Genomic DNA, 56,758 nt, shown 5'->3' on the forward strand with positions numbered 1-56,758 from the left:
TGGACAATGCAACGCGCAACGCCGGCGACATGATCAACAAACTGTCGATCACCTATAACCGCCAGCGCCAGGCGCAGATCACCAAGGAACTGATCGAAATCATTTCGGGCGCCGAAGCGCTCTAGGCGCGACCGCCAGGAGGTCATCGACCTTCTGATGGAGCGTGAGAAACAAAGGACGAGAAGGGTAAAGACGATGGCGAAAGCAGCGACCCCCGCGAAGACGGCCCCCAAGGCGGCCACAAAGGCTCCGGCAGCAGCGGCGAAGGCCGCTCCGGCCAAGAAGGCGGCCGCGCCCGCCAAGGCCGCGGCCCCCGCAGCGAAGACGACGAGCGTTGCCGTCAAGAAGACCGGCGCCATCGGCAAGGTTCGCCAGGTCATCGGCGCCGTCGTCGACGTGCAGTTCGGCGATCATCTGCCGGCCATTTTGAACGCCATCGAAACCTCCAATGTCGGCAACCGCCTGGTGCTCGAAGTTGCCCAGCATCTGGGCGAAAACACCGTGCGCTGCATCGCCATGGATTCCACCGAAGGCCTGGTTCGCGGCCAGGACGTCTATGACACCGGCGCGCCGATCACCGTTCCGGTCGGCCCGGGCATGCTCGGCCGCATCATCAACGTCATCGGCGAGCCGGTCGACGAAGAAGGCCCGGTCGACGGCATCGAGATGCGCGCCATCCACCAGCCGGCGCCTACCTATGTCGAACAGTCGACGGAAGCGCAGATCCTGATCACCGGCATCAAGGTGCTCGACCTTCTGGCGCCCTACGCCCGCGGAGGCAAGATCGGCCTGTTCGGCGGCGCCGGCGTCGGCAAGACGGTTCTGATCCAGGAGCTGATCAACAACGTCGCCAAGGCGCATGGCGGCTTCTCGGTGTTCGCCGGCGTCGGCGAGCGTACCCGCGAGGGCAACGATCTTTATCACGAGTTCATCGAGTCCGGCGTCAACAAGAAGGGCGGCGGCGAAGGCTCCAAGGCGGCACTGGTCTATGGCCAGATGAACGAACCGCCGGGCGCGCGTGCCCGCGTCGGCCTGACCGGCCTGACGGTCGCCGAATATTTCCGCGACCAGGGCCAGGACGTGCTGTTCTTCGTCGACAACATCTTCCGCTTCACGCAGGCCGGTTCTGAAGTGTCGGCGCTGCTCGGCCGTATTCCTTCGGCCGTGGGTTACCAGCCAACGCTGGCCACCGACATGGGTGCGCTGCAGGAACGCATCACCACAACGACCAAGGGTTCGATCACTTCGGTGCAGGCGATCTACGTGCCGGCCGACGATTTGACCGACCCGGCGCCTGCGACCTCGTTCGCCCACCTGGACGCGACGACCGTGCTCAACCGCGCGATCTCGGAAAAGGGCATCTACCCCGCCGTCGATCCGCTCGACTCGACCTCGCGCATGCTCGATCCGCTGGTCGTCGGCGAGGAGCACTATGCCGTCGCCCGCCAGGTGCAGTCGATCCTCCAGCGCTATAAGTCGCTGCAGGACATTATCGCCATCCTTGGCATGGATGAGCTGTCGGAAGAGGACAAGCAGACGGTGGCCCGCGCCCGCAAGATCGAGCGCTTCCTGTCGCAGCCGTTCTTCGTCGCCGAAGTGTTTACGGGTGCGCCGGGCAAGCTGGTCGACCTCGCCGACACAATCAAGGGCTTCAAGGGCCTCTGCAACGGCGACTACGATCACCTGCCGGAAGCCGCCTTCTACATGGTCGGCGGCATCGACGAAGCGGTCGAGAAGGCTCAGCGCCTGGCGGCAGAAGCAGCGTAATCAAGGCAATAGGGAGTAGTCAGTAGTCAGTAGTGAATAGCGGCCGGGTGATCAGGACAGCTGTCCTCTCCCTACTCCCTACTCACTATTCCCTACTCACTAAATTGACATGGCTGAAGCTTTCAAGTTCGAACTGGTCTCGCCGGAGCGCCTCCTGGTTTCCGAGCAGGTCGAGTCCGTCGTCATTCCAGGCGCCGAAGGTGAAATGACAGTCATGGCGCACCATGCGCCAGTCATGACCACGATCAAGCCGGGCGTCGTCACGCTGAAGACCGCCGGCGGCAAGGAAGAGCGCTATGTGGTGTTCGGCGGCTTTGCCGACATCGTTCCGGCCGGCTGCACGCTGCTCGCCGAATCGGCGGTCGCCGTCGGCGATATCGACCGCGCCGATCTCGCCCGCCGCATCCAGGAAGCCAAGGAAGACGCCGCCGACGCCAAGGACGACCAGAGCCGCAGCAAGGCGGAGCAGTTCCTTAGCCAGCTTACCACGCTCGAAGGCGCGCTGCTGCCGGCGTAAGCCGCAGAATGACTGGACGTGATCCGAGGGGTCATGGTCGGGCAAAGGTATGAAACAGGCCGGGCTTAAGCCCGGCTTTTTGTATCCGGGCGACGTCAGGTCACCTGGTCTTTCCCGGTATACCCAGTGCCGCGAGCGCGAGCGCCACCCCGCCTTGCAGGATATGCTCGCGATGAGCGGCAACCAGTTCGATCAGCGTCTGGCGGTCGGGGCTGCCGCTGGCGAAGCCGGCGAGGTCAAACACCGTCACCACCCGTTCCAGCGTCGGCTGCGCTCCGAGCGCCGCCAGTGCCGCGTCGAGCGGATCGGTAAAGTGGGCTTCCGGCAGGTCCTTGCCGCGCGCCTCGCAGGCGGCGATCCAGGCGGCGATCACCAGCGTCAGATGCTCCGGGACCAGGCCGGCCTGGATGCACTCGATGGCGGTAGCGACAATGCGCTGCGGCAATTTCTGGCTGCCGTCATTGGCGATCTGCGCGGTGCGGTGGGCCAGCGCGGTGTTGGAGAAACGTTCGGCAAGTTCGGCCGTATAGGCTGACGTGTCGAGCCCGGCATCCCCAGGCAATGTCGGGATGGCCTCGGCCCAGAGCCGGTCGACGAACGCGCGGATCGCGGGATCCGCGAAGGCGCGGTCGACGGTGACGTGGCCGCTGAGCAGGCCGATATAGGCGATGCCCGAATGGGCGCCGTTGAGCAGCCGAAGCTTCATGTCCTCGAACGGCCGGACATCCTCGACCATGGTGACGCCGAATTTCTCCCAGGCCGGGCGGCCGGCTGGAAACCTGTTTTCGATCACCCATTGCCGGAACGGTTCGGTCATCACCGGCCAGGCGTCCTCGAGGCCGAGTTCGACCGCGATGCGCGCCCGGTCGGCATCGGTGGTTGCCGGCACGATGCGGTCGACCATGCTCGATGGGAATGCAACGTCATCGGCTATATGACTGGCGAGGGCAGCGTCGCCTGAAGCAGCAGCGCCGGCATCGCGCAGTTTTGCAAACCCGACCAGCAGCCGGTGCAGCGTGGCGCCATTGGCCGGCAGGTTGTCGCAGCACAGCACGGTGAAGGGCGGCGTGCCGGCGGCCCGGCGTCGCACCAGCGCTTCCGCCAGGAATCCATGCGCTGTCCTGGGAGATCCGGGATTGCCCAGGTCGTGGACGATATCGGGATGGTTTTCGTCGAGGCTGCCGTCGGCGGCCCTGAGATAGGCCTTTTCGGTGATGGTCAGGGTGACGATGCGGGTGCGCGGGTCGGTCAGCGCGGCCAGCACCGCGCCGGGGTCTTCCGGCGCGACCAGCATCGACTGGATCGAGCCGATAATGTGCAGCGCTTCGCCATCGCGGCCGCGCACCGCCAGCGTGTAGAGCCCGTCCTGTGGCGTCAGCGCATCGCGCGTGTCGGGGCTGCGCAGCGAGACGCCGACAATGCCCCAGCCGGTCTCGCCGGCCGCTAGGCAGTCATCGACATAGGCGGCCTGATGGGCACGGTGGAAGGCTCCAACGCCGAGATGGACGATGCCTGGGGCGACACTGGCGCGATCATAGGGGGGGACCGCGACCGAGGCCGGCAAGGATTGCACTGTTGCGTTGGAAAGGCGTGTGCTGGTCATGGCGCGGCTTGTCGCTGGATGGTGTGCGGGGCGGGATCTGCTAGCGGCGTAACATCCGCTCTTCCGCTGCACAATGACCTGACGCCGGTTAAAAGTCATCATACAACAATCCAGTTTTTGTATGTTGACATTATTTCTTTCCAGTCCTACCGATATCGCCCCTGGGAGGAACGACGTGGCGGGACTGACCGATCCGGATCTGCTTTTTGCCGCCGCAGGGCGCGCGCTGTCGATCGCGCGCGATCTCCATGCCGGCATCAAGGACCTGCCGATCATCAGCCCGCACGGCCACACCGATCCGCGTTGGTATGCGCTCAACGAACCATTCCCCGATCCCGCGCAATTGCTGGTGGTGCCCGACCACTACATTTTCCGTATGCTGTTCAGCCAGGGCGTGCGGCTGGAAGATCTCGGCGTCCCGACCCTCGACGGCTCGCCGGTCGAGACCGATCCCAGGGCGATCTGGCGGCGCTTCGCCGAGCACTATTACCTCTTCCGCGGCACGCCGACGCGGTTGTGGCTCGACCATGTGCTCGAGCATCTGTTCGGCATCGAAGAGCCGCTCAACGCCAGCACCGCTAGCCGCCATTACGACACCATCGCGGCGCTTTTGCAGCGCGACGATTATCGCCCACGCGCGCTGTTCGAGCGCTTCAACATCGAGGTCATCGCGACGACCGAGGGCGCACTCGACGATCTCCAATGGCACAAGACGATCCGCGACAGCGGCTGGCAGGGCCGCGTCGTCACTGCCTACAGGCCGGATGCCGTCGTCGATCCCGACTTCGAAGGATTTTCTGCCAATCTCGATCGCCTGGGCGAGATCGCCGGCTGCGACACCGGCACATGGGTCGGCTATCTCGACGCGCATCGCCAGCGCCGCGCCTTCTTCAAAAGTTTCGGCGCAACCTCGTCGGATCACGGCCATCCGACGGCCGAGACCGCCAATCTTTCCGATGCGGCGGCGGAAGAGCTGTTCAACCGCATCCGCCGCGGCTCGGACGACGAGCGCGAGCGCAAGCTGTTTCGCGCCCAGATGCTGACCGAAATGGCCAAGATGAGCCGCGACGACGGGCTGGTCATGCAGATCCATCCCGGCTCATGGCGCAACCACTCGCCTGGTGTTTTCCAAAAATTCGGCCGCGACAAAGGCTTCGATATTCCGACCCGCACCGACTATGCCGCGGCGCTCAAACCCTTGCTCGACTGCGTCGGGCTGGAGCGCGACCTCTCCATCATTCTGTTCACGCTCGACGAGACCAGCTACGCGCGCGAACTGGCGCCGCTGGCCGGCGTCTATCCGGCGTTGAAGCTCGGGCCGGCCTGGTGGTTCCACGACAGTCCGGAAGGCATGCGCCGGTTCCGCGAGATGACCACCGAGACCGCCGGCTTCTACAACACCGTCGGCTTCAACGATGACACCCGTGCCTTTCCGTCGATTCCCGCCCGTCACGATGTGGCGCGCCGGGTTGACTGCGCCTTTCTCGCCCGTCTCGTCGCCGAGCACCGGCTGCGTGAGGACGAGGCGCATGAGCTGGCGCGGGAGCTTGCCTACACGCTTGCCAAGAAGGCGTACCGGCTGTGAGCCGGGCGCGTGGAATTTTAAAAGGGAGGAAGACAGTCATGTTGCATTTTTCAAAACTGATGGCAGCCACATTCGCCTTCGGCTCGCTGATGATCGGCGTTGCCGGCGCCCAGACCGTACTGCGCTCGGCCGACACCCATCCGGACGGGTATCCGACCGTCGAGGCGGTCAAATATCTCGGCGAGCTCATCAAGGAGCGCACCGCCGGCCGCTATTCGGTCGAGGTCTATCATTCGGCGCAGCTCGGCGAGGAAAAGGACACGATCGAACAGACGCAGACCGGCGTCATCGATCTGAACCGCGTCTCGATGGGTCCGTTCAACGGCATCGTGCCGGAAACCGCGGTGCCGTCGCTGCCCTACATGTTCCGTTCGGTCGAGCACATGCGCCATGTCATGGACGGGCCGATCGGCGACGAGATCCTCAAGGCCTTCGAGACGCATGATCTCGTCGGCCTTGCCTTCTACGATTCCGGCGCCCGTTCCTTCTACAACACCAAGAAGGACATCACCTCGATCGCCGATCTGAAAGGCATGAAGTTCCGCGTCATCCAGTCCGACGTGTTCGTCGATATGGTCAACGCGCTTGGCGCAAATGCCACGCCGATGGCGTATGGCGAGGTCTATTCGGCGCTCGAAACCGGCGTCATCGACGGCGCCGAGAACAACTGGCCCAGCTTCGAATCCGCCAAGCACTACGAAGTCGCCAAGCACTATACCGTCGACCAGCACCAGATCGTGCCGGAAGTGCTGGTGATGTCGAAGTCGAGCTGGGACAGACTGACGCCGGAAGACCAGGCGATCGTCAAGCAGGCGGCCAAGGACAGCGTCGTCAAGATGCGCGAATTGTGGGACGCGCAGGAGAAGAAGTCGCGAGAGATCGTCGAGAAGGCCGGCGTCAAGGTCAGCGAGATCGACAAGCAGCCGCTGATCGATGCGATGAAGCCGGTCTACGACAAGTATCTGAAGACGCCGGAGCTCAAGGACCTCGCGACGCGCATCCAGGCGACCAAGTGATTTTCTGGCGGGGCGGCATGGCGCCGCCCCGCCAATCGCTTTTAGGGGACGGAAAGACCGGGAGGATCGGATGAGTGCGGGAACGGCCAGGAGCGGAGCGCCACCGCGCTTCAGCGCGGTGCTTTCGAAGATTTGCGACGGTGCGCTCTATCTCGCGGGCATCGGGATGGTCGCCATGACCGCGCTTGTTGCCTACCAGGTGTTTTCCCGCTTCGTGCTCAACGCGTCACCGAGCTGGACCGAAGTCACCGCCATCATGCTGATGAACTGGTTCATTTTCCTGGGCGCTGCCGTCGGCGTGCGCGAGAATTACCATATGGGCTTCGACGTGCTGCTCTATATCCTGCCCAAGGGCAGCAAATGGACGCTGCGCACCCTGTCCGACCTGATCGCGTTTGGCTTCGGCTTCGGCATGGTCTGGTACGGCTGCAAGCTGGTCGGGCTGACCTGGCACACTGTCATCCCGGCGCTCGAACTTCCCGGCGGTTTCGACTATCTGCCGCTGGTTGCCGGCGGCTTTCTGATCTGCCTGTTCTCGGCCGAACGCATCGCGCTGCGCTGGTCCGGCGCCGACATCGACAAGGATATCAATCTCGAAGAAGTGCCGGAAATGCCGGCCGTGCAGGAGGCCTAGATGGAACTCTGGATCCTGTTTGGCGTCTTCACGCTTTTGATGTTTGCCGGCACGCCGATCGCCTTTTGCCTGGGTGCGGCGTCCTTCGCCACCGTGCTTTATCTCGGCCTGCCGCCCCTGGTGGTGTTCCAGCAATTGAAGTCGGGCATGTCGGCGTTCTCGCTGATGGCGATCCCGTTCTTCATCTTTGCGGGCGATCTGATGGTGCGCGGCGGCATCGCGCAGCGCATCGTTTCCTTTGCCGGCTCGCTGGTCGGTCATGTCCGCGGTGGGCTCGGTCAGGTCAACATCATCGCCGCGACGTTGTTCGGCGGCATTTCCGGCTCGGCTGTGGCGGAAGCCGCTGCCGTCGGCGGGCTGATGATCCCGCAGATGAAAGCGCGCGGCTACGGCGCCGACTACGCCGTCAACGTGACCTCGATGGCGGCGCTGATCGCGCTGCTTCTGCCGCCGTCGCAGAACATGATCATCTATTCGATCGCCGGCGGCGGCAAGATTTCGATCGCCGACCTGTTCACCGCCGGTATCCTGCCTGGTCTGCTGTTCGCCGCTTCGCTGATGGTCACCGCCTATTTCGTCGCCCGCAGCCGCGGCTACCCGGTCGAGGCTTTTCCCGGCTTGTCGCGTGTCGGCCAGCTGGCGGTCATCGCCATCCCCGGACTTCTGCTCATCGGGATCATCTTCGGCGGCGTTCGCTCGGGCGTTTTCACGGCGACGGAAAGCTCCTGCATCGCCATCATCTACGCTTTGCTGGTCACCGTCTTCGTCTACCGGTCGATGGCCTGGGGCGATTTCGTCCATGCCACAAAGGGCGCGGTGCGCACGACCTCGATGGTGCTGCTGATCATCGGCACGGCGGCCTCGTTCAGCTGGCTGATGGCCTATCTCAAAGTGCCGGTGCTGCTGATCGCAGGCATGAACGCCATCTCCACCGATCCGCTGGTGGTGCTGCTTCTGCTCAACGTCCTGATGCTGCTGCTCGGCACCTTCATGGACATGGGGCCGATGATCATCATCTGCACGCCGATCTTCCTGCCGCTGGTCACCCATTACGGCGTCGACCCCGTGCATTTCGGCGTCATCACCATCCTCAATCTCGGCATTGGCCTCAACACGCCACCGGTCGGCACGGTGCAGTTCGTCGCCTGTGCCGTCGGCAAGATTACGGTCTGGGAAGCGATGCGCTCGATCTGGCCGTTCTATGGCGCGGGCATCGTGGTTCTGGGGCTGGTGACCTATATTCCGGCGATTTCGCTCTGGTTGCCGAGCGTGTTCAAATAGGCGTCTTCAAACAGGGGTGCGATATGGCATCGGATAGCGCTGTCGATCTCAGGGTCGAGAGAAAACCCAAACTGTCGGAGACCGTCGTTGCGGCGATCCGCAAGCAATTGCAGGCGGGCGAGATCCTGCCCGGCCACAAATTGCCGACCGAGGGCCAGCTGACCGAGACCTTCGGCGTCAGCCGCACCGTCATCCGCGAAGCGCTGGCCAAGCTCGCCGCCGACGGGCTGGTCGAGGCGCGCCAGGGCGCCGGCGTGTTCGTCACCGAGCACATCTCAACGATGTTCGGCGCGCTCGCCGCCGATATGGGCAGCAAGGATTCCATCGCGCTCAATGTGCTCGAAGTGCGCCTGGCCGTCGAAATCGAATCGGCCGGGCTCGCCGCCATTCGCCGCAACGCCGCGCAGGAAGCGGCGATCCAGGAAGCCTTCTTCGAGTTCGAACGGCTGCTTCTCAACAGCGAGCCGACCGGTCCGGCCGATCTCGCCTTCCACCGGGCAATCGCCAGCGCCACCAACAACCCGTTCTATGTCGAGATGCTCGATGTGCTCGGACGCCGCGCCATTCCTTGCGACGTGACCTCGCCCTGGTCGACCGAACTGGTGCAATCCGACAGCTATCAGCGAGGGCTGCAACGCGAGCATCTGGTGATCCTGAATGCGATCACCTCAGGCGACGCCGAAGCCGCGCGCGAGGCGATGCGCGCTCATCTCACCGCCAGCCAAGAGCGCTACCGCGAGCGGCTGCACGCCCGCCAGGTCTACTACGCCGACTCGGTCAAGGCGTCGGCAACCAAATAGCCATTCATTCAGCTGGAGCAGCAATGACTCAAAGTCACCCGCATACCGATTTCACCTCGCGTTTCGCCATCGACCCGGTCGCCGCTGCTTCCATGGGCACCGACGAACTGCGTCACAATTTCCATATTGACGACCTGTTCCAGCCGGGACGCATAAGCCTGACCTACACCCATTATGACCGCATGATCGTTGGCGGCGCCGTGCCGGAAGGGACAGCGCTGCCGCTGGAGGCGATCAAGCCGACGGGGACCAAGAATTTTCTCGACCGCCGCGAGCTGATCATCGTCAATATCGGCGGCGCCGGCTCGGTGACGGCAAATGGCGAGACCCACCAGTTGCAGGCGCGTGACATGCTCTATCTCGGCATGGGCAGCACCGACGGGTCGTTCGCGTCGGCCGACGCGGGCGCACCGGCCAAATTCTACCTGCTCAGCGCGCCGGCGCATCATACCCATCCGAGCCGGCTGATCCGCATTGGCGATGCCAAGCGCCTCGATCTCGGCAGCAAGGAAACCTGCAACGAACGCTCCATCTTCCAGTTCATCCATGCCGATGGCGTCAAGACCTGCCAACTGGTGGTCGGTATGACCCAACTGGCGCCGGGCTCGGTGTGGAACACTATCCCTTGCCATGTGCATGACCGGCGCATGGAGGCCTATCTCTATTTCGACCTGCCGGAGACGGCGCGCGTCTTCCATTTCATGGGCGAGCCGGACGAAACGCGGCATCTGGTGATGGCTAACGAGGAGGCGGTGCTGTCGCCGGGCTGGTCGATCCATTCGGGGGCCGGCACCTCGAACTATGCCTTCATCTGGGCGATGGCCGGCGACAATGTCGACTACACCGATGTCGACCCGGTGCCGCTGGGTGAATTGCGTTGAGCGGCCCTTCCTCCTTCAGCCTGGCCGGCAAGCGTATCCTGGTCACCGGCGCGAACACCGGCATCGGCCAGGGCATCGCCGGCTCGATCGCGCGCGCCGGCGGCACCGTCATCGGTGTCGGCCGCTCGGCGATGGACGACACGGAAAGACAAGTCGCGGAAGCCGGTGGCCAGTTCGAGGCGGTGCGATGCGATCTTGCCGACCATGCGGCCGCCAAGGCGATGCTCGACCAGGTCTGGGAAAAGACCGGCCCGATCGACGGGCTGGTCAACAATGCCGGCATCATCCGCCGCGCCGATGCGGTCGATTTCTCCGAGGCCGACTGGGACGACGTCATCGACGTCAATCTGAAGACGCTATTCTTTCTCAGCCAAGGTTTTGCCAGGCGCGTGCTGACCGACCCGAGGCGGCGCGGCAAGATCGTCAACATCGCCTCGGTGCTGAGTTTCCAGGGCGGCATCCGCGTCGCGTCCTACACCGCGTCGAAACATGGCGCGCTCGGCATAACCCGGCTGCTGGCCTGCGAATGGGCGGCAAAAGGCATCAACGTCAACGCGATTGCGCCCGGCTATATCGAAACCAACAACACCGAGGGGTTGCGCGCCGATCCCGACCGCAGTGCTGCCATCCTGGCGCGCATTCCGGCGGGACGTTGGGGCGGGCCGGAAGACATAGGCGATGCCGCCGTGTTCCTGCTGGCGCCAGCGTCCGACTATATGCATGGCGCGGTGGTTCCCGTGGACGGCGGCTGGCTGGCGCGATGAGGAGATGGTCATGATTGAAGCCAAGATTTTCGCACAGCCCGGCGAGAGCGCCTGGACGCCGACGCCGGACGGCAACAGACGCCGCGTTCTCGTCTCCACCGATGAGCTGATGATGGTCGAGTTCGGCTTCGACAAGGGCGGCGTCGGCGCACTGCATTCGCACCCGCATGTCCAGGCCAGCTATGTCGCCGAAGGTCGCTTCGAGGTGACCATCGACGGCCGCACCGCGACCATCGAGACCGGCGGCAGCTTCATCGTGCCGTCCAATCTGGTGCACGGCGTCAAGGCGCTGGAGGCCGGGCGCCTGGTCGACAGCTTTACCCCGCACCGCGCCGATTTCCTGGCCTGAACCTTTTTCGGCAATTCCAGAAACAGGAAACCCGCGCCTCCTGGGGAGGCGCGGGCTGTTGCCTGTGCGCTCGTGGCGCAGCGGTACTCGAAACATCGCCGCAGGGTTGGACGGTGCCGCAACATGGTGAAGATAGGTTTAACGATGCCAATCAGGTCGATCGCCGGTGGGGTGTTGCTGCTGCTTGTTGTGGTCACGCAGGGGCTGCGCTAATCGTTCTGTCCACGCCGCTGCTTCGGGCGGCCGATCGCAAAAACATCAGTGATGCAGATATCGACGACGAGCGTGCCGACGCACGATCCCAAACGGCGCGTCCTCAAGGACGTGTTCGGCTTCGACGATTTCCGTCCCGGACAGGCCGCGGTGATGGAGGCGCTGCTTGGCGGCCGCCATGTGCTGGCCGTCATGCCGACGGGTGCCGGCAAATCGCTGTGCTACCAGGTTCCGGCGCTGGTCAAGGGTGGGCTGACCATTGTCGTTTCGCCGCTGGTGGCGCTGATGCAGGATCAGGTCGCGGCACTGCGCCTCGCCGGCGTCGCCGCCGATACGATCAATTCCTCGATCGACCGTGATGCCAATGTCGCGGCATGGCGCCGCGTCGCGTCGGGCCAGACGCGGCTGCTCTACCTCGCGCCGGAACGGCTGATGACCGAGCGGATGCTGGATGCGCTTGCCAGGCTCGATGTCAGCCTGATCGCCATCGACGAGGCGCATTGCATTTCGCAGTGGGGGCCGGCGTTCCGGCGCGAATATGAAGACCTGTCGCAGCTGCGTGGCATCTTTCCCGACGTACCGATCATTGCGGTGACGGCGACGGCGGACGAGACGACGCGGGCAGACATCGAGAGACGGCTGTTTGGCGGGCGTGTCGAAACGCAGGTGCTTGGCTTCGACCGGCCCAACATCAAGCTTGCCATCGAGCCCAAGCAGGACAGCAAGCGGCAGTTGCTCAACTTCATCGAGCGCCATCAGGGGCGCAGCGGCATCGTCTACTGCCTGTCGCGCAAGAAGACCGAAGAGATGGCGGCATTCCTCGAAAAGAACGGCGTGACCGCGCTCGCCTATCACGCCGGGATGAGCAAGGAGGCGCGTGATGCCAACCAGAACGCCTTCATGACGCTGTCGGGCGTCGTCATGGTGGCGACCATCGCCTTCGGCATGGGGATCGACAAGCCTGATGTCGCCTATGTCTTCCACACCGACCTGCCGGGCAGCCTCGAAGCCTATTACCAGGAGATCGGCCGCGCCGGTCGCGACGGCCGGGCGGCGGAGGCGCATATGCTTTACGGCCTTGGCGACATCCGCATGCGCCGCATGTTCATCGACGACGAGGACGCCGCTGTCGAACACAAGCGCCGCTCGCATGGCCGGCTCGATACGCTGATCGGCTATTGCGAGACGGCCGAGTGCCGCCGCCAGGTGCTGCTCGGTTATTTCGGTGAAGAGGCGGTCCCTTGCGGCAATTGCGACAATTGCCTGGAACAGGCGCCGCGCGCCGACGACACCGCCGAGGCGCGCCTCATCCTGTCGGCGGTGGCGCAGAGCGGCGAGCGCTTCGGCGCCGGCCATGTCATCGACATCCTGATCGGCCACGAGACTGAAAAGATCGCGGCAAGGGGGCATCACAGGCTGGCAGCCTTCGGCAATGGCGCCGCGCACAAGAAGGATTTTTGGCAATCTATGATTCGCCAGCTGGTCGCGAACGGTTTCCTGATGCCGGACCCGGCCGGCCATGGCGGGTTGGCCATCGCGGACAAGGGCCACGCACTCGGCCGGGGCGAGGTGCCGTTCCAGTATCGGGTCGAGATGCGCACGCGCGCCGCGCGCCGCGCGGCTCGCGCCGGGCAGAGCCCTCAGAGCGAAAATGTCGATGCGTCGCTGCTCGCGGCGCTCAAGACGGTGCGGCTGCGGCTGGCCAAGGAACGCCAGGTGCCGGCCTATGTGGTGTTTTCGGATCGTACACTGATCGACATGGCCGAGCGTCGTCCGCAAGACCTCGACGATTTTGCCGAAGTGAATGGCGTCGGCGCCGCCAAACTCAAGGAGTTCGGCAAGGTTTTTCTGAGCGCCATTGCCGCGCACCTTTCCGAGGCGTCAGGCTGAGAGGCTTTTGCTGGACCAAAGCCCGATCCGGCATCAGTACGCCTTCAACTTGCCCGCCCGCTTATCCTTTCATTTTGGCGCTACCCTGCCATAGGGGAATGGCCTTCCAAATTGTATGGAACCGTGACGACAACACACATTCCTGAATCTATACGGTCGATTCTTCGGATGTAGCCGTGACTATGGAAACCCGCTGTTGCGCGCGGATGGCGGTTTTCGCGGCCTTGGAGACGCTACGTCGGCAGCCGCGATCCGCTGACCCGAATGGTATGATTCAGACCATCTTTGTTGTTGAAAACCCGCGTTCGACGGGAGTATAAAACTCGAGGTTACCATTGCTTTTCGTATAGAGGCTGTGGTGGAAACGTGGGTCCAATCCGCAAAGCATTGCCTTGCGTGGAAGTGGTCGAACCGGCGGCGAATGGTCCGTTCCTGTGGCCAAGGAAGACCAGGAAATTACCCGATCATTCGTGATTGAACCGTTTGCGCTGTCCTATGCTGAGGGCCAGCGGATACGCCTGCTTCTCGACAAGTTCGTTCGTCTGAAAGACCGGTGGGAACCTGACCACCAGTTCATTGAAAGCGCCCGCCGTAGCCAGCTCCGAGCGGAGAGCCAACTGGACTCCCTGCAATCGACCATCGCCGAAACGCGACGCGTCCTAGAGGCTTCACGGAAGCTCTTGGAAAAGATTGCCGAGCGGGAACACCATACCCAGCCATAGGGAATGGCCGGTGCAGGTTGGGCATGCTTGTGGGGCTTCACGGCACCGGCCACTGCGGGAAGATATGAGGCCCCCCGCGCCGCCTAAGATATAGGCATATTAGCAATCGCGCAATTAACCGTATTGCGCTACCCAGCCATAGAGGCAAGGAAATCGGAGAAGTTGGTGCCGGTTAACCGCCAGCACGCGAGCAAGTCATTCTGAAAGCATGAAAAACGCGATTTTGCTCGTGCCAATTGAGCGTCTGAAATCTAGTTCCTGCTGCCGATTATCCCCAAGTTAACTGAAATACTTATATTCCCGAAGGGTTGCGAATCAGTCGATTGTCAAGCGCATGCCATGGAGCAAGCAAGGGATCGATCTGAGCAGAAGGGCCGCAGCGGTCGAAGCGCGCTGGGAAATCCGAGCGGCTTCGGCAATTGTCCGCTCTGGCTCGCCCGCTACAACTCGACTCGCGCAGTGTGGACGGAATCACCGGCCATGTGGACGAGAACCATCTGGCGATGTCGTTCACCGAGTTTCGTTCGCGCTTCAGCCTTTAAGGGCAAGGTGATCAAGGCGATCGGATCGCCGCCTCAGGCGGCTTCGCGTTCGGCCTGCGCAGTCAGGTCCGGCTCCCGGCGGCTGTACTGCCGCGGCGAACAGCCCATGACGCGCTTGAATGCCGTGCTGAAGGCGCTTTCGGATTCGTAGCCGAGCGCCAGCGCGATGACGGAAACCGGATCGCCGGAATGCATCAGCCTGTCGCCGGCCAGCATCATGCGCCAGCGCGTCAGATAATCCAGGGGTGAGGCCCCGACCGTCTGCTTGAATCTGAGCGCAAAAGTCGATCGCGACATGCCCGCGCGCTCCGCCAGTTGCTGCAATGTCCAGCCATGCGCCGGGTCCTCGTGCATGGCGCCGATCGCCGCGCCGATCTGCCTGTCGGTAAGTGCGAACAGCCAGCCGACATTGCCTTGCGCGGTCATATGCAGGCGCAAGGCCTCGATCAGGATCATGTGGGCGAGGTGCTCGACGATGAGAAAGCCGCCGGGACGCCGCTGGCGCAATTCCTGCATCATCCGCTCCACCGGCCAGCGAAGCGCCGAATGGTCGCTCTCGCCGCGGATGTGGACGATGGGCGGCAGCATCCGCAAGAGGATGCCGGCATGGTCGCCGGACAGCGTGAAGCGACTGCTGACCAGGAGGAAATCGCCGCCGCCATTATGGACGGTGATGCCGCCGGTCCGCGCCGGTGAAAAGATCGTTCGCGCATCGACCGTCGGCAGGCCGAGATCGCTGGCAAGGCGGAAAGGCCGGCCGCGCGGCAACAGGAAGCAGTCGCCCACGTCCAGCCGCACCGCGTCAGGGACGCCCTCGACCGACAGCCAGCATCGGCCGGACACCACGGCGCCGCATTTGATGGCGGCCTGCTGGTCAGGGAACTGGATCGCCCAGTCGCCACCGGTTTCCAGCCCAGCCGACAGGTAATTGCGCGGCTTCAGTAGCGACAGCACGTCTGACAGCGGATCCATGAGCGTTCTCGGACGATTGCGAAGATATCTCGGATTTTACAGTATAGATCGTATGATCGCAACCTTCTATCTCCTTCGGCAACAGGCTGCCTGTACGGCCTTCGCCGAAAACCAAGGAGAAATGATCATGCGTGTGTTCGTTACCGGGGCTACCGGTTTTGTCGGTTCGGCTGTTGTGCGGGAATTGCTCGGGGCGGGCCATCAGGTGCTTGGCCTCGCGCGGTCGGAAGCAGGTGCGGAGTCGATCGTGGCCGCGGGGGCCGAGGCGCATCGCGGCGATATCGAGGATTTCGAGAGCCTGCGCAGCGGCGCTGCCCAATCGGATGGCGTCATCCACACGGCCTTCAACCACGACTTTTCGAGATTCGCCGCCAGTTGCGCAGTTGACCAGCGCGCCATCGAAACGCTCGGCGCGGCGCTCGAGGGTTCCGAGCGGCCGCTGCTTGTCACCTCCGGCCTCGCCGGTTTTGCGCAGGGAAGGCCGGCAACCGAAGACGACAAACCCGCGCCTCCATCGGCCGCCATGCCGCGCGCTTCGGAAGCAACGGCCGTGGCGCTCGCAGCGCGCGGGGTGCGCGCATCGACGGTGCGGCTGGCGCCGACCGTCCATGGCGAGGGCGATCACGGTTTCGTGCCGATGCTGATTGCCATTGCGCGTGAAAAGGGCGTCTCGGCCTATGTCGGCGACGGCGCAAATCGCTGGGCGGCGGTGCACCGGTTCGACGCCGCCACCCTGTACAGGCTGGCGCTGGAGAAGGGGGCGGGCGGCGTCAGCTATCATGCGGTTGCCGAACAGGGCGTGGCGAGCAAAGAGATCGCCGAGATCATCGGCCGCCGGCTCGGCCTGCCGGTCGTTTCCATAGGCCCCGAGGACGCGGCTGCGCATTTCGGCTTTCTCGGGCATTTCATCGGCAGGGACTTGTCGGCGTCAAGTGAGCAGACCCGCACTGCGCTGGGATGGCAGCCGACCGGGCCGGGGCTCATCGCCGATCTCGATCCTGCCCGCTATTTCGAGGCCTGATCAGGCCGGCCAGTCGCGTTGCATTGCACGACCGACAGCCTGGCGATCAGCGGCAGTGCCAGCAACACGGCCAGACACAGCCCGCCGAGCGGGCAGCACCGTCGTGCTGCTGGAACCGCCGCCACATCTGTATGGCGGCAAGCAGAACGAACACGGCGTAGGCCGCCCGCAGCCCGGACGACCTGCTCGCCCGTCGCCGGAAAGCCGGCGAAGGCATGGCCTCGTCATGGCAGACCTACCTTGTTACGGGGATGCGCGCGCGATTCCCGCGCCTAGTTAGAGATCGCCCTTCCTCACCTTGCCGTAAACGATATTCCGGTTCGAGCCATAGTAGACTTTCGCGTCGAAAGGACTCCCGCCGAGGGCGGCATTGATGATGTCCCACATATCGTCGGCCGAACGTAGGATGAGCGGCCAATCCATGAAAGTCTCCATGTAACCATCCGTCGTTATCTCGTCGCTGAAATTGGCAAACAGGAATTCGCCACCGGGCTTGACTAGTTCCATGGCTCTTTGAAGCAGGCGGATGCCGATGGCACGCGGCAGGTAATCGTAAAGCCCCGATGCGTAGACGAGATCGAATGTGCCAAGGGCGTAGGCGCGGCGCAGGATGCCGCGTACGGAACCCTGGACTGCCTCGACTGCCGTGCCGGCAAAGTCGTGGTTCACCGTGGCTACGCTGACGGGGTCCTGATCCAGGCCGATCCAACGTTGCAGTTTATGCCTGGCCAACGCATCGGAGCGTTCGGCTTCCCTGAGGTGGCCGCAGGCAATCGCCAGCACCTCAGCCTTTTCCACACTGCTGGCCGTCTCGTCCACGGTCCTGGCCAGAATATCCCGCCGCTCGCGCCCCGCCACCGAACTGGCAGCTTCACTGGTGTACGCATAGATTTGCCGACCAAGTAAGGTCGACGAGGCCACGATCTCGTCGGCGATCGGATGCTTGTAGTAAATATCCAGCAGGCCTGCATCGCCCGAATACCCGCGCGGTTTTTCGACCGACCACCGCGTGAACGGGTCTTGGAGCAAATATTCCGCGACCCGATGCTGCTGAGCCAAAGGAACGAGTTTCTGCCAGACCGCGGGAGCAACCTGCCGGCGGAGCTTGTGGAGTCGCCCCGCCAAACGATGGACGACGGGGGCGGCCGGTTTGTTTCGCGCAAAGGCTTGATGAGCAAGGTCCAGTATCAGGGCGAGCTGGGCCGTGCTGTCCCTCAACTCGTCGGAGTCAGCCGCCTCTTCGGAGGTCGCAACATGTTTCTTCATCAGCCTGGTGGTGACCAGGCTGTATTGGTCGAGCTGCAGTTTTGGCTTGATAGGCATGCCGTTTACTCTCCGGTTTACCGCCCCGGTCCCCGGCCAGCAGCATAGGTGCGCCGCCAACCAATGCTAACAATTTTAATAAAATTTTAGTAAAATTTTAGTCGATGGAACGGCCATCAATCCTGCAAACTGGCTAAATCCGAACCGCCCGTTTACCCTCGGTTAGCGACATCTGACTTTTCTTGCGGACAGGGACGTCTTCATTCCCCGACCGCAGGCGACGTCGGCTGTTGCATTCGCTACTGCAGATCGCGGAGGAGCGTTGCGATGCAACTGAGCGAGGACGTTGCCCAGAAGGTGGCGGCAGCGATTGGACGTCCGCGGTGGCATTCCGCCGATCCGGAACTCCTGACACTGTTCCTGCAGAAGGATGCCGATGAGAATCGCAGCCTTGTGCGATGGGGTATTGCGGCTGCTGTATTCAGCTATGTGGCCTATGGCCTTTTCGATTGGTTTCTTTTTCCGGATATCGCCGGCCGGCTTGTTTTGACGCGCGTTACGCTAGGGATCACTTCCCTGGCGCTTGTCGAATTTGTCGCCCGACGGGGCTTTGCCCTTGCCACCTTGCACCTTGTAGCAGCGCTGGCGATTGTATCCGGTGCCCTTGGGTGGCTCGTCTCCGCTGTTGGAACAGAGCATCAGGATGCCCTCTCCCATTTCATGGTTTTTGGCACCGTGTTCATCCTGGGTGCGAATCTGTTCTTCAACTTCCGTTTTTGGCTTTCAGCCCTTGCCTCCGCGACGGTCGCCGCAAGCTTTGTGTACGCCGCGATGTTCTCCCTTCAGGCCGACATCGCCGGTCGGGTCGTGTTGTCGGCCTATTTCGTGAACTGCCTCGTCTTGTCGCTTTATCTTTCGTGGCGGCTGAGCCTGGAGCGTTACCAGACCTTCCTGCACGCGCTTCGGGCACAATTCCAGGAGCAGGCTGCTATCAAGAAGGGGCAAAAGCTAACCGAAATCGCCGACACCGATCCGCTCACGGGAATGAAGAACCGCAGGGCGATCATTCGAGAATTCTCGGAGCTGCGCGAAGACTGGGCCGCGGACGACGACGAGATAGGGCTCATTCTGATCGACGTCGACTACTTCAAAAGGTTCAATGACGGACTTGGTCATCAGGCCGGCGACGATTGCCTGATCAAACTCGCCCATGTCCTCTCCGAGATGGCGGCTGCCAACAACGCCATCGCGGCCCGCTATGGCGGAGAAGAATTCGTCATTCTCTGTAAGGTCACCGGGCGGGCTCACCTTCATGAGATAACGAAGAAATTCTGTCGCGCTGTAGAGGATTTGGATATCTACCACCCTGATCGGGGCGACAAGCTCAACATCGTAACGATCAGTGCCGGGGCGTCGTTGACGCGCGCCGATCAGAGCATAGAGCTTAGAATCCTGCTGCAGGAAGCTGACCGCGCGCTCTACGCGTCCAAGTTTGCCGGTCGGGCTACGTTCACGATTTACGACCCGCACGCCACCAGCCAGGATCGCTCCGGCGAAAATCTTTCAGAACTGCTGAAGGTGGCAGTTTCCAACCAGCTCGTTTCTGTCGCCTACCAGCCAATTCGCGAGCTGGCGTCGGGCCGCGTGCTGGGGCACGAGAGTCTGATGCGTGTATGCGACTTCGACGGCACCATGATCAGTCCGTCCGTGTTCATACCCGTTGCCGAGCAGACCGGAGCGATCGTGGAACTGGGTACGTGGCTGATCGATCGAGCCTGCGGTGACATGGCGGAATACGGATTGGGCTCGGTCGTGACGGTGAACGTCTCCGTTCTTCAGCTCAAGGCTCCCAACTTTTCACTCCGGATCACCGAGATCCTTGGCAGGCACGGCCTTGCGCCCCAGAAACTGGCCATCGAAATCACCGAAGGCAGTGACATCTTTCTGGAGGCGCAAGCGGTAAGAAACGTGGAGCGGCTGCGAAAACTCGGCGTTCAGATCTGGCTGGACGATTTCGGAACGGGATTTGCCGGCCTTACATGGCTGCGCCGGTTCAAATTCGACGTGGTCAAGATCGATCGCAGCTTCCTCCACGATTGCCAGACCTCTCGCGGCTTGAGCCTGTTGCGGGACATGGTCGGACTGCTTCGCAATCTCGGCCATGTCGTGCTCGCCGAGGGCGTCGAAACCGAAGAGCAGTACATATTGCTGCAGCGCCTGGGGGTAAATTTGATGCAGGGCTTCCTCACCGGGCATCCAGTCCCGATCGAAGAGGTAAACCAAATGAGGCAAGGCCTTGTTGCCTAGCGGCAGCCCCTTCGCTGAAGCTTCGGAGGGCATCCTGCTTCGTTCCGGTCCCCCTACGCTACTTCGTAGCTTCGGGCGACACTCCTACGCCCAGATGCGGTTCCGGGTGGCCTGCCACCCGAAGCCCGCAGGGCGTAGGGTGGCGGAGAGGGAGGGATTCGAACCCCCGATGGGCTTGCACCCATGCCGCATTTCGAGTGCGGTGCATTCGACCACTCTGCCACCTCTCCGCGGTCATGGTCGGCCGTTGCCGGCGCGGCGCACTAGATAACGGCTGGGCGGGCAGGTTACAAGGCCAAATCCGCGGGGGAATTCAGCTTCCTGTGCGGGCTCTGTCTGGAGGGCTGCGTTGCGGCCACGTCGGCAGATGGGGCCAACCGGTCCTCGACCGGAGAGATCGGGGGCGGCAAGGAGGCGGCGTGGCCAAGGATTCCGCCCGTTTGCCTTGACTCGTACCGAACCTTCGGTTAGGGGAAGCGCGCAATCGGCGTGGAGGGTTCTTCCACGCCGCTTGTTTTTCGAACCCGCAGACTGACAAAAGACGGCCGAACCGCGTGACGCGGCTCATCGAGGCCGACCGAACAGCGAAAGGCAAAAAATGTTCGCAGTCATTAAAACGGGCGGTAAGCAGTATCGCGTTGCCGCCAACGATCTCCTGAAGATCGAGAAGCTCGAAGCCAATGTCGGCGATATCGTCGAAATCGGCAGCGTCCTCGCCCATGGCGAAGGCGAAAATGTCACCTTCGGCGCCCCGTTCGTCGATGGCGCTCTGGTCACGGCGGAAGTCGTCGAGCAGGGCAAGAACCGCACCGTCATCGCTTTCAAGAAGCGCCGCCGGCAGAATTCGCGCCGCAAGATCGGCCACCGCCAGCTTCTGACCACCGTGCGGATCGCCGAGATCCTGCTGGGTGGCGCCAAGCCTTCCAAGAAGGCCGCAGCCAAGGTGGAAGCCAAGGAAGTCAAGGCTGACGTAGCGCCCGAGGCGAAGGCTGAGGCCGCGCCGAAGGAAGCCAAGGCGAAGAAGGAAGCCAAAGCCGAGGCTGCTCCGAAGGATGAAGCCAAGACGGAGACCGCCGTCGCCGCGCCGCTGTTCAAGGCGCCGAAGGGCGAGCCGGACGATTTGGCCGTGATCAAGGGCATCGGCCCGGTTGCCGCCGGCCAGCTGCACGAGCAGGGCATCACCACCTTCGCCCAGCTTGCCAAGCTGTCGGACAAGGACGTGGCCAAGATCGACGCGCACATGCCCTTCAGCACCGACCAGATCAACGACTGGCGCGAGCAGGCCAAGGAACTGGCGAAGAAGTAAAACGAACCGGCGACAAGGTCGCCGGATCGGACTTGAAACGGAACGCGAACGCGTTCATAAGACCATTCAAGCGCCCCAGGGCGCATCGGAGTTAGTTAGATGGCACACAAGAAAGCTGGCGGCTCGTCGCGCAACGGTCGCGACTCGCATTCCAAGCGTCTGGGCGTGAAGAAGTTCGGCGGCGAAGCCGTCATCCCGGGCAACATCATCATCCGTCAACGCGGCACCACCTGGCATCCCGGCGTCAATGTCGGCATGGGCACGGACCACACCCTTTTTGCGCTCGAGACCGGCGCAGTCACCTTCAACAAAAAAGCCAACGGCCGAACCTACGTATCGGTCAACCCGATTACCAAAGCCGCGGAGTAGCCGGTTCCGCACTATAAAACCGGCGCCCATCTCGGGAACCGGTGTCTGGCCAAACCAGTGAATGGAGCCAGGAAAAGGATCAGGGGAGATGGGTTTTCCATCTCCCCTTTTTTCTTGCCTGGAGGACGTCGAATGGTTGCCGAAGCGGAAGACACCGAAGACGAAAGTTACGCGATAGATTGCCCGGTGCTGGCCACGGAGCGGCTGGTGATGCGCGCCCCGTGTGAAGCCGACATCGCGCAACTGGTCGAGCTTGCCGACAACCGTCACGTCGCCGAGATGCTGGCCCGCATGCCGCACCCCTATGGCGAGGCCGAGGCACGCGCCTTCCTGGCTATGACCCGGTCGCGCCGGGCCGGCATCGCCTACGCCCTGACGCTCGCCGGCACCGACATTTTCGTCGGCTGCGCCGGCCTCAACATGACCGATCGCGGGCTGGAACTCGGCTACTGGATCGGCGAGCCCTATTGGAAGCGCGGCTATGCGACGGAGGCCGCGCACGCGTTGGTCGACCTTGCCTTCCAACGGACGTCGATCCACGTGCTGCAGGCTTCGACGCGGGTGATCAATCCGGCCTCGCGCCGGGTCATCCACAAATGCGGCTTCCAGTATGCCGGCCAGGGCATGCTGAACTCGATCGTCGCCGGCCAGGTGCCGGTCGAGCGGTACCGGCTGGACAGAAAGACCTGGATCAGTCTTCGAAACTGGGTGCATTTCTAGGTGTTTGATATTCAGGTGAGGCCGGCCTGCAAACGCGGGTTTTATGCGCTTCCGGTGCACGTACTTAAGTACACTCCGCTCCGGTTCTCGAAAGACAGTGTTTTCGGCTCGGCCTGACCTGAATCTCAACACCTAGGCGCGTGCCTCCAAACGACAGGTTTGGAAACGTTGGTTGTGGATCGGGCTCAACTCAGCCCATCTCGACCCAAATCGGGAGATGGTCCGAACCGACCGCTTGCGGGTCGACCCACAGGCGCTTCAGCGATCCGGCGAGCGAGGCCGAGGTAAAGATGTAGTCGATGCGCTTGTGGCGGCTTGTGTCTTCGGGTCGCGTGGGATCGACCCAGGTGACGACGTCTGGTGTGTTCAGGCGCTGGGCGACGTCGACGGCGAGATCGGCGGTCAAGGGCATGCCGAATTCATGGTCCGGGCGGCCGACGAGTTCGACATATTCGGGCGAGCCGGGCAGCATGTTGAAGTCGCCCATGACGATGAAGGCTTCGGGATAGGGCAGGTCCGGCAGGCCGATCTCGGGAATGCCGGAGAGACCGCCGCCCTCGAAGGCATAGTTCAACAGGCGCTGGCGCAGGAAACGGATCTGGCTGGCGCGCTCAACCGGACTGCGATGGTCGAGATGCGTGGAATAGAAGCGGATGAAGCCGAGCGGGGTCTCGACCAGCGCCTCGAGTGCGCCGCGCTGGAAGTTCATCGCCTCAAGGCTGCGGCTGCGCGGCAAAAGCAGATTGCGCGACAGATGGATCGGTGTCTTCGACAGCACCATGTTGCCGAGCTGGAAAGTGGTGGTGATGGCGCGGCCGGCCTCCAGGCGCGAGCCGACATTGACCTCGAAATTGCTGCCGTAGGCGGCAAAATATTCGGGCAGCGCCTCACCGATCTCGGCGACCATGTCGCGGTTGCCGTTCCTCGGATTGTTGCGGGTCACTTCCTGCAGCGCGATCACGTCGGCGCCGCGAACCGCCTCGGTGATGCGGCCGAGATCGTAGCGGCCATCCAGACCGATACCGTACTGGATGTTGTAGCTCACAACCTTCATTCCCGCGCCCCTCAAGCTCCGTCCGCGAACACTGCTACCGCGTCCCCGACAAAAGGGCATCCGGCGCTTTAGTCGCAAAACGGCCTCGCCCTTGGCCGCGCCTTGGTTTAGAGCAAGGCGCAAGATCTAGAGCAAAGCCGCAAGGCCAACAGAAACTGCGTAGTCCAATGAAATTTCTCGATCAAGCCAAGGTTTATATCCGCTCCGGCGACGGTGGCGCCGGCTCTGTGTCGTTCCGGCGCGAAAAATTCATCGAGTTCGGCGGCCCGGATGGCGGCGACGGCGGCCGCGGCGGCGATGTCTGGCTGGAAGCGGTCAACGGTCTCAACACGCTGATCGACTATCGCTATCAGCAGCATTTCAAGGCCAAGACTGGTGTCCACGGCATGGGCCGCAACATGACCGGCGCCAAGGGCGCCGATGTGACGCTCAAGGTGCCGGCCGGAACCCAGGTGTTTGCCGAGGACAATGAGACGCTGATCTGCGACCTGACCGTGGTCGGCCAGCGCTTCCTGCTGGCCAAGGGCGGCAATGGCGGTTTCGGCAACCAGCATTTCAAGACCTCGACCAACCAGGCGCCTCGCCGCGCCAATCCCGGCCAGCCCGGCGAAGAGATGAATGTCTGGCTGCGGCTGAAGCTGATTGCCGACGCCGGCCTGGTCGGGCTGCCCAATGCAGGCAAGTCGACTTTTTTGGCAACCGTCACCGCGGCCAAGCCGAAGATCGCAGACTACCCCTTCACCACGCTGCATCCCGGCCTCGGCGTTGCCCGCATCGATGCGCGCGAATTCGTCATCGCCGACATTCCGGGCCTCATCGAGGGCGCGCATGAGGGTGTCGGCATCGGCGACCGCTTCCTCGGCCATGTCGAGCGCACGCGTGTACTTCTGCACCTGGTCTCGGCGCAGGAGGAAAATCCTGGAAAGGCCTACAAGACCGTGCGCGCCGAGCTCGACGCCTATGGCAATGGGCTGATCGAGAAGGTCGAGATCGTCGCGCTCAGCCAGGTGGATATCCTTGACGCCGATGAGCGCAAGAAGAAGGTTGCGTCCCTCAAACGCGCTGCCGGCCGCGCGCCGATGCTGCTGTCGGCGGCCACCGGCGAGGGCGTCGAAGCGGTGCTGCGCGCGCTGATGGCAGTTGTCGGCGAAGCGCGCGACAGGGCTGCCGCTCCCGTCGAGACCCGCTGGGACCGATAACGATGACGGCGCGGTCGCTGACAAAATACCGGCGCATCACGGTCAAGATCGGTTCGGCCTTGCTGGTCGACCGCACCAGCGGCCTGAAGCGCGACTGGCTGGCTTCGCTTGCCGAGGATATTGCGGTGCTGGCCAATGGCGGCGCCGAGATCCTGGTCGTGTCGTCCGGCGCCATTGCGCTCGGCCGCACCATTCTCGGTCTCGGAAAACGGGCGCTGAAGCTCGAGGAGAGCCAGGCGGCGGCCGCCGTCGGGCAAATTGCGCTCGCCGGCGCATGGTCGGATGCGCTGGGCAAGGGTGCGCTGAAATCGGGCCAGATCCTGCTGACGCTCGGCGACACCGAGGAGCGCCGACGCTATCTGAATGCCCGCGCGACGATCTCGACGCTGCTCAAGATGAAGGCGGTGCCGGTCATCAATGAGAACGACACGGTAGCGACCTCCGAAATCCGCTATGGCGACAATGACCGGCTGGCGGCCCGGGTGGCGACGATGATGGGCGCCGACCTGCTTGTGCTGCTCTCCGACATTGACGGGCTCTATACGGCGCCGCCGGCGCGCGATCCCGATGCAAAATTCATTCCGGTGGTCGACCGCATCACGCCCGATATCGAGGCTATGGCCGGGGCGGCCGCATCCGAACTGTCGCGCGGCGGCATGCGCACCAAGCTCGATGCCGGCAAGATCGCCACCGCCGCCGGCACCGCCATGATCATCACCTCGGGCACCAGGCTGTCGCCACTGATGGCGATCGAGCGTGGCGAGCGCGCCACCTTCTTCAGGCCGAGCGCCAATCCGGTGAAAGGCTACAAGACCTGGATCGCCGGCCAGCTCGAACCGGCCGGGCGGCTCACCGTCGACGCCGGCGCCATCGGTGCGCTGCTGTCCGGCAAATCGCTGCTGCCGGCGGGCGTCAGGCTGGTCAGCGGCAATTTCTCGCGCGGCGACACGGTGGCGATCCTGTCGCCCGAAGGGCGCGAGATCGCGCGCGGGCTGGTTGCCTATGATGCCGCCGATGCCGTAAGGATCGCAGGCCTGAAGACCGCCGAGATCGAAACCGTGCTCGGCTACGAGGCGCGATCGGCGATGATTCACCGCGACGATCTGGTAGTGAGCGGCGCGGCCGAGTGAGGCGCGGCCCTGCGATTGACGGCGCGCTACTTGTCAGGTTCACGCGGCCATTTGGGCGGGTTGCGGTACCTCTCCTGAACGTCCCGTTGAATTTTCAGAAGCTTGCTGCAACCTCCCAACTGTCCTTCAATGATAATCTTGGCACGTTTATCCATTTCGGCTTGGGGGAGGTCCGTCCCGTCTGCGATGAGGTCGTGCATGACTGAGTCGGCCATCATTGCGTCTGTCGCTTTTTCCTCCTCCATCTTTTTCTTGAATTCTGCTTCAAGCCTCACACGCGGCCCACATCCATGTCCCTCCTCAACTACGACGTAGATTTGGGAAAACGGCGTCGGTAGCGCGCCGCAATAGCGCTCAGCGAGTACGAGGGACATCATCGAACCTACCATGGTCATGGCCAGGCCATCGGGGCTCTCGCCGAGTTCGATCTTGTCATCGCAGTAATCGGCTGCGCGAAGGCCGGTGGGCGCCAGCATCGTGGCCAAAGCAAACAAGACTGCGGCGCTCTTCATTCTGCTCTCCCGAATTTGCGGCCATTGCCGCGAAGGCCGGCCGCGTGTAAATCCACCAGGCTTCACCGGAGCGGTCAGATGTTGAACAAACACCAAGGCGAAGATGTAGCCAGTTTGATGGCACGGATAGGCCGCAATGCGCGCGCCGCCGCCCGACCGCTGGCTATCGCCACGACCAACGCCAAGAATGCCGCACTCGTCGCCATGGCCGACGCGATCATTTCGCGTGAGCAGGACATTCTCGACGCCAACGCCATCGATGTCTCGAATGGCCACGAATCGGGATTGTCCGGCTCGTTCATGGACCGGCTGAAGCTCGATCCGGCGCGCACCCGTGCCATGGCGGATGGCATCCGTGAAATCGCCGAGCTCAGGGACCCGGTCGGCGATGTGATTGCCGCCTGGGATCGCCCCAACGGCCTGCAGATCGAGCGCGTGCGCACGCCGCTCGGCGTTGTCGGCGTCATTTATGAAAGCCGGCCGAATGTGACGGCGGATGCCGGCGCGCTCTGCCTCAAGGCCGGCAATCCGGTGATCCTGCGCGGCGGCTCGGACTCGCTCAATTCGTCCGCCGCCATTCATGCCTGCCTGGTCGAGGGGCTGAAGGCCGCCGGCCTGCCGGAAGACGCCATTCAGCTGGTGCCGACCACCGACCGCGCCGCCGTCGGCGAGATGCTGAAAGGGCTTGGCGGCAATCTCGACGTCATCATTCCGCGGGGCGGCAAGAGCCTGGTCGGGCGCGTCCAGAGCGAGGCGCGGGTGCCGGTCTTTGCCCATCTTGAAGGCATCTGCCATCTCTACATCGACCGCTCGGCCGATCTCGACATGGCGGTCAGGATCGCCGTCAACGCCAAGATGCGGCGCACCGGTGTCTGTGGCGCTGCAGAGACTTTGCTGGTCGACCGCGCGGTGGCCTCCACACATCTGGTGCCGATCCTCGACGCGCTACGCGCCGCCGGCTGCGAGATCCATGCCGATCAGGAAGTGATGAAGCTGTTCTTCGACGCCAAGCCGGCGACCGATGCCGACTGGATGACCGAATATCTCGAGGCCATCATCGCGGTAAAGCTGGTAGACGGAATTGCCGGTGCCATCGACCATATCGAGACGTTCTCCTCACACCACACCGAGGCGATCATCGCCGAGGATACCAAAGCGGTCGAGCGGTTCTTCAACGAGATCGACTCGGCGATCCTTTTGCACAATGCCTCGACGCAGTTCGCCGATGGCGGCGAATTCGGCATGGGAGCCGAGATCGGCATCGCCACCGGCAAGATGCATGCGCGCGGTCCGGTCGGCGTCGAACAGCTGACCTCGTTCAAATACCGCGTGCGCGGGTCGGGACAGGTGAGGCCTTGAGCGCTGGCCTTACCCTCCCCCTTGTGGGGAGGGTGGCGAGCGCAGCGAGCCGGGTGGGGGTACGACGCTGAATTCTGCAATCCCCCCACCCCGCTCCGCTTCGCGGATCGACCCTCCCCACAAGGGGGAGGGTGGGGCGCCTCTTTCCTCGCACTACCTCCGCATGCCGCATGCCGAAAAGGGCCTTGCCGTCGGCCTGTTCGGCGGCTCGTTCAACCCGCCGCATGCCGGTCATGCGCTGGTGGCGGAAATCGCGCTCAGGCGGCTGGCGCTCGACCAGCTATGGTGGATGGTGACGCCAGGCAATCCGCTGAAGAGCACGAGGGAATTGGCGCCGCTGAGCGACCGGCTGCTGCAGTCGGAGCAGATCGCCAAGAACCCGAAGATCAAGGTCACCGCCTTCGAGGCGGCGCATCATATTCGCTTCACCGCCGACACGCTGGCGCTGGTCAAGGCACGCAATCCCGGCGTCGACTTCGTCTGGATCATGGGCGCCGACTCACTCCGCGATTTCCACCGTTGGCAGCGCTGGCGCCAGATCGTCAGGGCCTTCCCGATCGCCGTCATCGACCGCCCGGGCGCGACGCTGTCCTTCCTGTCCTCGGTCGTGGCCAAGACCTTCGACTATGCCCGCGTCGACGAGGGTGACGCGCCCCGGCTCGCCCGCATGAAGGCGCCGGCCTGGACTTTTATTCACGGCCCACGCTCATCGCTGTCATCGAGTGCTATTCGCCAGCAAGCCAAGGGGTAACTCCGTAAGACCAGATCGCCGATGTCGCTTTTACGGCGGCCTTTCGCGATTGGCTGGGCGATGCTGCGCTGGATATGGCCACTTCAGTGAACCAGACCGACATCGACCCCAATCATGGCACCCCGCCGGCGCCCGTGATCGCCATTGCCAGCGTAATCGTGTCGATGGCGCTGATTGCGGTCGGCAACGGGTTGATGTTCGCCTATATCCCGGTCCGGCTTGGCGTCGAGCGCTTCGATCCGACCTGGGCCGGGCTGATCATCACCGGCCTGTCTGCCGGCGGACTTGCCGGCTGTATCCTGACCGGGCCGCTGGTGCGCCGCGTCGGGCACGCCCGCGCCTTCATGGTGCTGTCGGCGCTGATAGCGCTGTCGAATGCTGCCATTGGCGCCGGCACCTACCCGCTGCTGTGGATCGCGGCGCGCGCGCTTTACGGTTTTGCAATATGCGGCCTGTTCATCGTCGCCCAGAGCTGGCTCAACGATGCCGTCGCAAACGCCATTCGCGGCCGGGTGATGGCGGTGTTTTACGTCGCCTATGTCGCCGGACTTGGCGTCGGCTATGCCCTGCTGGCGGCGGTCGACATCGCGACGGCGCAGGCGCCGCTGATCGGCATTGCCTTCACCGCGGTGTCGATCCTGCCGGTCGGCATGACGCGGTTGGCTCAACCGCCGCCACCTCGCGCAGCCTCCGTGGCGCTTGGCCGCGCCTGGCGGATCTCGCCGGTCGGCGTGGCCGGCATGCTGGCCGTCGGCGGCCTGTCGATGGCGATCGCCGGGTTCGCTCCGATCCATGCCACGGCCAAGGGCTACAGCCAGGCCGATGTGGCGCTGCTTTTGTCGGCCATGCCCGTCGGCACGCTGATCCTGCAGATCCCGCTCGGCTGGATTTCGGATCGTACCGATCGCCGTTACGTGCTGGCCGGCGCTGCGGCACTGGCCATCGTTGCCGGTATTCTGGCTATCGGCTTTGACGGTGGCGCTCTGGCGGTGCTGGTGGTGATCTATGTGATCTGGGACGGCGCTTCGGAATCGATCTATTCGCTGGCCAGCGCACACGCCGCCGATCGCGCCGGCAAGGACGACATGGTGGCGCTGTCGAGTTCGTTGCTGTTTGCCTGGTCGCTGTCGGGGTTCATCGTGCCGGGTATCGTGACGGCCCTGTCGGCTGTCTATGGCACGCAGGCCTTCATTTATGTGGCCATCGTCATCGCCACTGTCTTCTGCCTGTTCGTGCTGTGGCGAGTGGCCACCACGCGCGCCGTCCCCGCTACGGAGACCAGCAGTTTCGCGCCGATGTCGGCGCAGGCGCCGCTGCCGGTGGAGCTCGCCTACGCCCCGGAAGATCAGCGCTGAACGGTTTCACAGCTCCTACTGCCTGGTAGCGGCAGTTTCCTGTCGAGCCTCCGGCGGAGGTGCGGGAACCGAAATGGCTTCGGCGTCGAACGCCTGCTTGACGCGTTTGGTGAGATCGATCTGGGTGGCGAAGAAATCCGCCGCCGTGGTCCAGTAGCGCAAGGTGATGGCGACGCTGGCATCGCCCACCGTGGCGACGAAGGCGATCGGCGCCGGCTCTCGCTTGACGCGGCGCTCGCCGCCGGCAACGCCCAGCATGGTTTTCTGCGCCAGGTCGATGTCGTTCCAGGAGCCGATGCTCAGCGTGATGTCGCCGCGGCGCACACCGTTGCGAGTAAAATTGCGCACCGGCTGGTTCCACAGCGTCGAATTGGGCGCCAGCACATAGACGCCGTCTGTCGTGCGGAGCTTGGTGGCGAACAAGCCGATTTCCTCGACGGTGCCGGAAATGGCGCCGACCTCGACATATTCGCCGATGCGGAATGGCCTGAGCGCCAGAAGCATGATGCCTGCGGCGATGTTCTGCAGCGTGCCTTGCAGCGCCAGGCCGATTGCCAGCCCGATGGCGCCGATGGCGGCGATGATCGAGGCCGTCTGAACGCCGAACTGGCCGAGCACCATGATGACGACCAGGATCAGGATGGCGTAGCGCACGATCTTCGAGAAGAAATGGCGCAGCGTCGCGTCGAAACCATGGATATGGCCGAGGCCGGCTGAGATCGATCGTTCTGCGAGCCCGGCGACGAGATAGCCGACGACCAGCAGGATGATGGCGCCGATGGCGGAGAAGGAATAGGAAACGATCAGTGTGCTGAGTTGCGCAAGGCCAGCCTGCACGGTGAGCAGCGTGTTCTGGGGGTCGATTGGCATCAGGAAAATCCGTTTGGGGGGTGTGTCGATAACCCCTGCCGCGGCCATGGGTTCCGATTTTTCTCAAGGCTCCGGAACCGGAAGTCGTGCACTGCGTTCGCGGTGGCAGGGCCTCCCGTCTTGAAACTGCAAGGGAACTCTGCCTATCTATAGGGTGTCACCTGATTTCGTGGGTGATTTGGTTGTTCTTGCTGCGAAAGGAAATACACTGAGAACAGCATTGCGGAAGAAGGCTGACGTCATGCCTTCGCCGGCCAGGATCAGCGTAGATGACGCCGTGTCCCGTGCCATCAAGACAGTCCTTGCCAGTCTGGAAGACTCCAAGGCCGAAAATATTGTCTCAATCGACATTCAGCGGAAATCGAGCCTCGGCGACTATATGGTCATCGCGTCGGGCCGGTCGCACCGTCATGTCTCGGCTGTCGCCGACCACCTGCTCAAGGCGCTCAAGGATGCCGGTCTCGGCACGGCGCGCGTCGAGGGGCTGTCCGGCGCCGACTGGGTCCTGATCGATTCAGGCGACATCATCGTCCATGTCTTCCGCCCAGAAGTCCGCGAATTCTACAATCTTGAAAAGATGTGGCAGGCGCCGGACCTCGAGGAAGAGACCTTGCACTGAGCTCCGTCTCATGTCGTAACCATCCGGGGTGCGACATGGATTGAAAGCTCGCCGAGGCAGGGATGAAGATAGCAGTTCATGCCGTGGGCCGGATGAAGGCCGGCCCCGAGAGAGAACTCGCCGACCGCTATTTCGAGCGTTTCGCCAAGAGCGGCCCGGCGATCGGGTTCGAATTCTCTGGTGTCGCCGAGATCGCCGAGGGACGAGCCCAGAACGCCAATGAGCGCCGCCGCGAGGAAGGCCAGAAGCTGCAGGCACAGCTGCAGCCGGGCACGGCGCTGTTCCTGCTCGACGAACGCGGCAAAAACCTGTCCTCAGACGATTTCGCCAGCCGTATCGGCCAGCTGCGCGATGGCGGACGCAAGGCGTTGGTCATCGCCATTGGCGGCGCCGACGGGCACGACCAGTCGATTCGCGATCAGGCTGAGCTGATAGTCTCGTTCGGCGCGGCGACCTGGCCGCACCAACTGGTGCGCGTCATGCTGGGCGAGCAGCTCTATCGGGCGGCAACGATTCTTTCGGGACATCCCTACCACCGTTCGTAAATCAGTGGGTCGAGGATCAATCGTCCGGATTTCCGCCCCAATGCGCGGCTGTTTTGTGCTAGGCTTCGGTTCGATCATGGTTGATGGTTCGTTAACGAAGCCACGCATAGAGTCGGGCTTCAATGGCTGACAACGGGAAATCACGAACGGGCTTCCGGCACGCGCGCTGCGGCATCGCTGCAGCAGTGGTTTTGCTGTCGCTCGGGCTTGCGCGGGCCGAAAATACGCTGGACGTGGCGCCCGACCCCGATCTGAGCCGTGCCGAATATGAGAAGGTGTCGGCCGAGATCACGCTGTCGTCCGAACGGCTGGCCAAGCTCGCCGCCGACATTGCTTCGGTCAAGAAGGACCATGCCTCGATCACCGCGGCGCTTATCCAGTCGGCGATGACCGAGCAGAAGCTCGGCCAGGACATCGAGGATATCGGCGCCAGGCTCGAAGGACTGAAGGGCGAGGAACAGAAGATCCGTGTCTCGCTGGCGGCGCGGCGCGACGTGCTGGCCGAGGTGCTGGGGGCGCTGCAGCGCATGGGGCTCAATCCGCCGCCGGCGATCCTGGTCAAGCCGGAAGACGCACTGTCGTCGGTGCGCAGCGCCATCCTGCTCGGCGCAGTGGTGCCGGAACTGCGCCAGCAGACCGACAAATTGCTGGCCGACCTCAGGGAACAGACCCGGGTGACGGCCTCGATCGAGGCCGAGCGGACGCGGCTGACAGCGGCGGTCGGCGAGCAGACGGCGGAAAAGAAACGCCTCTCCATGCTGCTCGAAGCCAAGCAGAAGCTCGAGGCGGACACCTGGACGGCGATGGCCGCTGAAAAGCAGCGGTCCCAGGCGCTTGCGGCCAAGGCCGGCAGCCTGAAAGAGCTGATCGCTTCGCTTGAAGCCGACAAGAGCCGCAAGGCGGCGGATGCCGTCAAGGCAGGCGAACAGAAAGCGGCCGACAGCGATAAGCCGGACGCCGATAACGCCGATGCAGGCACAACCGCGTCGACGGAGCTGGCTTCGCTGCCCGTGCCGGAAGGCAACCGCCTCACCGCCGCCGCGCCGTTTTCGGCACTTCAGGGACAGGTCTCGCTACCGGTCACCGGCAAGATCAAGCTGCGTTTCGGGGCCGATGACGGTAACGGCGCGGTGATGCTTGGCGACATGGTTGCGACACAATCGGGAGCCATCGTCACGGCACCGGCGGACGGAAATGTGCTTTATGCGGGGCCTTTTCGCTCCTATGGTCAACTCTTGATCCTCAATGCGGGAGACGGCTATCATGTCGTCCTGGCGGGGATGAGCAGAATCAGCGTCGCGTCTGGCCAGTCGGTGCTCGCAGGAGAGCCGGTCGGCGCGATGGGAGAGGCCCGGGTGGCAAGCACCTCGGCCTCGAAGAATGGAAATGCCACGCCGGAACTCTATGTCGAGTTCCGCAAGGATGGAAAACCCGTCGATCCGACCCCATGGTGGGCGGACCGCTTCTCTGGAAGGACGTGAAATGATGCGGAAACTGTCGCTTCTTATTGCCGGTGCGCTGATGGGCGCGTCAGCGATGAGCCTGGTCTATGGCGCCCCCGGCTCGACGGCGAACGCTGCAGGCTCCGAGACCTACAAGCAACTGGCGATCTTCGGCGACATCTTCGAGCGCGTGCGGGCGCAGTATGTGACGCCGCCGGACGACAAGTCGCTGGTCGAAAACGCCATCAACGGCATGCTCACCTCGCTCGACCCGCACTCCTCCTACATGAATGCCGAGCAGGCGCAGGACATGCGCGTGCAGACCAAGGGTGAGTTCGGCGGCCTCGGCATCGAGGTCACCATGGAGAACGACCTGGTCAAGGTGATCACGCCGATCGACGACACCCCGGCTGCCAAGGCAGGCGTGCTGGCCGGCGACTATATCGCCAAGATCGACGGCCAAGAGGTTCGCGGCCTGACGCTCAACGATGCAGTCGAAAAGATGCGCGGCCTGGTCAACACGCCGATCAAGCTGACCATCCTGCGCCAAGGCGCCGACAAGCCGATCGAGCTGACGGTGGTGCGCGATATCATCAAGGTCAAGGCGGTCAAGTTCCGGGTCGAGAACGACATCGGCTACATGAAGATCACCTCCTTCACCGAAAAGACCTATGACGACCTCGAGAATGCCATCGACACCATCAAGAAGCAGGTGCCGAACGACAAGCTCAAGGGCTATGTGCTCGATCTCAGGCTCAACCCGGGCGGCCTGCTCGACCAGGCGGTGAGCGTGTCCGACGCCTTCCTCGACCGTGGCGAGATCGTCTCGACCCGCGGCCGCGACCCGAAGGACGTCACACGCTTCGACGCCAAGGCAGGCGACGACATCGGCGCCAAGCCGCTGATCGTGCTCGTCAATGGCGGTTCGGCCAGCGCCTCCGAGATCGTCGCCGGCGCGCTGCAGGACCTGCGCCGCGCCACAGTGGTCGGCACGCAGTCATTCGGCAAGGGCTCGGTGCAGACCATCATCCCGCTTGGCGAGAACGGCGCGCTGCGCCTGACGACGGCGCTCTATTACACGCCGTCCGGCAAGTCGATCCAGGGCAAGGGCATCACGCCCGACATCAAGGTCGACCAGCCGCTGCCGCCCGAACTGCAGGGCAGGGACCTGACGCGCGGTGAATCTGACCTCAAGGGCCATATCAAGGGGGCCGACGAGAGCGATACCGGCTCGGGCTCGGCTGCCTATGTGCCGCCGGATCCAAAGGACGATCTGCAGCTGATCTATGCCGAACAGCTGCTGCGCGGCCAGAAGACCGATCCGGCATTCCCGCCGAATCCTGAGAAGGCAGTGCTTAACCAGTAAAATCGACTGGTAGCTCTGGCTGCCCAATCGAAGCGATGCAATGCTGCCGGGACCGTGAGGTTCCGGCAGTTTGATTCGGGGGCAGCTGGGCGCTGCGCCTCAAAAGGCGCAGGGGACGCGCCGTCAGTTTTGGATCTGCGCATGGCGAAAAGATTTCGCTGATCACGCGCCCGGGGATGCGGCTTGGCTGACGTCGGCAAGGACATCGAACGCCCGCTCGGACAGACCGTCCGAAAGCGTGCTGCGTCGCGCGGGATCAGCGCTGGCGCCGTCGCGGCGACGCTGGTCGTGCTGGCCGCGGTCGGCATCTCCGGCGCGATCGCGCTGCGCGAGAAGCCGTTCCGCAAAACGGAAGCAATCGCGGTCTCGACGCCAAAGGTGACGGCGGCGGCCGAGCCCGCGGCCGCAGCACCCACTGCTCAAGCGACGGCGGCAGCGCCGAAGGCGGAAACGCCCAAGGCCAGCGGTCCGCAGATCATCCATGTGCAAACCCAGGAGGGTGACGGCCCGCCCAATGCAGCCATTGTCATCCATGACCCGTCGACGATCGGCCAGAACCTGAAGATCGCGCATATCCCCGACAGGGCGCTGATCGAGGCCAGCGACACCGGCCCACTCCCGGTTCGCGCCGCTGACGGCCGGCGGCCGTTCGATGTCTATGCGCGGCCGTGGTCGGGTTCGCGCGGCGCTCGCGTGGCAATCGTCATCGGCGGGCTTGCGGTGTCGCAGACCGGCACGCAGGCGGCGATCGCCAAGCTGCCGGCCGAAGTGACGCTGGCTTTTGCGCCGCAAGGCAACAGCATTAGCCGGTGGATGCAGGCGGCACGGCAGAGCGGGCATGAAGTGGTCATGCAGGTGCCGCTCGAACCGTTCGACTATCCCAATGTCAATCCTGGCCGCAACACGCTGACAGTGGCGGCAAGCCCGGACGAGAATCTGAAGAATCTGCGCTGGGCGCTGTCGCGGACCACCAACTATACCGGCGTCATGAACTATATGGGGGCTCGCTTTTCGGCCGACGCGACGGCGATGGGGCCGTTCATGGCCGAACTCGGCAAGCGCGGCCTTGCCTATGTCGATGACGGCTCGTCCGCACGGAGCCTGGCGTCCGATCTCGCCTTGAAGGACGGTGTGCCGTTCGTCGCCGGCGATACGGCAATCGACGCCGTGCAGGACCGCGGCGCCATCCTGAAAAAGCTCGACGCGCTGGAAGCGACCGCGCGCGCCAAAGGCTCCGCCGTCGGCATCGGCTCGGCCTTCGACCTCACCGTCGATACCGTGGCGTCCTGGGCGGTCGAAGCGAAAAAGCGCGGCATCGAGATCGTGCCGATCTCGGCGGTGGCCATCGACCCGGAAAAAGGCTGATCATGACGAAGAAACCTGTGGACCCCGAGACGCTGCCATACCGCCCCTGTGTCGGGCTGATGATCCTCAATGGCGACGGGCTGGTCTGGGTCGGGCACCGCATCGCCGAGCCGGACAGCGAATTCGCCGGCACCACGCAGCTCTGGCAGATGCCGCAAGGCGGCATCGACGAGGGCGAGGAGCCGCTGCAGGCGGCCGGGCGCGAACTCTATGAAGAGACCGGGATGCGCTCGGTCACGCTGCTCGCCGAGGCGCCGCACTGGATCAATTACGACCTGCCGCCCGATCTGGTCGGCATAGCCCTCAAGGGGCGTTATCGCGGCCAGACGCAGAAATGGTTCGCCTACAGCTTTCACGGCGGGACCAGCGAGATCCAGATCAATCCGCCGCCGGGCGGCCACACCGCCGAATTCGATGAATGGGCATGGCGGCCAATGCAGGACCTGCCCGATCTGATCGTGCCGTTCAAACGCAAGGTCTATGAGGATGTGGTGGCGGCGTTCCGTCATCTTGCCTAGCTGGATGTGACGGTTCGCACGGCAGCTGATTCGTGCTTTATTGATCGCGACACCCGCAGCCACGAGACCCATATGAACGACGCCGGGCAATGGCCTCTTAGCGCAGCGTCTGGGCTGCCCCTCACCTGCCTGCCGACTTTCGTCACTCGAAAAGCCAAGCAGTTGGCTTTTCGTCCGCTTTACGCGGACCGCTCCTCAACTCCCCGTATAGGGCCGGGGAGAAATATCCGGCAGGACAATGAGGGGCAGCGCCGACTTCAGCGGGTCTGCAATGCATAAAGCCAAAGATACGATCAGCGAAGCGGCGGCCGGCGCCATTCTCACCATCGATCTCGGCGCGGTCAGGGAGAATTACCGGCGGCTCAAGGCAAAGCTCGGCGGCGTACGCTGCGCCGGCGTCGTCAAGGCCGACGGTTACGGGCTCGGCGCGCGGCAAGTGGCGGCGGCACTGGTTGCCGAAGGCTGCGACAGCTTCTTTGTCGCTCATCTCACCGAGGGTGTCGCGCTGCGCGACGCACTCGGACCGAAGCTGGAAATCCATGTGCTGAACGGCCTGCCGCCGGGCTCGGAACCCGAAGCGGTGGCCGCCGACCTTGTTCCCGTCATCAACAGCACCGGGCAACTGAAGGCGTGGAGCGAGGCAGGCCAAAAGGCCGGCCGCAAGCTCAAGGCCGCCATCCAGGTCGACAGCGGCATGTCGCGGCTGGGCATGGCGCCGGCAGAGGTCGAGGCGCTTTCGGCCGATGCTTTCGCCGGCGTCGATGTCGTCCTCGCCATGAGCCATCTGGCCCGCGCCGACGAACCGACCAATGCGGCCAATGATGCGCAACTCAGGGAGTTCGAACGGCTGCGCAAAATGCTGCCCAAGGCGCCGGCGTCGCTCGACAATTCCTCCGGCATCTTTCTTGGGCCGCGCTATCAGTACGACCTCGCGCGTCCGGGCGCTGCGCTCTACGGCATCAATCCGACGCCTGATGAGGCGAACCCGATGCTGCCGGTGGTGCGGCTCGAGGCAAAGATCATCCAGACACGCGGCATCGATAAGGGCGCGGGCGTCGGCTACGGACATGCGTTTCTGGCCAGCGGTCCCTTGCGCGCGGCCACGATCTCGCTCGGCTATGCCGATGGCTGGCACCGGCGCGCGGCTTCGGCTGCCTGGCTCGACGGCGTGCGACTGCCCTTTGTCGGGCGGGTGTCGATGGATTCGATCATACTCGACATCTCGGCCCTGCCGGCCGGCCGGCCGCGCGAGGGCGACCTTGTCGAACTCCTGGGCCCCTCGCAGAGCGTCGATGACGCCGCCGGTCATGCCGGCACGATCGGTTATGAAATCCTGACCAGTCTCGGCCCCCGCTTCCACCGCCGCTATATCAACGAATAGAGCCGCGACACGCCGCCCCTTGGCGGACGCCGCAGAATCCGGCAGACAGGAGGCGGCGGCCCTCTGACGGAAGTCGTCGTGGAGAGTGATGCGATGAAGATCTTCGTGTTGGGCGGCGGCGTTATCGGGGTCACCACTGCCTATTATCTCGCTGAGGCCGGCCACGAGGTGACGGTGTTCGACCGCCAGAAAGGGCCGGCGCTGGAAACCAGCTTCGCCAATGCCGGCGAGATCTCGCCGGGGTATGCTTCGCCCTGGGCCGGCCCCGGCATTCCGCTGAAGGCAATCAAGTGGCTGTTGATGAAGCACGGCCCGCTGGTGGTGCGGCCGGCCTTCGATCCGTATATGTGGACATGGCTCATCAAGATGCTGCGCAATTGCACCGCGGATCGCTACGCCATCAACAAGGCGCGCATGGTGCCGCTCGCCGAATACAGCCGCGACACGCTGAAGGCGCTGCGCGAGGCGACCGGCATCGCTTATGATGAGCGGACCAAGGGCACGCTGCAGCTGTTTCGCACGCAAAAGCAGCTCGACGGCACCGGCGGCGATGTCGAGGTGCTGAAGAAATATGGCGTTCCCTACGAGTTGCTCGATCCCGAAGGCTGCATTGGGGCCGAGCCGGCGCTGGCCGGCGTGCGGGAAAAGTTTGTCGGCGGGCTGAGATTGCCCGGCGACGAAACTGGCGACTGCAAGATGTTCACCGATCGGCTGGCCGAGCTCTGCGTGGCGCGCGGCGTCACGTTCGAGTACGGCACGCAGATCCGGCGCTTCTCCAAGAACCGCAATCGCATCGTCAGCGTCGGCACCGACCAGCGCTCGCGCGCGGCCGACGCTTACGTGCTGGCGCTGGGCAGCTATTCGGCGCGCTTCATGCGCCTGCTCAGGCGCCCGATCCCGGTCTATCCGGTCAAGGGCTATTCGATCACCGTTCCTATCAAGGACGCGGTCGCCGCCCCGGTGTCGACGGTGATGGACGAAACCTACAAGGTGGCGATCACCAGGCTCGGCGACCGCATCCGCGTCGGCGGCACGGCGGAGATTTCCGGCTTCGATCTCAGGCTGCATGAATCGCGCCGGCGCACCCTCGAACATTCGGTCGGCGATCTGTTCCCGGATGGCGGCGACCTCAAGGCGGCGTCCTTCTGGTGCGGGCTGCGGCCGATGACGCCGGACGGGCCGCCGCTGGTCGGCCGCACCGAGTTCTCCAACCTCTATCTCAACACCGGGCACGGCACGCTTGGCTGGACCATGGCCTGCGGCTCGGCCAAGGTGCTGTCCGACATCATCTCCAGCAAGGTGCCTGATATCGATGTGCGGGAGCTGGGGCCGGAGCGGTATTTGAGGTAGGGGTGCTTTTTAAAGCTGGCGGCCAGCACCCCTCTGTCCTACCGGACAGAGGGGTGTAAAGGATCGCTACAGAACGGCATTCCTTCAGCCTCGCCAGCCCCTCAAAACGCCTCCTTCACCCAACCCTTCGAGAACAGCCATCGGTAGGCCCACGGTATCGTCACCTTGGTCGATACCGGGTTCGAATGGGCGACATAGTCGTCATAGACCGGCTGCATCCTGGCGTAGAAGGCAGGGTCGAGCACCGTCATGCCGTTCTCCAGATCGTGGAAGAAACTGCGGTTGTTGAGATTGACCGACGAGATCGTCACCAGCCTTTCGTCGATCATCATTATCTTGGAGTGCAGCACGACATCGGGCGCCTTGAATTCGCGGATGTTGATGCGGTCGCCATATTTCTCGACGAACAGCTTGTTGAGCGCGGTCAGCAGCTTGCCGCCAATATCGCCCTTGAGGTCGATGCGGCCGACAATGTCGATCCTGACGCCGCGCGCCAGCGCCCGCTCGATGGCTAGGCTGAGCTTCGGCGTCAGATTAAGGTAGGGATTGACGATCTCGATATGGTGCCGGGCAGTGTCGATCAGCTCGACGAAATAGGTCTCGAGCGCATGGTTGTCCTCGTAGGGCACGGAAATGAAATGGCGCACCGTGCCCGGCGGGCGCCGGCTGTCGGAGCGCACCGGAATGGAGAAGGGTCTTGCGATGTTGGTGTCGGCGTCGCGCAGCCACAATGTCGAGAGATGCGCGGCCAGCGTCTCGACCGTGGCCGGGTCGGCAAACTCGATGTCGAAATCGCTCCAGTTCGAATAGTAGTTGAGCGAGAGGCCGTCGGTCTTGCCGTATTGCTCGAGGTTCGGATAGCGCGACAGGTCGATCGGCTTGTGGAACAGGAAGCCGTCATGAATGTTGCGGCCGCCGATGATGACGCGCGAGCGGGCGGGATCCTCGGCAAGTGTCGCCAGCATCTTGACGTGATGGGTCTTGTGCAGCTGTGACAGTTGCTCGTCGACCGGCGCGCCGTGGTCGGCCCGCCAGCGATATTCCTGCAACTCGACATTGGGATAATCGGCCGCCAGCCGGTGCAGCAGCGCGTCGTCCTTGTCGCGCTCCAGCACGTCTGTGACCATGATGCGCACTTTGGTGCCGAGGCCTGCGTGATGGCGGATCAGCCGCTCGATGACGCGGCCGGAAAAATCGGCCTTGAACTCCAGCGACGACAGATAGACCAGCTTGAGTTTCGGCGCGCGCGAGAAATCGAGCGGCAGTTCGGGGTCGGCCTTGTCGAAGGCGCTGTCGGGTAAAGGCGCGCCGAGCAGCGCTTCGACCTTGGCGTTAAAGCCGTCGCGCGACTTGCGTAACAGGCGCGGTGACCCGAGCGGCAGCGAACAGCTCTGCGACAGCCAGCGGCCGGCGTAAAAGACGCTGGCAAGCTTATCCAGGCGGGATGGATCGGGCACGGGACAACGCTCGTAGCGGCTGTCGAGCGCGGCTATCGCCGGATAGGCAACCTCTTCGCGCAGGATGGTGAGCGGGGCGCCTGCCGGCGCCAGACTGGAGCTGAGCTTGAGGCTGCAACGGTTCAAACCATCGCTGGGGAACAGGCTGGCGGTTTGCCCGGCCGACAGGCGGAGGCGGAAGGCGGCACCGCTCGCCACGCTGCGCGAGCCACCGCCGGCGCGAATCGCCAGCGCCCCGTCGCAGGCGCCAGATATCTCAACCGGCTGCTTTCCCGCCTGGCGCATCACGATCTCGATCGAGCGCGCCTGCAGGCCGGAAAAGCTGAACGTCTTTGGCGCGGAGGGCCGCGCGGCGGCGTTGACATAGAGCGTCTGCCGCGACACGCGCCAACGGCCGTTGAAATGGCCTTCGCCGGTGCCCCTACCTGCCGGCATCTGTTCGGCGCTAACCGGCTTCGCCAGCTGTTCCAGCGTCCGGTAGGTGGCCTGGAAATCGCGGTTGGCGATGGCGTGGCGGTCATGGCCGAACGGACCGGTGCCGTTCGCCCTGTCGATGGCGCCGATCTGGTTGTGGGCGAGCAGCGCCAGGAACTGCCTTTCATAGTCGCTGGCACCGGCATCGCCGAAAAACGCTGCTGCTGCAGTCTGCGGTCCGGGCGTGCCGGCCGATACCGACGGCCGGCCGCAATCCTTCGCATCGGGGAAGAAATCGCAGCTGTGCCGGATCGGGGCGGCGCAACCGACAAGGGCCGCCAGCCCCAGCCCGGCCAGAGCCAGGCAGATGGCGCGGTTCATCCCGTGGCCCCGTTCATCGTCTTCAGCTCAGCCGGGTCGCGCGGCGGCATAAAGCCTTGCGGAAAGACCTTGCAGACGGGAAGTGCGAAAGTGGCGATCAAAAGCTCGGCCTCGCCGCGCACCTTTTTCGGCGCTGTCTTGTCATCACGGATCGCCTTTGCCGAGGCGACGAGCGCGCCGTCGCAGTCGCAATGATTATGGCGCGCGATGTAGCAGGCGTCATGGATTTGGCAGGCGCTGTCGAGGCGATTGACAGGGCGAGCCGAGAGGTCGCCGGTGCGGGTGCCGGGACCGCAGTAATTGCCGAAGACGAAAGGCGACGGGCGGGCCATTGCGATGCGGACCGGCTTGGGCAGTTCGGCTTCCGGAACTGCGGTCCATGGATTGGCGCAGGCGGAAAGCGCGACAAGCGGCAAGATGGCGAGCACCGCTCGCATTTTGATCCGCACCAGCTTTGCAAAAAAGTGTCCCACCCGGCGCAGCCAATCCCTAATGATAGGCGACATCGCGCTTGTTGCCACACTGGCCGATTTTGTGGCGAAGGCAAGGCGGCGCGGCCATCAGACAAACAGCCCGCGCTCTCTCTCGACCGCCTTGGTGATGAAGTTGGCGACGATCTGCACGCGGCGCAGCGGCCGGACCGATTCATGATAGACCAGCCAGTAGGCGCGGCGGATCGGCGTCACGATGTCGACGGGGATCAGCTCCGGCATCGAGCGGGCGACAAAGGTGTGCAAGATGCCGATGCCAGCGCCCGACCGCACCGCTTCGGCCTGGCCCAGCGCTGAGGAGATGGCGAAGCTGGTGCGCCAGTCCGGGCTGAACTCTGCCGCATAGTCGAGCGACGGGCTGACGATCAGGTCTGGGACATAGCCGATCAGCGTATGCTGGCCGAGTTCGGCAGCGGTTTCGGGTAAGCCGTGCGCCTGCGCATAGGCGCGCGAGGCAAACAGGCCGAGTGTGTAGTCGACCAGCTTTCCCGCCACCAGCCTGCCTTCGCTCGGCCGCTCGACGGTGATGGCGATGTCGGCCTCGCGCCGCGACAGCGAGAAGGAACGCGGCACCGGCACCAGCTGGATGGTGAGTTCGCGGTGCAGCGCGGTCAGCGCGCCAAGACGCGTGGCGAGGAATGCAACGCCAAACCCGTCGGGCGCGCCGATGCGCACGGTGCCTGAGATATCGTCGCCTTCGCCCGACACGGCGGAGCGCGCGGCGATCATGTCGGCTTCCATGCGCTCGGCAATGTCGAGAAAGCGCTGGCCGGCCGGCGTCAGCTCGCTGCCGGTGGTAAGCCGGCGAAACAGTTTTGTCCGTAACGCATCCTCAAGCGCTGCGATGCGGCGCGAGACGGTGGCGTGATTGAGTTCCAGCCGCTTGGCGGCGCCAAGGATCTGCCCGGCGCGGGCCACGGCGAGGAAGATGCGGACGTCATCCCAGTTCATGGGGGTGGTCCGGGCTAGCGGCGAACGCGGCGTTCCCGCCCACCCCCCTCTGGCCTGCCGGCCATCTCCCCCGCAAGGAGGGAGATTGGCAGCTCCGCCACCTGCGTCTCTTTTGCTGCGTTGAAGATTTGCGAAGGCGGCGGCCACATCTGATCTCCCCCCTTGCGGGGGAGATGTCCGGCAGGACAGAGGGGGGTGTGACGGAGCGCAACCTTCGGGCCTTTCAGCAATCTGTAATTTGCGGCAATTAATGCACACTCGTCCTTCGTTGTCTATTTCTTGCACAACGGTTGCGTTTCCCCTCGCGTTGCCTTCGCGCCTGCAAAGGCGTTGAATGCTTCATCACAAACTCAGGGAGAGAAACCATGATCGAATACGGTCATTTCATCGGCGGCAAGCATGTCGCCGGGACCAGCGGGCGCAAGCAGGACGTCATGCAGCCCATGGACGGCTCGGTGCGCGGCACGGTGGCGCTGGCGTCGCCGGCGGAACTGCGTGCGGCTGTGCTGAACGCCAAGGAAGCACAGATCAAATGGGCTGCGACCAACCCGCAGCGGCGTGTGCGCGTGCTGATGAAGTTTCTTGAACTGGTTGCTCGCGACTATGACGAACTGGCCGATCTCCTGGCGCGCGAGCACGGCAAGACCATCGCCGACGCCAAGGGCGACATCCAGCGCGGCCTCGAAGTGGTCGAAGTCTGCATCGGTGCGCCTCACATGATGAAGGGCGAGTTCACCGACGGCGCCGGCCCCGGCATCGATGTCTATTCGATGCGCCAGCCGCTTGGCGTCGTTGCCGGCATCACCCCGTTCAATTTCCCGGCGATGATCCCGTTGTGGAAGATTGCCCCGGCGCTGGCCTGCGGCAACGCCTTTATCCTGAAGCCTTCCGAGCGTGACCCTGGCGTGCCGATGCGCATCGCCGAACTGTTCCTCGAGGCTGGCCTGCCGGCTGGCGTTCTCAACGTCGTCAATGGCGACAAGGATGTCGTCGACGCCATCCTCGACGATCCTGATATCAAGGCTATCGGCTTTGTCGGCTCGACGCCGATCGCGCATTACATCTATTCGCGCGGCACGGCCGCGGGAAAACGCGTGCAGTGCTTCGGCGGCGCCAAGAACCACATGATCATCATGCCCGATGCCGACATGGACCAGACCGTCGATGCGCTGATCGGCGCGGGCTACGGCTCGGCCGGCGAGCGCTGCATGGCGATCTCGGTTGCCGTTCCCGTCGGCAACGACACCGCTAACCGGCTGATGGAAAAGCTGATCCCGCGTGTCGAAAGCCTCAAAGTCGGCCCGTCGACGGATTCGTCCGCCGATTTCGGCCCGCTGATCACGGCGCAGGCATTGGAACGCGTCAAGGGTTATGTCGACACCGGCGTCAAGGAAGGCGCCAAGCTGGTCGTCGATGGCCGCGGCTTCTCCATGCAGGGGTACGAGGATGGCTACTATATGGGCGGCTGCCTGTTCGACAATGTGACCGCCGACATGCGCATCTACAAGGAAGAGATTTTTGGCCCGGTGCTGTCGGTGGTGCGTGCGCCGACCTATGAGAGCGCCATCAAGCTAGCCAACGATCATGAGATGGGTAATGGCGTCGCCATCTTCACCCGTGACGGTGATGCTGCTCGTGATTTTGCTTCGCGCGTCCAGGTCGGCATGGTCGGCATCAACGTGCCGATCCCGGTTCCGATCGCTTACTACACGTTCGGCGGCTGGAAGGCGTCGTCCTTCGGCGACCTCAACCAGCACGGCCCGGACGCGTTCCGCTTCTACACCAAGACCAAGACGGTGACCTCGCGCTGGCCCTCCGGCGTCAAGGACGGTGCCGAGTTCGTCATCCCGACGATGAACTGACCGGACGATTTCGAAGATCGGCAAGAAGGCCTGGGTTCAACGTCCCGGGCTTTTCTTTGTACGAAACCGACATTGGCCATCATGTTTAAGCGATGGAACCAAGAGCCGGTCATCTGCCTTAAATTGCATTCCTGCCGTGGTGCAGGCCATCAAAATAGCGCCGGTAGCAGCCGGGGTTCTCGTCTGGCGCAAGGAGGTGTCAGATGACACGACGTCTTGTGGCGGCGATGTTCTTTGCGGTGTTCGCGATGTCCGGCATCGCCCAGGCTAAAGCCGATTAATGCGCGGCGCGGACCGACCTGGTCAAGGCGCTCGGCGAGAAGTTCCACGAAAACCAAGCCGCTCGTGGCCTGGTGAACCCAAATGTGGTGCTTGAGATATTCGTCTCCGACCAGGGCACCTGGACCATCCTGGCCACCGACACACACGGCCAAAGCTGCATCATCACGGCTGGCGAAGGCTGGGACGGGGCGACCATGGCCGCAGTCTTGCCGGGCACCTGATAAAGACCGGTCGGAAGTCTGGAGCAGAGACGGAGTTCAGCGTGTGGCGGCCACTTCGGCATGGCCGCGCAGCAGTGCCATAAGGCGTTTGGCGTCCTTGGCGGCAGCCTCTTCGTCACCAGCCAGGATCGAGCGGATTAGCGCGACGTGGTGCTCAGCCGATTCGGCCAGTCCTGTGTCGGCCTTGTAGCGGAACCAGAAGCGGCGGCTGTGGGTCTGCAGGGGCGCGGCCAGACGGGCCGCAAACGGGTTGTCGGCGGCCATCGCCAAGGCCTCGTCGAGCGCCTTGTCGGCCTGGATGAAGGCCAGCACATTGCCCGAGATGACGGCCTTCTGCATGGCAAGGGCTGCCTCATGAAACAGGTCGGCGGCCTCACGGGTGACGAAGCGGGCGGCCGAGCGCGCCAGCACCACCTCGACGCCGCGCCTGGCATCCAGCACGCGCAGCCAGTCGCCGGGATGAAGCGGGGCAATGGCGATGCCGGCGCGTGGCCTGACATCCAGCAGTCCTTCCCAGGCGAGGCGCTGGATCGCTTCGCGCACCGGCGTGCGTCCTAGCGCCAGCTTCTCGATGAGGGCGCCTTCGGTGACAAAGCTCGCCGGCGCCAGTTCCAACGTCACGATCATATGCTCGAGTACATGGTAGGCCTGGGCGGCGGCCGGCTCGGGGTATGCTGTCTCACTGGATATCAAAGGTGGGCTCCTGATATATCTTACATATATCATAACGAATTCCGCGTTGACAGCCGGTTTTCAAATAGATATACGGCTGATATATCAGATGGAGAGACGATCATGTGGACCGGAGTTTTCCCCGCCGTCACGACCAAGTTTACTGATGACGACCGCCTCGACCATGCCGAGATGGAGCGCTGCTTTGCTTTGCAGATGGAGGCAGGCTGCGACGGTATCATCGTCTGCGGTTCGCTCGGCGAAGGGCCGATGCTGTCGCATGACGAGAAGATCGAGGTGCTGAAGACTGCCCAGAAAGTTGCAGGCAACAAGCCGGTGCTGCTGACGGTCAACGAGGCGGGCACCCGCGAGGCGGCGAGCATCGCAAAGCGCGCGAGCCGGGAAGGCGCCAACGGGCTGATGGTGGTACCGAGCCCGATCTATCACACCAACCCGGAAGAGACGGTCGCCGCCTTGCGCGCCGTCGCTCAGGCCGGCGACCTGCCGGTGATGATCTACTCCAACCGCCTCGCCTACCGCGTCGACGTCACCGTCGACCAGATGGAGGAACTGGCCGCCGACAAGCGCTTCGTCGCCATCAAGGAGTCCTCCGACGACATCCGCCGCTCGACAGAGATCATCAACCGCTTCGGCGACCGCTACGATCTGTTCACCGGCGTCGACAATCTCGCCTTCGAGGCGCTGTCGGTGGGCGCCATCGGCTGGGTGGCGGGTCTGGTCGTCGCCTTCCCGCGCGAGACCGTCGCCATCTACCAGCTGATGAAGCAGGGCCGCCGCGAGGAGGCGCTTTCGATCTACCGCTGGTTCCGGCCGCTGCTCGATCTCGATGTCTCGACCTATCTGGTCCAAAACATCAAGCTTGCCGAAGTGCTCGCGATCGACACAAATGACCGCGTGCGCATGCCGCGCCAGCCGCTGTCGGGCGAGCGCCGCAAAGCGGTCGAGAAGATCGTCAAGGACGCGCTGGCGGTACGGCCGAAGCTGCCGCAGTTCTGAAGGCTTTCTTCTCCCCGTGCACGTGCACGGGGAGAAGATGGCGGCAGCCGGATGAGGGGCAGCGCCGACGTGCAAGGAAATTCCAGGGACACAGAGGAGGGCCGCCGCCCCTCATCCGCCCTTCGGGCCCCGCAGCCCTTCGCTGGCGCTCCGGGCGTTCGTCGTTCGGAAAGCCAAGCAGTCGGCTTTTCCACCGCTTCGCGGACCACTCCTCACCCCCGTGAACGGGGAGAAGGGGTAGATATCGCCATTGTCGGTGGCGGCATTGTCGGCATCTGCGCGGCGGCCATGCTGGCCGAGGCCGGGCGCAGCGTCACGGTCTTCGACCGCACCGGCATCTGCGAAGAGACGAGCTCCGGCAATGCCGCCGCCTTCGCCTTCTCCGACGTGCTGCCGCTGGCGCATAAGGGCATGATGCGGCACTTGCCGAAATGGCTTGCCGATCCGCTCGGGCCACTCAGCATCCCGCCGGCCTACTTGCCGAAGCTGTTGCCTTGGCTGTTGCGCTTCTGGCGCGCTGGCGCACCAGAAAAATATGAGGCGAGCCTTGCTGCTCAGGCAGGCATGATGAAGCTCGCCGAGGCTGAATGGATGGGCCTGCTCGACCGTTCCGGCACGCGGCTGATGCTGCGCGAGGACGGCTCGCTGGAGCTTTATGAAAGCGAGGCCGAATTTCAGGCCGGGCTGCCGGGCTGGGCGGCGCGCGAGCGCTTCGGCATCGGCTTTCGCCATGTCGAAGGCGACGAACTGGCGCGGCTGCAGCCGGGACTGTCGCCGCGCTTCATCAAGGGCACCATCGTGCCGGGCTGGAAGACCGTCGCCGATCCGAAACTGCTCGGCAAGGGGGTGTGGGCCTATGCCGAAAGGCTGGGCGCGCGTTTCGAAAAGGCGCGCATAGAGCGCGTCGCCGCCAATCCTGATGGCGCGACGCTGACGCTGACCGACGGCACGACCAGGCAGGCAAGACATCTTGTCGTTGCCGCCGGGGCATGGTCGCATCTGCTGGCGAAGGCGCTCGGCGACACCATCCCGCTCGAAACCGAGCGCGGCTACAACACCACACTGCCGAAGACCGCTTTCGACGTGCAGCGAATGCTGATCTTTTCCGGCCATGGCTTCGTCATCACGCCACTCGAGACGGGCTTGCGCGTCGGCGGCGCCGTCGAGTTGGGCGGTCTCGACCGGCCGCCGAATTTTGCGCGCTCGAAGGCCATGCTGGAAAAAGCCAGACAGTTCCTTCCGGGGCTGGACGCGTCAGGCGGCCGCGAGTGGATGGGCTATCGCCCGTCGCTGCCGGATTCGCTGCCGGTGATCGGCACGGCGCGAACCGCGCCCAACGTTCTCTACGCCTTCGGCCATGGCCATCTCGGCCTGACCCAGGCGGCGGCCACCGGCCGCTTGATCCGCGATCTTGTTCTCGGGCAGACTTCGCCGATCGATCTTGCCCCCTTCAGCCCGCAACGGTTTTGAGTTCGAGGAAATCATGGCCAAAAAATCCTTCTTTTGCATCGACGGCCATACCTGCGGCAATCCGGTGCGGCTGGTCGCCGGCGGCGGTCCCTTGCTCGAGGGTTCGACGATGATGGAGCGGCGGGCGCATTTCCTGGCGGAGTATGACTGGATCCGCACCGGGCTGATGTTCGAGCCACGCGGCCACGACGTCATGTCGGGCTCGATCCTCTATCCGCCGACGCGCGAGGATTGCGACATAGCCATCCTGTTCATCGAGACGTCGGGCTGCCTGCCGATGTGCGGCCACGGCACGATCGGCACGGTGACGATGGCCATCGAACATGGGCTGATCAAGCCGAAGACACCCGGCGTGCTCCGGCTCGACACACCGGCCGGGCTGGTTATCGCCGAATACAAACAGGTCGGCGACTATGTCGAGGAGGTGCGCATCACCAATGTACCGTCCTTCCTTTATGCCGAGGGACTGACGGTCGACTGCCCGCAGCTTGGCGAGATCACTGTCGATGTCGCCTATGGCGGCAATTTCTACGCCATCGTCGAGCCGCAGGCGAATTTTCGCGACATGGCTGATTATTCCGCCGGCGATTTCATCGCCTGGAGCCCTGTGGTGCGGCAGCGGCTTAACGAGAAGTACTCGTTCGTGCATCCGGAAAACCCCGGCATCAACCGGCTGTCCCACATGCTGTGGACGGGCAAGCCGACGGTGGAGGGGGCCGACGCACGCAACGCCGTCTTCTATGGCGACAAGGCGATCGACCGTTCACCTTGCGGCACCGGCACCTCGGCGCGCATGGCGCAGCTCCATGCCAAGGGCAAGCTCAAGGCCGGCGACAGTTTTGTCCACGAATCGATCATCGGCTCGCTGTTCAAGGGCAAGGTCGAGAAGGACGTCACTGTTGCCGGCAAGCCGGCCATCATTCCCTCGATCGGCGGCTGGGCGCGGATGACCGGCCTGAACACCATATTCATCGACGACCGCGATCCGTTCGCGCACGGTTTTGTGGTTAAGTGATACGGTAGGCTGCCGATCATCCACCGAGACGAAGACTTGGACCCAGAGCGGGACCTCTTGGCGAAACCAGTCAGCGAAAGGTTAGCGCGTTGGGCGAGGCATCCACCGCCATAGTCGGAAGTAACCCATGTTGCAGCTGGTCAGTACGGAATGTGGCTAAAAAACGAAACCCGCCAACAACGCAAAGATTCGTCTCATCACCTAATTTTGACCGGGATTTCTTCGAAATGAGGTCGCTGGTCCGGCTGAATCGTCAAAGACATTGCGTTATGCCAATGATAGGGTCCGCGATAGTCCAGGGGTCGGGAGCAAAAAAACGGGCAATCGGAAGGCGTGCCGGCAAAACACGCTCGACGTTTGAAAAATCACGTTGCAATCCGGGCTCGAAACTTTACGACTAGGGGAAATACGAAAAGGAATGCGTCTGCATGGGCGACATTCCAGGGGAGCCATGTACACATGCAGTACTTTGTCCAGCAGCTTATCAATGGGCTGACGCTGGGATCGATCTATGGGCTGATCGCAATCGGCTACACGATGGTCTACGGCATCATCGGCATGATCAACTTCGCCCACGGCGACATTTTCATGGTCGGGGCATTCGCCGCCCTCGTTGTCTTCCTCATCCTCGGCTCCTTGTTCTATTCGGTCCCGGTCGTCCTGGCGCTGCTGATCATGATGATCGTGGCGATGCTGCTCACCAGCCTCTACAACTGGACGATCGAGAAGGTGGCCTACCGGCCGCTGCGCGGTTCGTTCCGGCTGGCGCCGCTGATCACCGCCATCGGCATGTCGATCGCGCTGTCGAACTTCATCCAGGTGACGCAAGGTCCGCGCAACAAGCCGATCCCGCCGATGGTCAGCCAAGTCTACAACATCAACGGCATCAGCGTGTCGCTGAAGCAGATCATCATCGTCGTCGTCACCGCCCTGCTGCTGGCGCTGTTCTGGTACCTGGTCAACAGGACTTCCCTCGGCCGGGCGCAAAGGGCGTGCGAGCAGGACCGCAAGATGGCGGCGCTGCTCGGTGTCGATGTCGACCGTACGATCTCGATCACCTTTATCATGGGTGCAGCGCTTGCGGCCGTCGCGGGCACGTTGTTCCTGATGTATTACGGCGTCATCGCCTTTTCCGACGGCTTTGTGCCGGGGGTCAAGGCCTTCACCGCGGCCGTTCTCGGCGGCATCGGGTCTCTGCCGGGCGCGGTGCTTGGCGGGCTTTTGATCGGCTTCATCGAGAGCATGTGGTCGGCGTATTTCTCGATCGACTACAAGGACGTCGCGGCGTTCTCGATCCTGGCGATCGTGCTGATCTTCCTGCCTTCCGGCATTTTGGGCCGGCCAGAAGTCGAAAAGGTCTGAGACAATGGCGGTTTCCGTATCCTCGGAGCGCGACACCGTCGCCTCCCCCGTGCAGCGTGCATTGCGCGAAGCGTTCTATGCCGGCGCCATCTCGCTGGGGTTGTTCATTCTCTTCATCGGCCTGAAGACCGACCAGAACATAAGCAACCAGCTGATCCTGGTGCAGCGCTGGTTGCTGCTCATCACCGTGGTCGTGCTGACCATGCTTGGCCGCTTCTTCTACATTGCATATGGCCAGCCGTTCATGGCCAATCAGAAGATCACCAATGTCGCCACCGGCCTGTTGCCGGCGAGCGTCGCGTCGCGCTTCTTCCTGCTTCCGGCCTTCATCGTCGCCGTTGTGCTGGCGGTTGTCCTGGTTGCGTTCGGCAGCGCCCTGCCGGTGTTGGTGGGACCCGATCTGGCCGGCTACCTTCAGTTCCTGCGCGCATTGGCCGTCATTTACGCGCTCGCTTGCGTGATCTTCTATTTCCGCTCCTTCATCCACGCCAATTTCACCAAGCTCGGGATTGCGGCGCTGGTGCTATACCCGATCCTCGTCGTCGTGGTGCTGTCGATCTACGCGTGGTCGATAACCGGCGGCCTGCAGGGCTCGTTGAAGTGGGTCGACAATTTCGGCATCCAGATCCTGATCTATGTGATGCTGGCCTGGGGGCTGAACATCGTCGTCGGCCTCGCCGGCCTGCTCGATCTCGGCTACGTCGCCTTTTACGCGGTCGGTGCCTATGCCTATGCGTTGCTCGGTTCGCAATACGGCCTGTCGTTCTGGATCCTGCTGCCCGCCGCCGGCGCCATGGCCGCCTTCTGGGGCGTTATGCTCGGCTTTCCGGTGCTCAGGCTTCGTGGCGATTACCTGGCGATCGTGACGCTGGCCTTCGGCGAGATCATCCGCCTGGTGCTGATCAACTGGCGTGAAGTCACCAACGGCTCGGCCGGCATCTCCGGCATCCCGAAGGTCACCTTCTTCGGCCTGATGACGTTTAATTCGACCGACCCGAACTATATCGGCAAGGTGCTGCACATCGCCCAGTCAAGCGCCTACTACAAGATCTTCCTCTACTATCTCATTCTCGGGCTGGCGCTGCTGACCGCCTTCGTCACCATCAGGCTCAGGCGCATGCCTGTCGGCCGCGCCTGGGAGGCGCTGCGCGAGGACGAGATTGCCTGCCGCTCGCTTGGCATCAACACCACCACCACCAAGCTCACCGCCTTTGCCACCGGCGCCATGTTCGGCGGTTTTGCCGGCGCCTTCTTCGCCGCACGGCAAGGCTTCGTCAGCCCTGAATCCTTCGTCTTCCTGGAATCGGCGATCATCCTGGCCATCGTGGTGCTCGGCGGCATGGGCTCGCTGGTCGGCATCGCGGTCGCCGCGCTGGTGATGATCGGCGGCACCGAGGCACTGCGCGAACTCGATTTCCTGAAAAGTGTCTTCGGAAAAGATTTCACGCCGGAGCTTTACCGCATGCTTTTGTTCGGCATGGCGATGGTCATCGTAATGCTGTGGAAGCCGCGCGGCTTTGTCGGCAGCCGTGAACCGACGGCCTTCCTCAGTGAACGAAAAGCGGTCTCCTCCTCCTTCACCAAGGAAGGGCACGGCTGATGAGCGCGACCTCCATTCAGAAGACCAATCCGGGTATGAAAGACGCCATCCTCCAGGTCGAGCATCTTTCGATGAAGTTCGGCGGCCTGATCGCCATCGGCGATCTGTCGTTCCAGGCCAAGCGCGGCGAGATCACCGCTCTGATCGGACCCAATGGCGCCGGCAAGACCACCGTCTTCAATTGCATCACCGGCTTCTACAAGCCGTCGGAAGGCATGATTACGCTCAACCGGGCCGACGGCTCGAGCTTCCTGCTCGAACGGCTGCCCAATCATGAGATCCCGGCGCGCGCCAAGGTGGCGCGCACCTTCCAGAACATCCGCCTGTTCTCGGGCATGACGCTGCTGGAGAATCTGCTGGTTGCCCAGCACAACAAGCTGATGAAGGCATCCGGCTATACGATCCTGGGCCTGTTCGGGATCGGCGGCTACCGCAGAGCCTCGGCTGAATCGGTGGAGCTTGCCAAGCACTGGCTGGAGAAGGCCGATCTTGTCGATCGCGCCGACGATCCGGCCGGCGACCTGCCCTATGGCGCGCAGCGGCGCCTCGAGATTGCGCGCGCCATGTGCACAGGGCCCGAACTTCTGTGCCTCGACGAGCCTGCGGCCGGTCTCAATCCGAAGGAGTCGGCTGCGCTGAATTCGCTGCTGATGGACATCAAGAGCAGTACCTCGATCCTGCTGATCGAACATGACATGTCGGTGGTCATGCAGATTTCCGACCATGTCGTGGTGCTTGAATATGGCCGCAAGATTTCCGACGGCAGCCCGCAATCGGTGCGTACCGACCCGCGCGTCATCGCCGCCTATCTCGGCGTCGACGACGAGGAGGTCGAGACGGTGCTGACCGAGGTTGGCGATGAAGACGTCATCGAGCAGCTGGACATCGGGCCGGATTCGGCTCACGGACCAGGCACATCGTCTTCCTATCTCGCCGGCCCGGTAAGCGACACGATCGGCCACAGCCAGGGCGAGCGGGTCACAGTGTCGAAGGGAGCTTCAAAAGCCACCCAATACGATACAAGAGCCAACTCCGCGCCAAGAGCACCGTCCGAGCGTCTGACAGCCAAGTCCAAGCCGGCGGCCACCAAATCCCCGACAGGCAAGCCGCGCGGAGGGCGTAAGTGATGGCCGAGACAACGCTGCTCGACATCAAGGGCGTCGAGACCTACTACGGCAACATCAAGGCGCTGAACGGCGTCGATGTCCACGTCAACCAGGGCGAGATCGTCGCGCTGATCGGTGCGAACGGTGCCGGCAAGTCGACGCTGATGATGACCATCTTCGGTGCGCCGCGCGCTCGTGCCGGCTCAATCACTTTCGCCGGCACCGACATCACCCAGATGCCGACGCACGAGATCGCCCGCATGCGCATTGCGCAGTCGCCGGAAGGCAGGCGCATTTTCCCGCGCATGACGGTGATGGAAAACCTGCAGATGGGCGCCGGTCTCGACAATCTCAAGCACTATGACGAAGATGCCGAGAAGGTGTTCGCGCTGTTCCCGCGCCTCAAGGAGCGCATTGCCCAGCGCGGCGGCACGCTGTCGGGCGGCGAGCAGCAGATGCTGTCGATCGGACGTGCGCTGATGGCGCGGCCTAAGCTGCTGTTGCTCGACGAGCCGTCGCTGGGTCTGGCGCCGCTGATCGTCAAGCAGATCTTCGATGCCATCCGCGAGCTGAACCGCACGCAAGGGCTGACCGTGTTCCTGGTCGAGCAGAACGCCTTCGGCGCGCTCAAACTCGCCACGCGCGGCTATGTCATGGTCAACGGCAACGTGACCATGAGCGGCACAGGCAAGGAATTGCTCGCCAATCCGGAAGTGCGGGCGGCCTATCTCGAAGGCGGCCATCACTGATTTTGGAGCGGAATGTATGCATACGGTATTCCGCTCCAACTTGTTTGTTTGTCGCATGACCTTTGTCCGAAAAGTCTGCAACTTTTCGGGATCATGCTAGGGAGTCTTCATCATGCAAGGCATTCTTCACGAGGAACCTTCCATCTGGCAGTTCTTCTTCGTCACCTGTCTGCTCGGCGGCTGGGCGGCATGGATGACCGGCAAGGCCAGCGCCCAGACATGGCGCAGCCTGCCGGCGCTGTTCGCCTATCTGCTGGGTCTCGGCATAGGCATCAGGTTCATCCATCATGCCTTGTTCGGCGGCACGATGTTTTCGCTGCAATACTATGTCGTGGACACAATCGTGCTCATGATATTGGGATTTGTCGGCTATCAATACACGCGTACGAACCAGATGGTGACGCAGTATAATTGGCTTTACGAACGGGCTTCGATCTTAAGCTGGAAACCGAAAGGTTGACGTTCATCATTAACGCCGTTCCGGGGATGAATCGGCGTGACAAGGGCCTGAAAATCGGCAAAGTACGCTTTCTGCGATAAGGGTGGGCATCGCATGAAAGTTTCATCCACGCCCACCTCGTAAATGGGAGCGTTTAAATGAAGAAATCACTTTTGTCCGCCGTTGCCCTGACCGCGCTTGTCGCGTTCGGTGGCAATGCATGGGCTGACGTTATCGTCGGCGTCGCAGGTCCGATCACCGGTCCGAATGCGGCCTTCGGTGCGCAGCTGCAGAAGGGTGCGGAAGCGGCCGTTGCCGACATCAACGCAGCAGGCGGCATGAACGGCGAGCAGATCAAGCTCGAAGTCGGCGACGACGTCTCGGATCCGAAGCAGGGCATTTCGGTCGGCAACAAGTTCGTCGGCGACGGCGTGAAATTCGTGATCGGCCACTTCAACTCGGGCGTCTCGATCCCGGTTTCGCAGGAAGTCTACGTCGACAACAACATCGTCGAAGTGACGCCTGCGGCGACCAACCCGAAATTCACCGAGCGCGGCCTGTGGAACGTGTTCCGCACCTGCGGACGCGATGACCAGCAGGGCGGCATCGCCGGCGGCTATATCGCGACCAACTTCAAGGACGCCAAGGTTGCCGTCATCCACGACAAGACCCCCTATGGTCAGGGCCTTGCCGACGAGACCAAGAAGGCGATGAACGCAGCCGGCCTGACCGAAGTCATGTATGAAGGCGTCAATGTCGGCGACAAGGACTTCTCGGCGCTGATCGCCAAGATGAAGGACGCCGGCGTCACCCTGATCTATTGGGGCGGCCTGCACACCGAAGCCGGCCTGATCATCCGCCAGTCGGCCGACCAGGGCCTCAAGGCTACCTTGATGTCGGGCGACGGCATCGTGACCGACGAGCTGGCTGCGATCGCCGGCGATGCGGTTATCGGTACGCTCAACACGTTCGGTCCAGATCCGCGTCTGATCCCCGAGAACAAGGCACTGGTCGAGAAGTTCCGCGCCCAGGGCTTCGAGCCGGAAGCGTACACTCTCTACTCCTACGCCGCCATGCAGGTGATCGCCGAGGCTGCTGCCGTGGCCAAGTCGAACGACCCCGTGGAAGTGGCCAAGGCGCTGCACGAGAAGGGCCCGTTCAAGACCGTTCTGGGCGATCTCGCCTATGACGCGAAGGGCGATCCGAAGCTCCCGGGCTACATCATGTACGAATGGAAGAAGGGTCCGGACGGCAAGATCTCCTGGTTCCCGAAGTCGTAATTCGGAACACAGCTCTATTTAATGCCCGGCGTTCGCGCCGGGCATTTTTCTTTGGTGACAGGGCGGCAGCGAGGGTGGCTGGATAAGCCGCTAGCCGGGGTCGAATTTGTGCGGGCACGACAATTAGCGTCACCTCGCGACGCCAATCGCACGCAGCTTTTCGAGCAGTGGTGCTAGAATCGGATTTAAATCGGTTTAATCTCTCCCCGATTTTGGTTGCACTGCAGCATTTTCGCGTTAATCATGCCTCTGCCCCATCCCTCCCTGTCCGGAGCTCCTTCCTTGGCCATCACGAAGATCCTCGTCGCCAACAGGTCCGAAATTGCCATCCGCGTCTTTCGCGCGGCCAACGAGCTCGGCCTCAAAACCGTGGCGATCTGGGCCGAGGAGGACAAATATTCGCTTCATCGGTTCAAGGCCGATGAAAGCTACCAGGTCGGGCGCGGGCCGCATCTGGCCAGGGACATGGGGCCGATCGAAAGCTATCTGTCGATCGGGGAAGTGATCCGGGTCGCCAGACTGTCCGGCGCCGACGCCATCCACCCGGGCTATGGCCTCCTGTCGGAAAGCCCTGAATTCGCAGATGCCTGCGCCGAGGCCGGCATCACTTTCATAGGGCCGAAGCCCGACACGATGCGCCGGCTCGGCAAC

The 56,758-nt window shown here is 63.2% G+C and carries 52 protein-coding genes, 1 tRNA gene and 1 pseudogene (2 of these 54 only partly in view); 43 read left to right on the top strand and 11 right to left on the bottom strand.

The window, feature by feature from the left end; all coding sequences use genetic code 11:
* The 3 genes from NLY42_RS09340 to NLY42_RS09350 all read left to right on the top strand — a co-directional run.
* Nucleotides 1-125, top strand: partial view of a F0F1 ATP synthase subunit gamma gene (locus NLY42_RS09340; protein WP_023698225.1) — the 3' end only. It extends 760 nt beyond the left edge of the window; 125 of the gene's 885 nt are visible here — the last part of the coding sequence; its start codon lies beyond the left edge, outside the window; the stop codon is at nt 123-125.
* 70 nt (nt 126-195) lie between these two features.
* The gene (gene atpD / locus NLY42_RS09345; RefSeq protein ID WP_023700228.1) at nt 196-1,767 is read left to right on the top strand and encodes a F0F1 ATP synthase subunit beta; all 1,572 of its coding nucleotides are present in this window, start codon (nt 196-198) and stop codon (nt 1,765-1,767) included.
* A gap of 109 nt (nt 1,768-1,876) precedes the next feature.
* On the top strand, nt 1,877-2,284 hold the full coding sequence (locus NLY42_RS09350) for a F0F1 ATP synthase subunit epsilon (protein ID WP_023668674.1): 408 nt from the start codon (nt 1,877-1,879) through the stop codon (nt 2,282-2,284).
* Nucleotides 2,285-2,384: 100 nt separating this feature from the next.
* Here NLY42_RS09350 and NLY42_RS09355 read toward each other — a convergent pair whose 3' ends face one another.
* Nucleotides 2,385-3,887, bottom strand: a complete 1,503-nt coding sequence (locus NLY42_RS09355) for a mannitol dehydrogenase family protein (protein ID WP_023755523.1) — start codon at nt 3,885-3,887, stop codon at nt 2,385-2,387.
* 175 nt (nt 3,888-4,062) lie between these two features.
* On the opposite strand from NLY42_RS09355, the gene uxaC reads away from it, so the two are divergent.
* From uxaC to NLY42_RS09405, 10 genes are all read left to right on the top strand, one after another.
* On the top strand, nt 4,063-5,472 hold the full coding sequence (gene uxaC / locus NLY42_RS09360) for a glucuronate isomerase (protein WP_023755524.1): 1,410 nt from the start codon (nt 4,063-4,065) through the stop codon (nt 5,470-5,472).
* Between the two features lie 38 nt (nt 5,473-5,510).
* The gene (locus NLY42_RS09365; RefSeq protein WP_023684104.1) at nt 5,511-6,488 is read left to right on the top strand and encodes a TRAP transporter substrate-binding protein; all 978 of its coding nucleotides are present in this window, start codon (nt 5,511-5,513) and stop codon (nt 6,486-6,488) included.
* 70 nt (nt 6,489-6,558) lie between these two features.
* Nucleotides 6,559-7,122 carry a TRAP transporter small permease gene (locus NLY42_RS09370; protein ID WP_023755525.1) on the top strand — a complete coding sequence of 188 codons (564 nt, stop codon included), beginning with the start codon at nt 6,559-6,561 and terminating at the stop codon, nt 7,120-7,122.
* The gene (locus NLY42_RS09375) at nt 7,123-8,403 is read left to right on the top strand and encodes a TRAP transporter large permease (protein ID WP_023755526.1); all 1,281 of its coding nucleotides are present in this window, start codon (nt 7,123-7,125) and stop codon (nt 8,401-8,403) included.
* A 23-nt stretch (nt 8,404-8,426) separates the two neighbouring features.
* A complete protein-coding gene (locus NLY42_RS09380) occupies nt 8,427-9,203 on the top strand; it encodes a FadR/GntR family transcriptional regulator (protein ID WP_023700229.1) in 777 nt (258 codons plus the stop codon).
* Between the two features lie 23 nt (nt 9,204-9,226).
* Nucleotides 9,227-10,084, top strand: a complete 858-nt coding sequence (gene kduI / locus NLY42_RS09385) for a 5-dehydro-4-deoxy-D-glucuronate isomerase (RefSeq protein WP_023755527.1) — start codon at nt 9,227-9,229, stop codon at nt 10,082-10,084.
* On the top strand, nt 10,081-10,848 hold the full coding sequence (gene kduD / locus NLY42_RS09390; protein WP_023742216.1) for a 2-dehydro-3-deoxy-D-gluconate 5-dehydrogenase KduD: 768 nt from the start codon (nt 10,081-10,083) through the stop codon (nt 10,846-10,848). The genes kduI and kduD overlap by 4 nt, the downstream gene beginning before the upstream one ends.
* 10 nt (nt 10,849-10,858) lie before the next feature.
* Nucleotides 10,859-11,197 carry a cupin domain-containing protein gene (locus NLY42_RS09395; protein ID WP_023684110.1) on the top strand — a complete coding sequence of 113 codons (339 nt, stop codon included), beginning with the start codon at nt 10,859-10,861 and terminating at the stop codon, nt 11,195-11,197.
* A gap of 264 nt (nt 11,198-11,461) precedes the next feature.
* On the top strand, nt 11,462-13,300 hold the full coding sequence (gene recQ / locus NLY42_RS09400; protein ID WP_023755528.1) for a DNA helicase RecQ: 1,839 nt from the start codon (nt 11,462-11,464) through the stop codon (nt 13,298-13,300).
* 434 nt (nt 13,301-13,734) lie between these two features.
* Nucleotides 13,735-14,022, top strand: a complete 288-nt coding sequence (locus NLY42_RS09405) for a hypothetical protein (protein WP_069202690.1) — start codon at nt 13,735-13,737, stop codon at nt 14,020-14,022.
* Nucleotides 14,023-14,597: 575 nt separating this feature from the next.
* On the opposite strand, the gene NLY42_RS09410 is transcribed toward NLY42_RS09405, so the two are convergent.
* The gene (locus NLY42_RS09410) at nt 14,598-15,536 is read right to left on the bottom strand and encodes an AraC family transcriptional regulator (RefSeq protein ID WP_023693170.1); all 939 of its coding nucleotides are present in this window, start codon (nt 15,534-15,536) and stop codon (nt 14,598-14,600) included.
* Between the two features lie 127 nt (nt 15,537-15,663).
* Here NLY42_RS09410 and NLY42_RS09415 point away from each other — a divergent pair, with 127 nt between their 5' ends.
* The gene (locus NLY42_RS09415; protein ID WP_023755530.1) at nt 15,664-16,557 is read left to right on the top strand and encodes an SDR family oxidoreductase; all 894 of its coding nucleotides are present in this window, start codon (nt 15,664-15,666) and stop codon (nt 16,555-16,557) included.
* A gap of 276 nt (nt 16,558-16,833) precedes the next feature.
* On the opposite strand, the gene NLY42_RS09420 is transcribed toward NLY42_RS09415, so the two are convergent.
* Complete coding sequence (locus NLY42_RS09420; protein WP_023755531.1) at nt 16,834-17,880, bottom strand: class I SAM-dependent methyltransferase; 1,047 nt, start codon at nt 17,878-17,880, stop codon at nt 16,834-16,836.
* A gap of 267 nt (nt 17,881-18,147) precedes the next feature.
* On the opposite strand from NLY42_RS09420, the gene NLY42_RS09425 reads away from it, so the two are divergent.
* Entirely contained in the window at nt 18,148-20,127 is a 1,980-nt protein-coding gene (locus tag NLY42_RS09425; protein ID WP_023755532.1) for a putative bifunctional diguanylate cyclase/phosphodiesterase, read from the top strand.
* A 140-nt stretch (nt 20,128-20,267) separates the two neighbouring features.
* Here the strand turns inward: NLY42_RS09425 and NLY42_RS09430 are convergent.
* Nucleotides 20,268-20,357: transfer RNA gene (locus NLY42_RS09430), tRNA-Ser, on the bottom strand.
* A 368-nt stretch (nt 20,358-20,725) separates the two neighbouring features.
* Between NLY42_RS09430 and NLY42_RS09435 the strand changes: the two genes are divergently transcribed.
* The 3 genes from NLY42_RS09435 (at nt 20,726) to NLY42_RS09445 (ending at nt 22,522) form a co-directional block, all read left to right on the top strand.
* Nucleotides 20,726-21,433 (top strand): 50S ribosomal protein L21, encoded by a 708-nt coding sequence (locus NLY42_RS09435; RefSeq protein ID WP_023700236.1) that lies wholly within the window; start codon nt 20,726-20,728, stop codon nt 21,431-21,433.
* A gap of 99 nt (nt 21,434-21,532) precedes the next feature.
* On the top strand, nt 21,533-21,802 hold the full coding sequence (gene rpmA / locus NLY42_RS09440) for a 50S ribosomal protein L27 (protein ID WP_015315190.1): 270 nt from the start codon (nt 21,533-21,535) through the stop codon (nt 21,800-21,802).
* 132 nt (nt 21,803-21,934) lie between these two features.
* Entirely contained in the window at nt 21,935-22,522 is a 588-nt protein-coding gene (locus NLY42_RS09445) for a GNAT family N-acetyltransferase (RefSeq protein WP_023684119.1), read from the top strand.
* A gap of 190 nt (nt 22,523-22,712) precedes the next feature.
* Here the strand turns inward: NLY42_RS09445 and NLY42_RS09450 are convergent, their stop codons facing one another.
* Nucleotides 22,713-23,576 carry an endonuclease/exonuclease/phosphatase family protein gene (locus NLY42_RS09450; RefSeq protein ID WP_023668690.1) on the bottom strand — a complete coding sequence of 288 codons (864 nt, stop codon included), beginning with the start codon at nt 23,574-23,576 and terminating at the stop codon, nt 22,713-22,715.
* Between the two features lie 167 nt (nt 23,577-23,743).
* On the opposite strand from NLY42_RS09450, the gene obgE reads away from it, so the two are divergent.
* Together obgE and proB are read left to right on the top strand one after the other, a co-directional pair.
* Nucleotides 23,744-24,775, top strand: coding sequence for a GTPase ObgE (obgE, locus tag NLY42_RS09455; protein WP_023668691.1), 1,032 nt, complete (start codon nt 23,744-23,746; stop codon nt 24,773-24,775).
* Nucleotides 24,776-24,777: 2 nt separating this feature from the next.
* Nucleotides 24,778-25,905 carry a glutamate 5-kinase gene (gene proB / locus NLY42_RS09460; RefSeq protein ID WP_023668692.1) on the top strand — a complete coding sequence of 376 codons (1,128 nt, stop codon included), beginning with the start codon at nt 24,778-24,780 and terminating at the stop codon, nt 25,903-25,905.
* Between the two features lie 26 nt (nt 25,906-25,931).
* Here proB and NLY42_RS09465 read toward each other — a convergent pair whose 3' ends face one another.
* Nucleotides 25,932-26,417 (bottom strand): hypothetical protein, encoded by a 486-nt coding sequence (locus NLY42_RS09465; protein WP_023755534.1) that lies wholly within the window; start codon nt 26,415-26,417, stop codon nt 25,932-25,934.
* 78 nt (nt 26,418-26,495) lie between these two features.
* On the opposite strand from NLY42_RS09465, the gene NLY42_RS09470 reads away from it, so the two are divergent.
* The 3 genes from NLY42_RS09470 to NLY42_RS09480 all read left to right on the top strand — a co-directional run bounded on the left by NLY42_RS09470 (nt 26,496) and on the right by NLY42_RS09480 (nt 29,882).
* Nucleotides 26,496-27,776 (top strand): glutamate-5-semialdehyde dehydrogenase, encoded by a 1,281-nt coding sequence (locus NLY42_RS09470; RefSeq protein WP_023668694.1) that lies wholly within the window; start codon nt 26,496-26,498, stop codon nt 27,774-27,776.
* Between the two features lie 163 nt (nt 27,777-27,939).
* Nucleotides 27,940-28,527 carry a nicotinate-nucleotide adenylyltransferase gene (locus NLY42_RS09475; RefSeq protein WP_023755535.1) on the top strand — a complete coding sequence of 196 codons (588 nt, stop codon included), beginning with the start codon at nt 27,940-27,942 and terminating at the stop codon, nt 28,525-28,527.
* A 74-nt stretch (nt 28,528-28,601) separates the two neighbouring features.
* Nucleotides 28,602-29,882 (top strand): MFS transporter, encoded by a 1,281-nt coding sequence (locus tag NLY42_RS09480; RefSeq protein WP_023698214.1) that lies wholly within the window; start codon nt 28,602-28,604, stop codon nt 29,880-29,882.
* A 15-nt stretch (nt 29,883-29,897) separates the two neighbouring features.
* On the opposite strand, the gene NLY42_RS09485 is transcribed toward NLY42_RS09480, so the two are convergent.
* Entirely contained in the window at nt 29,898-30,752 is an 855-nt protein-coding gene (locus NLY42_RS09485) for a mechanosensitive ion channel family protein (protein ID WP_023736854.1), read from the bottom strand.
* A 241-nt stretch (nt 30,753-30,993) separates the two neighbouring features.
* Between NLY42_RS09485 and rsfS the strand changes: the two genes are divergently transcribed.
* The 8 genes from rsfS to NLY42_RS09525 all read left to right on the top strand — a co-directional run bounded on the left by rsfS (nt 30,994) and on the right by NLY42_RS09525 (nt 39,338).
* Entirely contained in the window at nt 30,994-31,371 is a 378-nt protein-coding gene (rsfS, locus tag NLY42_RS09490) for a ribosome silencing factor (protein ID WP_023668698.1), read from the top strand.
* A gap of 62 nt (nt 31,372-31,433) precedes the next feature.
* Nucleotides 31,434-31,916 (top strand): 23S rRNA (pseudouridine(1915)-N(3))-methyltransferase RlmH, encoded by a 483-nt coding sequence (gene rlmH, locus NLY42_RS09495; protein ID WP_023684125.1) that lies wholly within the window; start codon nt 31,434-31,436, stop codon nt 31,914-31,916.
* 122 nt (nt 31,917-32,038) lie between these two features.
* Entirely contained in the window at nt 32,039-33,397 is a 1,359-nt protein-coding gene (locus NLY42_RS09500; protein ID WP_023668700.1) for a murein hydrolase activator EnvC family protein, read from the top strand.
* A gap of 1 nt (nt 33,398) precedes the next feature.
* Entirely contained in the window at nt 33,399-34,724 is a 1,326-nt protein-coding gene (locus NLY42_RS09505; protein ID WP_023668701.1) for a S41 family peptidase, read from the top strand.
* Nucleotides 34,725-34,907: 183 nt separating this feature from the next.
* Nucleotides 34,908-36,089: a divergent polysaccharide deacetylase family protein gene (locus NLY42_RS09510; RefSeq protein ID WP_023755536.1), complete on the top strand. Its 1,182-nt coding sequence runs from the start codon at nt 34,908-34,910 to the stop codon at nt 36,087-36,089.
* Nucleotides 36,090-36,091: 2 nt separating this feature from the next.
* Nucleotides 36,092-36,607: an RNA pyrophosphohydrolase gene (locus NLY42_RS09515; protein ID WP_023755537.1), complete on the top strand. Its 516-nt coding sequence runs from the start codon at nt 36,092-36,094 to the stop codon at nt 36,605-36,607.
* 271 nt (nt 36,608-36,878) lie between these two features.
* On the top strand, nt 36,879-37,988 hold the full coding sequence (alr, locus tag NLY42_RS09520) for an alanine racemase (RefSeq protein WP_031244842.1): 1,110 nt from the start codon (nt 36,879-36,881) through the stop codon (nt 37,986-37,988).
* A gap of 93 nt (nt 37,989-38,081) precedes the next feature.
* Nucleotides 38,082-39,338, top strand: a complete 1,257-nt coding sequence (locus NLY42_RS09525) for a D-amino acid dehydrogenase (protein WP_023668705.1) — start codon at nt 38,082-38,084, stop codon at nt 39,336-39,338.
* 101 nt (nt 39,339-39,439) lie between these two features.
* Here NLY42_RS09525 and NLY42_RS09530 read toward each other — a convergent pair whose 3' ends face one another.
* The 3 genes from NLY42_RS09530 to NLY42_RS09540 all read right to left on the bottom strand — a co-directional run bounded on the left by NLY42_RS09530 (nt 39,440) and on the right by NLY42_RS09540 (nt 43,032).
* Nucleotides 39,440-41,590, bottom strand: coding sequence for a phospholipase D-like domain-containing protein (locus tag NLY42_RS09530; protein ID WP_023700247.1), 2,151 nt, complete (start codon nt 41,588-41,590; stop codon nt 39,440-39,442).
* Complete coding sequence (locus NLY42_RS09535) at nt 41,587-42,027, bottom strand: phospholipase A2 family protein (RefSeq protein WP_023693154.1); 441 nt, start codon at nt 42,025-42,027, stop codon at nt 41,587-41,589. Before NLY42_RS09535 ends, NLY42_RS09530 begins: the two co-directional genes overlap by 4 nt.
* 123 nt (nt 42,028-42,150) lie before the next feature.
* Nucleotides 42,151-43,032 (bottom strand): LysR family transcriptional regulator, encoded by an 882-nt coding sequence (locus NLY42_RS09540; protein WP_023693153.1) that lies wholly within the window; start codon nt 43,030-43,032, stop codon nt 42,151-42,153.
* A gap of 365 nt (nt 43,033-43,397) precedes the next feature.
* On the opposite strand from NLY42_RS09540, the gene NLY42_RS09545 reads away from it, so the two are divergent.
* Both NLY42_RS09545 and NLY42_RS09550 read left to right on the top strand, forming a co-directional pair.
* On the top strand, nt 43,398-44,894 hold the full coding sequence (locus NLY42_RS09545) for a CoA-acylating methylmalonate-semialdehyde dehydrogenase (RefSeq protein WP_023755539.1): 1,497 nt from the start codon (nt 43,398-43,400) through the stop codon (nt 44,892-44,894).
* Between the two features lie 368 nt (nt 44,895-45,262).
* Nucleotides 45,263-45,397 (top strand): hypothetical protein, encoded by a 135-nt coding sequence (locus NLY42_RS09550; RefSeq protein WP_280800260.1) that lies wholly within the window; start codon nt 45,263-45,265, stop codon nt 45,395-45,397.
* A gap of 36 nt (nt 45,398-45,433) precedes the next feature.
* On the opposite strand, the gene NLY42_RS09555 is transcribed toward NLY42_RS09550, so the two are convergent.
* Entirely contained in the window at nt 45,434-46,123 is a 690-nt protein-coding gene (locus NLY42_RS09555) for a GntR family transcriptional regulator (protein WP_050591146.1), read from the bottom strand.
* A 69-nt stretch (nt 46,124-46,192) separates the two neighbouring features.
* Between NLY42_RS09555 and NLY42_RS09560 the strand changes: the two genes are divergently transcribed.
* The 10 genes and pseudogenes from NLY42_RS09560 to pyc all read left to right on the top strand — a co-directional run.
* Entirely contained in the window at nt 46,193-47,086 is an 894-nt protein-coding gene (locus NLY42_RS09560; RefSeq protein WP_023700249.1) for a dihydrodipicolinate synthase family protein, read from the top strand.
* 288 nt (nt 47,087-47,374) lie between these two features.
* Complete coding sequence (locus NLY42_RS09565; protein WP_245263583.1) at nt 47,375-48,556, top strand: NAD(P)/FAD-dependent oxidoreductase; 1,182 nt, start codon at nt 47,375-47,377, stop codon at nt 48,554-48,556.
* Between the two features lie 13 nt (nt 48,557-48,569).
* A complete protein-coding gene (locus NLY42_RS09570; RefSeq protein WP_023755542.1) occupies nt 48,570-49,571 on the top strand; it encodes a 4-hydroxyproline epimerase in 1,002 nt (333 codons plus the stop codon).
* A gap of 459 nt (nt 49,572-50,030) precedes the next feature.
* Nucleotides 50,031-50,933 (top strand): branched-chain amino acid ABC transporter permease, encoded by a 903-nt coding sequence (locus NLY42_RS09575; RefSeq protein ID WP_023668715.1) that lies wholly within the window; start codon nt 50,031-50,033, stop codon nt 50,931-50,933.
* Nucleotides 50,934-50,937: 4 nt separating this feature from the next.
* Nucleotides 50,938-52,533 carry a high-affinity branched-chain amino acid ABC transporter permease LivM gene (gene livM / locus NLY42_RS09580; RefSeq protein WP_023668716.1) on the top strand — a complete coding sequence of 532 codons (1,596 nt, stop codon included), beginning with the start codon at nt 50,938-50,940 and terminating at the stop codon, nt 52,531-52,533.
* Nucleotides 52,533-53,639 (top strand): annotated as a pseudogene (locus NLY42_RS09585) (ABC transporter ATP-binding protein); the annotation flags it as partial. The gene livM and the pseudogene NLY42_RS09585, both read left to right, overlap by 1 nt.
* Nucleotides 53,640-53,659: 20 nt before the next feature.
* Nucleotides 53,660-54,388, top strand: coding sequence for an ABC transporter ATP-binding protein (locus tag NLY42_RS09590; RefSeq protein WP_023668718.1), 729 nt, complete (start codon nt 53,660-53,662; stop codon nt 54,386-54,388).
* 112 nt (nt 54,389-54,500) lie between these two features.
* A complete protein-coding gene (locus NLY42_RS09595) occupies nt 54,501-54,848 on the top strand; it encodes a DUF6867 family protein (protein WP_023668719.1) in 348 nt (115 codons plus the stop codon).
* Between the two features lie 137 nt (nt 54,849-54,985).
* The gene (locus NLY42_RS09600; protein ID WP_023668720.1) at nt 54,986-56,107 is read left to right on the top strand and encodes a branched-chain amino acid ABC transporter substrate-binding protein; all 1,122 of its coding nucleotides are present in this window, start codon (nt 54,986-54,988) and stop codon (nt 56,105-56,107) included.
* A gap of 282 nt (nt 56,108-56,389) precedes the next feature.
* Nucleotides 56,390-56,758 carry the start of a pyruvate carboxylase gene (gene pyc / locus NLY42_RS09605; RefSeq protein WP_023755543.1) on the top strand. 3,090 nt of this gene lie beyond the right edge of the window, so 369 of the gene's 3,459 nt are visible here — the first part of the coding sequence; it begins with the start codon at nt 56,390-56,392; its stop codon lies beyond the right edge, outside the window.

Origin of the sequence: Mesorhizobium sp. C372A (genome assembly GCF_030323245.1) — a bacterium.
Classification (GTDB): Bacteria; Pseudomonadota; Alphaproteobacteria; order Rhizobiales; family Rhizobiaceae; genus Mesorhizobium.

Excerpts from the sequence above, each read along its gene's own strand:
- atpD (WP_023700228.1), top strand. The coding sequence starts at position 196 with ATGGCGAAAGCAGCGACCCCCGCGAAGACGGCCCCCAAGGCGGCCACA.
- NLY42_RS09350 (WP_023668674.1), top strand. The coding sequence starts at position 1,877 with ATGGCTGAAGCTTTCAAGTTCGAACTGGTCTCGCCGGAGCGCCTCCTG.
- NLY42_RS09355 (WP_023755523.1), bottom strand. The coding sequence starts at position 3,887 with ATGACCAGCACACGCCTTTCCAACGCAACAGTGCAATCCTTGCCGGCC.
- NLY42_RS09365 (WP_023684104.1), top strand. The coding sequence starts at position 5,511 with ATGTTGCATTTTTCAAAACTGATGGCAGCCACATTCGCCTTCGGCTCG.
- NLY42_RS09370 (WP_023755525.1), top strand. The coding sequence starts at position 6,559 with ATGAGTGCGGGAACGGCCAGGAGCGGAGCGCCACCGCGCTTCAGCGCG.
- NLY42_RS09375 (WP_023755526.1), top strand. The coding sequence starts at position 7,123 with ATGGAACTCTGGATCCTGTTTGGCGTCTTCACGCTTTTGATGTTTGCC.
- NLY42_RS09380 (WP_023700229.1), top strand. The coding sequence starts at position 8,427 with ATGGCATCGGATAGCGCTGTCGATCTCAGGGTCGAGAGAAAACCCAAA.
- kduI (WP_023755527.1), top strand. The coding sequence starts at position 9,227 with ATGACTCAAAGTCACCCGCATACCGATTTCACCTCGCGTTTCGCCATC.
- NLY42_RS09395 (WP_023684110.1), top strand. The coding sequence starts at position 10,859 with ATGATTGAAGCCAAGATTTTCGCACAGCCCGGCGAGAGCGCCTGGACG.
- recQ (WP_023755528.1), top strand. The coding sequence starts at position 11,462 with ATGCAGATATCGACGACGAGCGTGCCGACGCACGATCCCAAACGGCGC.
- NLY42_RS09410 (WP_023693170.1), bottom strand. The coding sequence starts at position 15,536 with ATGGATCCGCTGTCAGACGTGCTGTCGCTACTGAAGCCGCGCAATTAC.
- NLY42_RS09415 (WP_023755530.1), top strand. The coding sequence starts at position 15,664 with ATGCGTGTGTTCGTTACCGGGGCTACCGGTTTTGTCGGTTCGGCTGTT.
- NLY42_RS09420 (WP_023755531.1), bottom strand. The coding sequence starts at position 17,880 with ATGCCTATCAAGCCAAAACTGCAGCTCGACCAATACAGCCTGGTCACC.
- NLY42_RS09425 (WP_023755532.1), top strand. The coding sequence starts at position 18,148 with ATGCAACTGAGCGAGGACGTTGCCCAGAAGGTGGCGGCAGCGATTGGA.
- NLY42_RS09435 (WP_023700236.1), top strand. The coding sequence starts at position 20,726 with ATGTTCGCAGTCATTAAAACGGGCGGTAAGCAGTATCGCGTTGCCGCC.
- rpmA (WP_015315190.1), top strand. The coding sequence starts at position 21,533 with ATGGCACACAAGAAAGCTGGCGGCTCGTCGCGCAACGGTCGCGACTCG.
- NLY42_RS09445 (WP_023684119.1), top strand. The coding sequence starts at position 21,935 with ATGGTTGCCGAAGCGGAAGACACCGAAGACGAAAGTTACGCGATAGAT.
- NLY42_RS09450 (WP_023668690.1), bottom strand. The coding sequence starts at position 23,576 with ATGAAGGTTGTGAGCTACAACATCCAGTACGGTATCGGTCTGGATGGC.
- obgE (WP_023668691.1), top strand. The coding sequence starts at position 23,744 with ATGAAATTTCTCGATCAAGCCAAGGTTTATATCCGCTCCGGCGACGGT.
- proB (WP_023668692.1), top strand. The coding sequence starts at position 24,778 with ATGACGGCGCGGTCGCTGACAAAATACCGGCGCATCACGGTCAAGATC.
- NLY42_RS09465 (WP_023755534.1), bottom strand. The coding sequence starts at position 26,417 with ATGAAGAGCGCCGCAGTCTTGTTTGCTTTGGCCACGATGCTGGCGCCC.
- NLY42_RS09470 (WP_023668694.1), top strand. The coding sequence starts at position 26,496 with ATGTTGAACAAACACCAAGGCGAAGATGTAGCCAGTTTGATGGCACGG.
- NLY42_RS09475 (WP_023755535.1), top strand. The coding sequence starts at position 27,940 with ATGCCGCATGCCGAAAAGGGCCTTGCCGTCGGCCTGTTCGGCGGCTCG.
- NLY42_RS09480 (WP_023698214.1), top strand. The coding sequence starts at position 28,602 with ATGGCCACTTCAGTGAACCAGACCGACATCGACCCCAATCATGGCACC.
- NLY42_RS09485 (WP_023736854.1), bottom strand. The coding sequence starts at position 30,752 with ATGCCAATCGACCCCCAGAACACGCTGCTCACCGTGCAGGCTGGCCTT.
- rsfS (WP_023668698.1), top strand. The coding sequence starts at position 30,994 with ATGCCTTCGCCGGCCAGGATCAGCGTAGATGACGCCGTGTCCCGTGCC.
- rlmH (WP_023684125.1), top strand. The coding sequence starts at position 31,434 with ATGAAGATAGCAGTTCATGCCGTGGGCCGGATGAAGGCCGGCCCCGAG.
- NLY42_RS09500 (WP_023668700.1), top strand. The coding sequence starts at position 32,039 with ATGGCTGACAACGGGAAATCACGAACGGGCTTCCGGCACGCGCGCTGC.
- NLY42_RS09505 (WP_023668701.1), top strand. The coding sequence starts at position 33,399 with ATGATGCGGAAACTGTCGCTTCTTATTGCCGGTGCGCTGATGGGCGCG.
- NLY42_RS09515 (WP_023755537.1), top strand. The coding sequence starts at position 36,092 with ATGACGAAGAAACCTGTGGACCCCGAGACGCTGCCATACCGCCCCTGT.
- alr (WP_031244842.1), top strand. The coding sequence starts at position 36,879 with ATGCATAAAGCCAAAGATACGATCAGCGAAGCGGCGGCCGGCGCCATT.
- NLY42_RS09525 (WP_023668705.1), top strand. The coding sequence starts at position 38,082 with ATGAAGATCTTCGTGTTGGGCGGCGGCGTTATCGGGGTCACCACTGCC.
- NLY42_RS09530 (WP_023700247.1), bottom strand. The coding sequence starts at position 41,590 with ATGAACCGCGCCATCTGCCTGGCTCTGGCCGGGCTGGGGCTGGCGGCC.
- NLY42_RS09535 (WP_023693154.1), bottom strand. The coding sequence starts at position 42,027 with ATGCGAGCGGTGCTCGCCATCTTGCCGCTTGTCGCGCTTTCCGCCTGC.
- NLY42_RS09540 (WP_023693153.1), bottom strand. The coding sequence starts at position 43,032 with ATGAACTGGGATGACGTCCGCATCTTCCTCGCCGTGGCCCGCGCCGGG.
- NLY42_RS09545 (WP_023755539.1), top strand. The coding sequence starts at position 43,398 with ATGATCGAATACGGTCATTTCATCGGCGGCAAGCATGTCGCCGGGACC.
- NLY42_RS09555 (WP_050591146.1), bottom strand. The coding sequence starts at position 46,123 with ATGATATATGTAAGATATATCAGGAGCCCACCTTTGATATCCAGTGAG.
- NLY42_RS09560 (WP_023700249.1), top strand. The coding sequence starts at position 46,193 with ATGTGGACCGGAGTTTTCCCCGCCGTCACGACCAAGTTTACTGATGAC.
- NLY42_RS09565 (WP_245263583.1), top strand. The coding sequence starts at position 47,375 with ATGCTGGCCGAGGCCGGGCGCAGCGTCACGGTCTTCGACCGCACCGGC.
- NLY42_RS09570 (WP_023755542.1), top strand. The coding sequence starts at position 48,570 with ATGGCCAAAAAATCCTTCTTTTGCATCGACGGCCATACCTGCGGCAAT.
- NLY42_RS09575 (WP_023668715.1), top strand. The coding sequence starts at position 50,031 with ATGCAGTACTTTGTCCAGCAGCTTATCAATGGGCTGACGCTGGGATCG.
- livM (WP_023668716.1), top strand. The coding sequence starts at position 50,938 with ATGGCGGTTTCCGTATCCTCGGAGCGCGACACCGTCGCCTCCCCCGTG.
- NLY42_RS09590 (WP_023668718.1), top strand. The coding sequence starts at position 53,660 with ATGGCCGAGACAACGCTGCTCGACATCAAGGGCGTCGAGACCTACTAC.
- NLY42_RS09595 (WP_023668719.1), top strand. The coding sequence starts at position 54,501 with ATGCAAGGCATTCTTCACGAGGAACCTTCCATCTGGCAGTTCTTCTTC.
- NLY42_RS09600 (WP_023668720.1), top strand. The coding sequence starts at position 54,986 with ATGAAGAAATCACTTTTGTCCGCCGTTGCCCTGACCGCGCTTGTCGCG.